The sequence below is a fragment of the Gordonia alkaliphila genome, from assembly GCF_023017165.1.
Lineage (GTDB): Bacteria > Actinomycetota > Actinomycetes > Mycobacteriales > Mycobacteriaceae > Gordonia > Gordonia alkaliphila.
In genome coordinates this window covers 3,264,263-3,321,933 of the sequence record NZ_JALKBW010000001.1, presented here as the reverse complement: position 1 = coordinate 3,321,933, position 57,671 = coordinate 3,264,263, and the positions used below count along the sequence as shown (strand labels likewise).

Sequence of the window (57,671 nt, the reverse complement as noted above, 5' to 3'; positions counted from 1 at the left end):
AGATCGCGCACGGTGTCGCTGGGCGACAGGGCACGCACGCGCACCCGCGGGGTCATCAGGTCTTCCGCGGTCAGGGCGCCGAAGCGCAGCGAGCGGTCCACCAGTCTGGCGGTGTCCGGATCCAGGGCCCCGCGCAGCGCCGAATTACGCACGAGCGCACCGAGTTCGGCGGCCGAGCGGGCCGATCCCAGTTCGTCGGTGGGTTCGATGCCGAAGCGTCGCACGATCGCGTTCGCGGTGCCGTTGAGGCCGACGATGGCCGGTTTGAAGATCGTCGAGAAGGCCATCATCGCGCCGGAGGTGGCGCGGGCCACGCTCAGCGGGTGAGTGATGGCGAGGTTCTTGGGCATCAATTCGCCGAGGACCATCGACAGCGAGGTCGCGATGATCAACGCCAGGGCGAGGGTGATGCCGGCGATGGCGGCCTCACTGAACGGGAGACCGCCGAGCAGCGGGTCCATCAGCTGGGCGAGTACCGGTTCGGCGAGGTAACCGGTGATCAGCGTGGTGATGGTGATGCCCAGCTGCGCGCCGGACAGCTGGAACGACAGGGTGCGGTGCGCGCGTTCCACTGCTCGTGCGCGGCGATCGTTGCGGCGCACCACGTCGTCTTTGACGGTGGAGCGTTCGAGCGCGGTCAGCGAGAACTCGGACGCCACGAACAGGGCGGTGCCCAGCGTCAGCGCAAGGAAGCCGACGAGCTTGGCGATGATCAGGAATATCTCCACGAGGTCGGGTCACCAGCCCCCGGGCAGCGGACGGCCCTCGGCGAAGCCCGCGGCGGACTGCACCCCGAGCACCACCTTCTCGTGCAGCTCGGACAGGGTCCGTGCTCCGGTGTAGGTGGCGGTGCTGCGCACTCCGGCACAGATGTGGTCGATGAGATCCTCCACGCTGGGTCGTTCCGGATCGATCCGGATACGGGACGAGGAGATGCCCTCCTCGAAGAGTGATTTGCGGGCGCGGTCGTAGGCGCTGTCGGCGGACGACCGGGCGGCCACCGCACGCTTGGACGCCATGCCGAAGCTCACCTTGTATTCGCCGTCGGCGTCGGTGTGCAGGTCGCCGGGCGATTCGTAGGTGCCTGCGAACCAGGAGCCGACCATCACGTTGGCGGCGCCCGCGGCCACGGCGAGCGCGACGTCACGCGGGTGCCGGATACCGCCGTCGGCCCAGACCGCGGCACCGAGTTCGCGCGCGGTGGCGGCGCATTCGGCGACGGCGGAGAACTGCGGGCGGCCCACGCCGGTCATCATCCGGGTGGTGCACATCGCGCCCGGGCCGACACCGACCTTCACGATCGAGGCGCCGGCGTCGATCAGATCGCGCGTGCCCTCCGCGGAGACCACGTTGCCTGCGGCGATCGGCACGCCGAGATCGGCGTCGGCGACGGCGGCCAGCGCGGTCAGCATCTTCTCCTGATGGCCGTGCGCGGTGTCGATGACGAGGAGATCGGTGCCCGCCTCCACCAGTGCCCGCGCCTTGCTCACCACGTCGCCGTTGATGCCGACGGCGGTGGCCACCCGGAGGCGTCCGTCGGCGTCGACGTTGGGGCGATAGATACCTGCGCGCAGCGCGCCGACGCGGGTCAGCACGCCGGTGAGGCAGCCGTCGGGGTCGGTCAGCACGGCCAGTTCGACGTTGGCCTCGGTGAGGGCGTCGAACACCCGTCGCGGGTCGGTGCTGTCCGGAAGCAGGACCGGGATCGGGTGCATGCTCTCGCGGAGCTGCCCGAACATGTCCAGCTCGCCGCCGGGCGGAGTCCGGGGGATCAGGCCCACCGGGCGCCGGTCGTCGTCGACCACCACGAGGAGGCCGTGCGCGCGCTTGGGGATCAGGGCCTGCGCGTGGGCCATCAGGTCGTCGGGTCCCAGCGTCACCGGGGTGTCGGCGACCAGGTTCCGCGCCTTCACGAAGGCGATGGTGTCGGCGGCCGCGGACTCCGGGACGTCCTGGGGGAGCACCACCAGACCGCCGCGGCGGGCCACCGTCTCGGCCATGCGTTTGCCGGCGATCGCGGTCATGTTGGCCACCACCAGCGGAACGGTGGTGCCGGTGCCGTCGGTGGTGGCGAGGTCGACGTCGAACCGCGAGGCGACGTCGGACCGGTTCGGGACCACGAACAGATCGTCGTAGGTCAGGTCGTAGTCGGGTTGATGCCCGGACAGGAAGCGCACTACAGGCCTTTCCGGCGGGGAGCGACGGTGACCCGCGCGGCACGCTGGTTCATCGGCCGCGCAGTCGATTGAGTTCGGTCAGCCAGGGCACGGCGACGGCCAGCGTCGGGACCACCAGCAGGGCGACGGCCAGCGCATACGCGGTGGCGGAGACGCGGCGGAGGTCGCGGGCGGCCGGCTGGAAGGTCAGTCGACGCAGCCGAGTGATCGTGGTGGGACCGCCGAGCGCCATGGCGCCGCGGGGCGCGGTGGCATCCGCGCAGGCCACCAGCGCGCGGCCCACGCTGGTGCAGTCGGTGGCGCGGACGGCCTGATCGTCGGCCAGGGCCTCGACCAGCAGGCGCACCGCAGTCAACGCCGCCGCGGAGCGCACCCAGCGGGGGAAGGCCGCGTGCAGGGCGAGGAAGGCCTCCAACACCAGGTCGTGGCGGGCACGCAGGTGCGCGCGTTCGTGCTCGATCACGGCGGCGAGCTCGTCGGCGGAGAGCCGCGCCAGGACCCCCTCGGACAGCACGACACGGGAGCGCAACCCGGGGAGGCAGTAGGCCAGCGGGGCGGGCACATCCAGAATGCGCAGGTCGGTGTCGGCCCGGTGGCGCAGCTCGGCGCGGTCGAGGAGATCGATCAGGGCGCGATGATGGCGGCGACGATGACGCGTGCGGACGCCGATGGTCGCGACGGTGACGATCAGCCGCAGCCCGATGACGACGGTGCCCGCCAGGACCAGCACGGACATCGTCCAGGTGACCGCGCCGAGGTCGTCGAGCCCCGCGTGGATCGGACCGGTGACGATCGCGATACCGGTGCTGAAGGCGGAGAGGACGGCGGCGAGCGCGATCGCCTGCCACAGGGTCAAGGCCGCGCGCGGCGCATACAGCGGCCACTCTGCGCGGGCGAGAACTTCCGGAATGGGACCGACAAGAGCCAACGTCAAGATGCCGAACAGCAGCGCGGTCATCGTGGCTTCCTTGGTCGTTGATCCGGGAGTCGGTGATCTGGGGGTTGTGGGTCAGGAGTCGTCGGTCGTGCCGTGCGAACTACGGGAGCCAGGATACGGGGTGCCGCGCAGATCCGCTCAGTGGACCGCGTCGGCGTCCAGATGGGCGGCTTCGAGCTCGTCGAGCGCCAGGCGCAGAGCGGCGGCTTCGTCGGCGCCGACCCGGCCGACGAAGGACACCAGTGCCGCGTGCCGCGAGTCGGGCGCGTCGGCGCCGCGCAGGGCGTCGACCATCAGGCTGGCGACGAGGTCCTCGCGGGGGCTGGTGGCCGCATAGCGGTGCGCGCGATCGGCGCGGATCTGGGTCACCAGATCCTTCTTCGCCAGGCGCTGCAGCACGGTCATCACCGTGGTGTAGGCCAGCGATCGAGTCTTGGCCAGCTCAGCGTGCACCTGACGGACCGTCTGCGGTGTGGGCGAGGCCCACAGCGTGTCCATCACGGCGCGCTCAAGGTCACCGAGACCGTTCATCTTTCTCATCTTACGCCCGCTCCAAACTTGTTCTTCGGTCGTATTCATCGGTGTAACGGTTGGCGGCCCCGGGAAGTTCCCGTGCGCCCCCTTGACTCAAAAAGTAAGGTTAGCCTACAGTACTTTCAGGGATCGCGAGAGTGTCCTGAGGGCTGCAGAGACCCCCGGTCCTGGAACGGGCGACGACCCCCGAAGCGTGCGAACGCTTCGGGGGTCGTCGTCGTTGTTCCGCCGGTGCGTGGCACCCTGGCAGACATGAGTAACCGTGAGAACGAACGCGATCTGGCCGCCGACCTGGCCGGCATGGTGCAGGGCCTGGACCGGGTCCTGGGTACTCGGCTGATCGAAGCCTCCGGCGAGGGCGTGCGCGCCACCCTGGAGATCACCGCCGATCACCATCAGCCGTTCGGCATCGTGCACGGCGGCGTCTACTGCGCGATCGCCGAGAGCACCGCCAGCATCAGCGCCTTCTGCTGGCTGCAGGAGTCCGAGATCGGCGGCACCGCGGTCGGCGTGAACAACAACACCGACTTCCTGCGCTCGGTCTCCTCGGGGACCATCACCGTTACCACGGTGCCGGTGCATCGCGGTCGTCGTCAGCAGCTGTGGCAGATCGACATGGTCGACGCCGACGGCCGCCTGCTCGCGCAGTCGCGCGTGCGTCTGCAGAACGTGGAACTGCCCGCCGGCTGAGGCCGACGGGCAGTGCGCGGAGGCCGGGTCCGCAGGCTAGGCCGAATCGGCCGGCTTGGCCGGGGCGTCGGTGCCGGTGACGCGCTCGGTCTCCTTCGCGGCGGCGACGGCGGCGGGATCGCCGTCGGCCTCCGCCTGCGCGAGCCGATGCTGTTCCAGCTTGGACAGCTCATGCAGGGCCGACCGCGCGTAGACCTGCTGCTCGGTGACGGCGAGCTGCGTGCGACCGCGCGTGCTGAAGGCGAAGAACCAGTTCACCAAGGTGTTGAGGCGGTTGCGGTAGCCCACCAGGTAGACCAGGTGCAGTGCGAGCCAGCCCAGCCACGCGAAGTAGCCCTCGGTCTCGAACTTGCGCTTGGTGCCCGGGATCGGCACCTGCATCACGGCGCTGAACCGCGACACCGTCGCCATCGAACCCTTGTCGAAGTAACTGAACGGCTTGCGGTCTTCGGGACGCTGCTGGTGCTTGAGCTCCGCGCGGATGGCGTCCGCCGCGTAGCGGCCGCCCTGGATGGCGCCCTGTGCCACGCCGGGCACGCCGTCGACGGCCATCATGTCGCCGACCACGAAGATGTTCGGATGGCCGGGGACCGTCAGGTCCGGGCCCACCTTCACGCGGCCGGCGCGGTCGAGTTCCACTCCGGTCTTCTCGCGCAGGATCGCGCCGAGGCTGCTGGCCTGGACACCGGCCGACCACACCTTGCACTGGCTCTCGATGCGCCGCTCGGTGCCGTCCTTCTCACGGACCACCAGACCGTCGTAGTCGAGGTCGGTGACCATGGCGTTGAGCTGAATCTCCACGCCGAGCTTCTCCAGCCTCTTGGTGGCCTTCGCGCCCAGCTTGGGGCCGAACGGGGCCAGGACGGCGGGTGCGGCGTCGAGCAGGATCACTCGGGCCTGCGTGGGGTCGATGTTGCGGAAGGCGCCCTTGAGGGTTTTGTCGCTCATCTCGGCGATCTGTCCGGCCATCTCCACACCGGTCGGGCCGGCGCCGACCACCACGAAGGTCAGCAGCTTGTCCTGCTCGGCCTTGTCGTGCGACAGCTCGGCCTGCTCGAACGCGCCGAGGATGCGTCCGCGGAGTTCGAGGGCATGGTCGATGGTCTTCATGCCGGGCGCGTACTCGGCGAACTGGTCGTTGCCGAAGTACGACTGATCGGCGCCCGCCGCGATGATCAGATCGTCGTAGTCGGTGGTGGTGATCCGCTCCAGCAGCTGCGAGCTGACCGTCTTGTTCTCGACGTCGATGTCGAAGACCTCACCGAGCAGCACACGGGTGTTCTTCTGTTTCTGCAGCACCACGCGGGTGGCCGGGGCGATCTCACCCTCGGCGACGATGCCGGTCGCCAACTGGTACAGCATCGGTTGGAACAGGTGCGAGGTGGTCTTGGCGATCAAAGTGACGTCGACGTCGGCCTTCTTCAGGCGCTGCGCCGCGAACAAGCCACCGAATCCCGAACCGACGATGACCACCTGGCGGCGTCTGTTCTGCGCGGGCGTGGAGGCGTTGGTCATCGGAAGGCTCCTGTCGGGTGCGGATCGCTGGAGTGGGTGGACTGCGGTGTGCCGTAGTGCAGCACCCCACGGTAGCGCGCTCGACTCAGGCTGAGTGCGGCCTCGTCGAACCGGATGCCCCGTGTCGCCGCGCCGGGCGCACGCGCACCGTGCCGCGCCCGCGGGTGGCCGCCCACTGGTGGCGCAGAATCTCGTATTCGACCATCGCGTCCGGATGTCCCAGCGCAGTGGCATCGCTGTCGGCGGCCAGGCGCATGCCCAGGCGTTCCATCACCCGGCGCGAGGCGCCGTGCACCATGTGCGTGCCCGCGAAGATGCGCTGGGTGTCGGTGGTGGTGAACATCACCGACACCAGGGCAGCGGCGCCCTCAGCGGCGTACCCGTGCCCCCACATGCCGCGGGGCAGCCGGTAGCTCAGTTCGAGTTCGGCGGCGCTGCTGTGGCGCGGCGTGCGCAGCTGCACCCAGCCGGCGAATTCTCCGGCGCCGGTGAACTGCAGCCACATGCCGGTGCCGTGGGCGCGTTGCTGTTCCTGCGTGCGGGGAATGATCCACTCGGCGACGGTCTCCGGGCTGGTGGCCGGGCCGCCGCTGACGAACCGCATCACCTCCGGATCGGCGTCCAGGGCGACCAGCAGATCGCGGTCGGTCGGCTGCACGGGTCGGAGCCGGAGGCGGTCGGTGTTGAGCAGCACCCGGCCGATGGTACCGCCCGCACTGCGACCGGAGTAGATCCGTGGACTAGCGTCGCTGAGGTGACGCAGAAGCAGCAGGACCCCGGGCCGTTCATCGTCGAACTCGGTTTGCGCTGGGGCGACATGGATTCCCTCGGGCACCTGAACAACGTGCAGTTCGCTCGACTCTTCGAGGAGGCGCGCGTCCGGGCGATGGACGCCTGGGCGGCGGAACTGCCGGCGTCGCCGGAGCGTGCGGCCACCGGCATGGTGGTGGCGCACCAGGAGATCGAGTTCGCGGCGCCGCTCTACTACAGCACCGAGCCCGCGCGGTGCGAGGTGTGGGTGTCCCGGATCGGCGGGCGCTCGTTCGACTTCGCCTGTCGGCTCCTGGCCGCCGACGGGACGCTCGGTGCGATCAGCGAGACGACGCTCGCGGTGGTGGACCCCGCCGCCAGTACGGCCCAGCCGATCCCCGAGCAGTTCCGGGCCGTACTCGACGCGCACCTCGGCGAGCCCGCGCCGTTCCGACGGCGTCGGGCGACGGCCGACCGTCCTGTCGGCGGCAGCCGCTAGTCTCACGACGAACGGCGCGAGGCGGCGAACGAGAACGGGGGTGGGGCGATGCTGACGGTGCACCGCGCCGAGCGCGCCGACGTGCTGGCCGATGTCCTGGCCGGTCGGCTGAGCACGCCGCTGACCGATCCGATGCAGGCCGAAGTGGTCACCGTGCCCGCCCGCGGGGTGGAACGGTGGTTGCAGCAGCGGCTGGCGATGCGGCTGGGCAGCGGCGGCCACGGCGACGGCATCGCCGCCAACATCGACTTCCCCTCGCCCGACGAGTTGCTGCGCCAGGTGGTGGCGGCGACCGCCGACGACCCGGACGCCGCGGAGGCCTGGTACACCCACCGGCTCACCTGGCCGGTACTGCAGGTGCTCGACGAGAATCTGGCCGATCCGCGGCTCTTCGTGCTGCGCAACCACCTCGGCCAGGCGCCGGGCGAGGGTCGACGCCTCGCCGCGGCGGCCACCATCGCCCGGCTGTTCGCCGGGTACGGCTGGCAGCGTCCGGGCATGCTCGCGGCGTGGGCGGCCGGCGGCGCCTCGGACGGCACCGGGGGCGAGCTGCCCGAGCCGCTGCGGTGGCAGCCGTGGTTCTGGCGCGAGGTACGCGCCCGGATCGGGCAGCCGCATCTGGCCGAACAGCTCGACGACGTGGTGCAGCGCCTGCGCGTCGACCCGGATCTGGTGGAGCTGCCGTCCCGGCTGGCGTTCTTCGGACCCACGCGCATTCCGGAGGCGCTGCGCGCGGTGTTGGCGGCGCTGGCCACCGAACGGGACGTGTCCCTGTTCCTCCCGCATCCGTCGCCCGCGCTGTGGGATCGGATCGCCGCCGGACCGGCGCCGGTACCCCGACCCCGCGGCACCGGAACTCCGGTGACGCCCGCGCATCCGCTGCTCGCGGCGCTGTCCCGGGATGTCCGGGAACTGCAGGAGGTGGTCGCCACGCTCGCCGCGGCGTCGAGCTACCACCCCGACCCCCGCCGGCCCGAGCTCGCCGACGTGCCGTCGACGCTGCTGGCCGCGGTCCAGGACGGGCTGCGGCGGGACGCGTTGGCGCCGCGGCCGGGTCTGTCGGCCGACGACTCCCTCGAAGTGCACGCCTGCCACGGGCCCGAACGCCAGGTGGAGGTGCTGCGCGATCGTCTGTTGGCGTTGCTGGACGCGCACCCCGGGCTGCAGCCGCGGGACGTCCTCATCATGTGCCCCGACGTGGAGGCCTTCGCCCCGCTGATCCAGGGTGCGTTCGGGCAGTCCGGCCGCGAGCACCCGGGCTTCTCACTGCGGGTGCGGCTGGCCGACCGCGGTCTGGCCGAAACCAACGAGGTGCTGGAGGTGCTCAGCGCGATCCTCGACCTGGCCGCCGGACGGGTGCGCTCGGGAGACCTGCTCGATCTGCTCGGACAGCCGGCCCTGGCCCGTCGTTTCGCGTTCACCGACGACGACCTCGAACTGCTCGCCGGATGGGTGGAACGCGCAGGCATCCGCTGGGGCATCGACAACACGCAGCGGAGCCGTTTCGACATGCGGGGCTTTCCGCAGGGCACCGCGTCGACCGGTCGGGACCGCGTGCTGCTCGGCGTGCTGGCCGAGGAGTCGGAGAACGAATGGCTCGGCGTCGGGCTGCCGCTGGAGGGCATCGAGTCCACCAAGGTGGATCTGGCCGGCCGGTTCGCCGAGTTCCTCGACCGACTCAGCCGACTGCTCACCGAGATGGATGCGCGGCATCCCGCCGAGGTCTGGGCGCATCTGCTGATCGGGGCGATCGACGACCTCGCCGAAGCCGATCGGGAGGCCCAGTGGCAGCGGGCCCAGGCGATCGGCATCCTCACCGAGTCGCTCGGCGCCGCGCAGGCGCAGCAGATCGACCTGAGCTTGGCCGACTTGCGCGACCTGATGGGCGACCTGCTGTCGGCGCGTCCCACGCGGTCCAACTTCTGCACCGGCGAGCTGACGGTGTGCACGCTCACGCCGATGCGGTCGGTGCCGCACCGCGCGGTGATCCTGCTGGGCATGGACACCGGATCGTTCCCGCGGAACACCGCGGTGGACGGCGACGACATCCTGGGGCTGGTCCCGCTGGTGGGCGAGCGCAGCGCGCGCGACGAGGACCGTCAGGTCTTCCTCGACGCGGTGACCGCGGCGCAGGAGCACCTGCTGGTCTTCTACACCGGGTGCGATCCGGTCACTGGTGCGTCGGTGCCGCCGCCGGTGGTGGTCAGCGAATTGATCGAGACCGCGGCGGCGGTCCTGGATCGCGACAGCGGCGGATCGGGCATCGAACGACGCCACACCCTGCACGCCTTCGACGCGCGCAATTTCGTATCCGAACCGCAGCGGGCACCGTTCAGCTACGACCGCAAACTGCTGGCCGGGGCGCAGGCGCTCAGCGCGCTCACCGCGTCGGGGGAGCCCGGCCACCCCCCGGTGCGCCTGCGCGAGGCGGTGCTGGCGCCGGTGGACGCCGCCGCTGACATCGACCTGGCCGACCTGCTGGCCTTCTTCAAGGCGCCCACCACGCGGTTCGTCCGTGAACGCATCGGCGCCTTCCTGCCCGAGCACGACGAGAGTCATCCGGACCAACTCGATGTGGCGCTCGACGGCCTTGCGGCCTGGAAGATCGGCGACCGCTTCCTGCGCGGCGTGCTGGCCGGCGACTCGCTGACCGCGCTCAGCGGCGCCGAACTGCGCCGCGGCTCCCTGCCACCGTTCGAACTGGGGCGGCTGGCATTGAACCCGATCGAGGCGAAGGCCCAGGCCATCGGGCAGCTCGCGCTCAGTCACCGCGTCGACGAGCACGGCGACACCGTCGACGTGCTGTACCCGCTGCCCGACGGTCGTCGTCTCTACGGCACGGTCGGCGACGTCTTCGGCGACCAGCTGGTCGAAGTGAACTACTCGAGCCTCAAGGCCGATCACCGGCTGGCGGCGTGGATCCGACTGCTGGCGCTCGCGGTCGGCAGCGGTCGCCGCGTCCGCGAGGCGGTGGTGGTCGGCGCCGGACGCGGTACGCACGCCGAGATGCGCCGGCTGTCGTTGCCGGAGGATCCGGCAGTGGTACTGACGGCGCTCATCGCGATCCGCGACGCCGGACTGCGCGCCCCGCTCTGGTTGCCGCCGACGGCGGCTGAAGCGGCCGCCCGCGGGTACGGGTCGGGCCGCCCGACCAACGCGCTCCGCAGCCTCCACGGTCTGCGGCCCTGGGAGTTCGAGAACGACTACAACGGCTACGTCCTGTACGACGATCCGACCCGGACCCCGACGGCCGACGAGCTGATCGCGTTGGCGGCGGCGGCACCGTTCCGGGACCTGGCGACGGTGCTTCCCGAGGTGGCCCCCGCCGACGACGACGAGTCCGGGGCCAAGACCAATCTGGTGCGGATGGCCGTCGCGGTCTTCGGCCCGGTGCTGGGCAAGGAGGCGCGGCGATGACCCCCGACTGCGACACCCCCGACTGCGACACCCCCGACTGCGACACCACCGACTTCGACGCGTGCGCTCCGTTGCCGACCGGCACCATGATCCTGGAGGCCAGCGCCGGGACCGGGAAGACGCATGCCATCGTCTCTCTCGCGGTGCGGTATCTGGCCGAGGGCGTCGCCGTCGACCAGCTGCTGATGGCGACGTTCTCCAATGCCGCCTCCAACGAACTGCGCGACCGTACCCGCACCCGCATCGGGCAGGCGTTGGCGGCGTTGGCCGACCCGGCCGCGTACCTCGCCGCCGACCGGCCCGACGAAGTGCTGGCGCTGCTGTGCACCGGGCCCGACGAACAGGTCCGGCTGCGGCGGCAGCGGCTGCGCGCGGCGATGAGCGACTTCGACGCGGCCACCGTGGCCACCACCCACACCTTCTGCAACCGCATGCTCGCCACCCTCGGCTTCCTCGGCGAACGGGCGCAGCAGTTCCCGATCGTGGAGAACGTGCAGGACCTCGTCGACGAACTGGCCCGCGACCTGTATCTGGCGCAGTTCGCCGGGAACCCGAGCGCGGCGCCGGCCTGGGCGGCGGTCGCCGACATCGCCCGGAGCGCCGTCGAACAGTCGGCCACCGCGCTGTCCCCGGACCCGGACGGCGACGAGACCACCGCGCTGCGCGTGGACCTGGCGCGCACCACCCGCACCGAGATCGAAGCCCGCAAACGCCTCGCCCGCATCCGGACCTACGACGACCTGCAGGACGTCCTGTTCCGGATCCTTCAGCATCCCGAGGTCGGGGCGCTGGCCGTCGCACGCATTCGGCAGCAGTTCTCGGTGGTGCTCATCGACGAGTTCCAGGACACCGACCCGCAGCAGTGGGCGATCGTGCGGCAGTGTTTCCACGACGCCCCGGACATCCCGCTGATCCTGGTCGGCGACCCCAAACAGTCGATCTACGCGTTCCGGGGCGCGGAAGTGCTGAGCTACCTGGACGCCGTCGGTCAGGCCGGGCTGCGGCGCCGCCTGAGCGTCAACTGGCGCTCGGATCAGCCGCTGGTGCAGTCGCTGGAACGGATCTTCGAGGGGACGGCGTTCGGGCATCCGCAGATCACCTTCGCGCCGGTGCGGGCGCGCCGCGAACGGTCCCGGCTGGGGCGCGCGGACGACCCCGCGACCGGGGGCACGGTCGACCCGGTCGCCGAGTTCGAAGGGCGAGATTACACCGCACCGTTGCGCATGCGGATGCTGCTCACCCAGCAGTTCGGCGGTGAGGGGCTGCCCACCGTCGGCAAGGTCCGCGACGCGGTCACCGAGGACGTCGCCGACGACATCGTGGCCCTGCTCGAGTCCGGCACCACCATCGCGGTGGGCGACCCCGCGGTGCCGCGGCCGGTGGAACCCGGCGACATCGCGATCCTGGTGAACTTCAACAAGCGCGTGGAGCCGCTGCAGGAGGCGCTGCACAAACGCGGCATCTCGTCGGTGGTGCGGTCGGGGACGTCGATCTTCAAGACGCCCGCGGCGCGGCACTGGTGGTATGTGCTCGCGGCGATCGAGCAACCCTCGCGGACGGCGCGCGTGCGGCTGGCGGCGCTGACCCCGTTGATCGGGCAGGCCGCGGCCGACGTGGACACCGGCGGCGACGACGGTATCGGCACCCTGGCGTCGAGCCTGGCCGAGTTGGGGCGGATCTTCGCCGAGAGCGGCTTCGCGTCGATGTCGGCGCGACTGTTCGACACATTCGGCACCGAGGGACGGCTGCTGGCCGGGGAGGGCGGCGAGCGGACGCTGACCGATCTGCGGCAGCTCGCGGACCTCTGCAATCGGCAGGTGGCCGGTGGCAGCGGCGGCCTGGCGTCCCTGGTCGCCTGGTTGGCTGAGCAGATCGCCGACCCGTCGAACCTGCGGCACGGCGGCGCGCAGACGCGCCGGTTGGACCGGGACACCCGGGCGGTGCAGATCATGACGGTGCACGCCAGCAAGGGGCTCGAGTTCCCGATCGTCTATGTGCCGTTCGGCTGGGACGGGGCCCGCGTGCCCGACCTGGAGACCTTCATCTACCACGACGCGCAGGGTCGGCGGCGGCTCGACGTCGGCGGGACCGCCGCGGCGGGCTATCGCGAGCGCGAGCACGGCGCGATCGTCGAGGGGGCCGGTGAGGCGCTGCGCCTGCTGTACGTCGCGATGACCCGGGCGTCCTCGCAGGTGGTGGCCTGGTGGGGGCCGTCGATGCCGACCAAGCAGGGTGCGCTGCACCGGCTGCTGTTCACCGCCCCGGCGCGCCGCAGTGCACTGCAGTCGGGCCAGGCGAGCACGCTGATCCCGGTGTCGGTGGAGATTCCGCCGACCGACCGCGAGATGCACACCGACCTGTTGGCGGTGCGGGAAGGCGCCCCGGAACTGATCGCCGTGGAACCGGCCGGTCGCCTGCCGCGCGGCAGACGCTGGCATCCGGCGATCGACGGCGGCGCCCGCCCCGACCTGACCGTCGCGTCGTTCACCGCCCCCGTCGATCTGCTGTGGCGGCGGACGTCGTATTCGGGCATCGTCCGCGACGCCCACGCCGCCGCCCACGCGGCGCTGCCGCCGGCGCCGGTGAACGAACCCGAACGGGCGTTGCTCGACGACGAACCCGACCTCGACGAGCAGCAGGCCGCCGCCGCCGCGGCGACCGGGGGCATGCCGTCGCTGATGAACGGGCTGCCGTTCGGCGCGGGCTTCGGCACGCTGGTGCATGAGGTGCTCGAGCACGTCGACACCTCGGCCCCCGACCTGGCAGCACACGTGCGGCTGCGCACCGCCGAGGGCGCACTGCTGCGCGGCGTGGATCTGGACGTCGATCAATTGGCGCGGGCGCTGTACGCCGTGCTGACCACGCCGCTGGGCTTCGGCGCCGGGGGTTTCGGCGACGAGGATGCCGCCGATCTGGCGAGCATCGCCCCGCGCGATCGGCTCGCCGAGCTCGACTTCGAATTGCCCTTGGCCGCACCGGGTTTCACCCTCGCCGAGATCGGGGAGCTGATGGCGCTCCACCTGCCCGACGACGATCCGCTGCGCCCCTACGCCGAGATCGTCCCGACGGTGTCCGGCGAGCGCTTCCGCGGTTTCCTCACCGGCAGCATCGACTCGGTGCTGCGCCTGCGCGACGGGCGCTTCGCGGTGGTCGACTACAAGACCAACCGACTGCGGCCGGGTGAGTTGATGGTGGAGGACTTCGACACCGCAGCGATGGCCGAGGAGATGATGGCCGCCCACTATCCGCTGCAGGCGCTCCTGTATTCGGTGGCGCTGCACCGCTATCTGCGATGGCGGCTCCCGGACTATGCGCCGGGCACGCACCTCGGTCCGATCCAGTACCAGTTCGTGCGCGGCATGGCCGGTCCGGACACGCCGCCCGGCTGCGGCGTCTTCGAGTGGCGGCTGCCGCCGGCCCTGGTGGCGGACCTGTCGGACCTGCTGGCCGGCGTCGCCGGAATGAACGAGGGGGAGCGGCGATGAACGCGCAGCTGGTCAGCGGCGAGCACGGCGTGCTCCGGGTGTTCAACGAGACCGGGGTGTTCGCCGCGGCCGATGTGCACGTGGCGCGCCGGGTGGCCGCGCTCAGCGGCGCCGACATCGGCGATCACGAACTGCTGGCGGTGGCGCTGGCGGTGCGCGCCGTCCGGACCGGGTCGACGTGCGTGAAGCTCGACGAGATCGGCCAGATCACGCCGGAGACGCCCGAGTCCGACGACGACGCCGCGCCGGTGGAGTTGCCGTGGCCCGACCCGGCCGACCTGGTCGCGGCCCTCACGACGTCGCCGCTGGTGACCGGCTGCCCGTCCGGGCCGCTGCGGCCGCTGGCGCTGGTGAGTTCCGACGACGGGCCGCTGCTGTACCTGCGGAAGTACTTCCGCCAGGAGCAGACCATCCGCGAGATCCTGGCGCAGCGCCGAGCGCAGCGACCGGCGGTGGACGCCGTGGCGCTCGCCGCCGCCCTGGCCGCGACGTTCGGGGACGAGCAGCCCGGCGGCTACGACCGGCAGCGTGCGGCGGCCGCGCTGGCGGCCACGTCGTGGACCACGGTCCTGGCCGGCGGGCCCGGCACCGGCAAGACGTACACGGTGGCCCGCATTCTGGCGGTGATGGAGGAACTGCTCGGGCAGGACGTGCGGATCGGTCTGTGCGCGCCCACCGGCCGGGCCGCGGCGCAGATGCAGGCGTCGATCAACGACCATCGCACCAGTCTGCGGGCGCTGCACACCGAACCGGCCGCCACCACCGTGCACAAGCTGCTGGGTTGGCGCCCGGACGGTTCGTATCGGCGCGGCGCCGACGATCGCCTGCCCTATGACGTGGTGGTCGTCGACGAGACGTCGATGCTGCCGGTGTCGATGATGAGCCGCCTGCTGGAGTCGTTGCGTCCGCACGCCCGGCTGATCCTGGTGGGGGATCCGCATCAGTTGTCGTCGGTCGATGCCGGGGCGGTGCTCGCCGACCTCGTCGAGCGCCGCGACCGCGAGGACACGCCGCTGCCGGAGGCGTTCGAGGCCGTCGCCGCGCCGCCGCCGGGGGAGTTCGACGAGGCCGAGCGGCGCGCGCTCGCCGACGGCGTGATCACGCTGACCCGCGGTCACCGCTACGGCGGGCAGATCTCCGAGGTGGCAGCGGCGATCAAGGCGGCCGCAGGTACCGATGTCGACGCCGTGGTCGACCTCATCTGCGGGGAGGGGGCGGCCCGGTTCGCCGACGATGCCCAGGGGCGGGTGATCCTCGTCGACCCCGACGACCTCGAACCGGTGCGACGCACGGTGGTCGACTGGGCACGACGACTACGGGACACCGCGACCGCAGGCGATGCGCGCGGCGCCTTGGCCGCGCTGATGGCGCACCGGGTGCTGTGCGCCCACCGCGACGGCCGGCACGGCGTCAGCGGATGGTCGCGCACCATCCTCGGCTGGATCAACGACGACGCCGGCGCGCGCACGGGCGCGACGCAGTGGTACCCGGGCGAGCCGATCCTGGTGAACCGCAACGACCCGACGCACCGCATCTTCAACGGCGATTCCGGAGTGGTGATCGCCGACGGCGACGGAACCAGTGTGGTCTTCGCGCGGGGCAAAGACGTTCAGCCGCTGCGTCCCAGCCAGATCGCCGACTCGTCGCCGGTCTACGCGATGACCATCCACCGCAGCCAGGGCAGTCAGTTCGAGGCGGTCACCGTGGTGCTGCCGGACGTCGACGCGCACCTGCTCACCAAGGAACTGCTCTACACCGCGGTCACCCGAGCGCAACAGCACGTGTTCATCGTCGGCACCGAAGCGGAACTGCGGGCCGCGTTGAGTCGGTCGGTGCAGCGCGCCAGCGGTCTGGGTTCGGCGGTCCGCGAGATCAGCTGATGTCGCACCCGCCGGGGACCAGGTCTCGTCGGCGGTACGACTCGCAGGTCAGGAACAGGCGCTGCGGTTCGCGGGGCAGCGCCGCGAACTCCTGCATGGAGGCGCTGCGCGACATCTCCGTCGCATGTGCATTGATCGCGCGGATCTTGGCGCCCAGCCGGTCGCCCACGTCCAGATCGAGGTCGACGCGGTCGTCGGGGGTGCCGACCATCGGAATGTGCGACGAGGTGGCCAGGTAGCCGCGCATGATCGTCACCTTCGACTGCGGGATGGTGGCGAAGTACAGCGACGACGTCTGCCACGGCCGCCCCAGTTCGGGCTCGTACAGCGGCAGCGCGGCGGCGTCGGCGGCCAGCACCGCGAGGCGATGCGCGTGGATGTGATCGGGGTGCCCGTAGATGCCGTACGCGTTGTAGGTGATGATCACCTCCGGCCGGAGCCGACGGATGTGCCCCACCATCAGTCGGACCTGTTCCTCGAGATTGACGTCGATGAACCGCGGAGCGCCGGGTGCCGATTCGGGCACGAAGCTGTCGGCGTAACCGAGCATGATCGGCGGCCGCGCCATGCCGAGCGCGGCGGCGGCGTCGAGCAGTTCGCGGTGGCGGTGGGTGCCCTCGGCCCAGGTGCACACGATGAGGTCCACCTCGGCGCCGCGAGCGGTCAGTTCGGCGATGGTGCCGCCGGTCCACAGTGACTCGTCGTCGGGATGCGCGTGGACGAACAGGGTGTTCGGGGAGGCAGACACAGCCTCGACATTACGTGCCCGGCTCGTCGGTAAGCTGTTCTCGCGCGAGATGCGTGTGCTCGCCCACCACCTTCTTCCCCGATCGGAGACATTTGCCCATGAGTTCGCAGGTTCATGAGTTTCAGGCCGAGGCGCGACAGCTGCTGGACCTCGTCGTCCATTCGATCTACTCGAACAAGGACAGCTTCCTGCGGGAACTGATCTCGAACTCCTCCGATGCGCTCGACAAGCTGCGACTGGAGAGTCTGCGCGACTCCGAGCTCGAGGCCGACGTCGCCGATCTGCACATCCGGCTGACCCCGGACGCGGACGCGCGCACGCTCACCGTCGCCGACAACGGCATCGGGATGAGCCGAGAGGACGTGATCGACCTGATCGGCACCGTCGCCAAGTCGGGCACCGCCAAGATGCGGCAGGCCCTGGCCGAGGCCGGCGAGGGCGGCGCCTCGGAGGAACTGATCGGCCAGTTCGGCATCGGCTTCTACTCGGCGTTCATGGTGGCCGACCGCGTCACCATGGTGACCCGCAAGGCGGGCGAGTCCGCCGGCACCCGCTGGGAGTCGACCGGCGACGGCACCTACACCGTCGACGACGTCGCCGACGCGCCGCAGGGTACGGCGATCACGCTGTCGCTCAAGCCCACCGACACCGACAACGCCGTGCACGACTACGCCGACCCGCACGTGCTGCGCGGCCTCGTGAAGCGCTACTCGGACTTCATCGCGTGGCCGATCCGGATGGCCGAGACGGTGACGGTGCCGGCCGGCGAGGAGGGCGGCGAGCCCACCGTCGAGCAGACCGACGCGACCCTGAACTCGCAGAAGGCGCTGTGGGCCAAGTCCAAGGACGAGGTCTCGGCCTCCGAGTACGCCGACTTCTACCGGCACCTCAGCCACAACTGGGACGAGCCGCTGGAGACCATCTCGCTGCACGCCGAGGGCACCTTCGAATACCAGGCCCTCATGTTCCTGCCGTCGCAGGCGCCGCTGGACATGTTCGCCCGCGAACGCAGCGGTGGCCTGCACCTGTACGTGCGTCGCGTCTTCATCACCGACGACGGCGCCGACCTGCTGCCCGAGTACCTGCGGTTCGTGCAGGGCGTGGTGGACGCGAACGACCTGTCGCTCAACGTCTCGCGCGAACTGCTGCAGCAGGACCGGCAGATCCGAGCCATCCGTCGTCGCCTGGTCAAGAAGGTGATCAGCACCGTCCAGGAGCTGCAGGACCGTCGGCCCGAGGACTACGCGACGTTCTGGACCCACTTCGGCCCGGTCTTCAAGGAAGGTCTGGTGAACGACCCGGACAACTTCCCAGCGGTGCTCAAGGCGTCGGTCTTCGGCACCACGCACGGCGAGGAGTCCACCTCGCTCGCCGACTACGTCGAACGCTGCCCGGCCGATCAGCAGGTCATCTACTACATGACCGGCGAATCGCGGCAGCAGATCGAACGTTCGCCGCACCTGGAGGGCTTCCGCGCCAAGGGGATCGAGGTGCTGCTGCTGTCGGACCCGGTCGACGAGCTGTGGACGTCGGCGATGCCCGAGTTCGACGGCCGCCGGTTCGTCTCGGTGGCCAAGGGCGAGGCGGCGTTGGACGACGACGCCGACGCCGAGACCGACACCGCCGAGCGCGACGCCGGGTTCACCGATCTGTTGGCGTGGCTCACCGAGGTGCTCGACGCCGACGTCAGTGAGACGCGTCTCACCAAGCGGCTCACCGATTCGGCGGCCTGCCTGGTGGGCGACACCTTCTCGATGTCGCCGCAGCTGGAGAAGCTGTACCGGGCGTCCGGACAGCAGGTGCCGCACATGAAGCGGGTGTTGGAATTGAACCCGGATCACCCGTTGGTGACCGGACTCGCGAAGGCCTACGCCGACGCCGGCGAGGAGCGGTCCGGGTTGGTGCCGACCGCGCAGCTGGTCTACGCGATGGCGGTGCTCGCCGAGGGCGGTGAGCTCGCCGACCCGGCCGAGTTCGCCAAGCTGCTGTCGGACACGCTCGTCGCGGGTCTGCAGTAGGCCGACAGGGAGGAGGGGAGAGCACCATGGGACTGCTCACACCGATCGCCGTGCGGATCGGCGCCATCGAATGGTTGCCGGAGTACCTGCCGTACATCGTCAAGATCGACGACGGGCTGCAGAAGGTCACCGGGGGTCGGATCGACCTGCTGACCGTCGCCGGACTGCCGAGCGTCACCATGGTGATCCGCGGTCGCAAGTCGGGGCTGGACCGCACCACCACCGTGCTGGCCGCTCCGGTCGGCGACGGCGAATGGCTGGTCGCCGGGTCGTACTTCGGGTCGCCGAAGTCGCCCGCCTGGGTGTACAACCTGCGGGCCGCCCCCGTCCTGCAGGTGGAGGAGCACGGTGAGCTGGTGCCGATGACCCATCGTGAACTCGCCGGCGACGAACGCGCCGAGGCCTGGCAGTCGCTGCTGAAGGTGTGGCCGAACTTCACCGTCTACGAGCGGCGCACCACCCGCACCATCCCGATCTTCCGGCTGACCCCGGCCCGCTGACACCAGCGGGCCGGGTCCGGGCGGGGCCGACTACTCGCCGGTGAACACCGGCGGGCGCTTGGCGAACATCGCGGTCACGGCCTCGGTGAGGTCGAGGCTCGGAAGGAACGCGGCGTTCCAGGCGGCCACGTAGCGGAGGCTGTCGTTCACCTGCGCCGAGCGGCTGTGGTCGAGGACGTCCTTGATGCCCTGCACCACGAGCGGGGGATTGGCGGCGATCTCGGCGGCGGTGGCGCGCGCAGCGGCCAGTGCGGCGTCGCGATCGTCGTAGACATCGTTCACCAGACCGATCTTCTCGGCGCGTGCGGCGTCGACGTCCTTACCGGTCAGGGCGAGTTCGCGGGTGTGGCCGTCGCCGATGATCTGGGGGAGTCGGGCCAGGGTGCCCACGTCGGCCACCATCGCCACGCGCACCTCGCGCACGCTGAACTTGGCGTCGGCGGAGGCGACGCGGATGTCCGCGGCGGTGATCAGGTCGACGCCGCCGCCGATGCACCAGCCGGAGATAGCGGCGACGACCGGCTTGCGGCAGTCGGCGACGGTGGTGATGGCGCCCTGCATGCGGCGCACCATGCCATGGAAGTCGGTGCGCGCCTTGGCCTTCGCGCCGTCGGCGAGGACCGCGGAGAGGTCGCCGGCCATGGCGGCCAGATCGAGTCCGTAGGAGAAGTGCTTGCCTGCGCCGGTCAGCACCACCGCGCGCACGTCCGGGTCGGCGTCGAGCTCGGTGAAGATCACGGCGAGCTCGCTCCAGAAGTCCGGTCCCATGGCGTTGCCCGGGCCGGGGCCGATCAGCGTCACTTCGGCGACGTGGTCGGCGACGGCGAGCTCGAAAGCTTGGTAGTCGGTGCTGCGGTACGTCATGGTTACTCCCGGGTAGTAATGGGTTCTCACCGGAGAGACTAGGGCATCAGCACTGCTGATCGGGTGTCGACCCGGCAGCCCGGTGGGCCAGGACACGTGCCAGGATGACCGCATGGCACCAGACCCCCTGCAACTCGGTGACGTCGCCGTCACAGTGGCCGTCGACGATCCCGCCGCGGCCGCGGCCGCCTACGACGTCCTGGTGGGGGCGGGGAGTGCCGGTGTGTGGGCGGCGAGCAACGGCTCGGTCCGCGCGGCAGCGGGCGAGTCGGCTCCGTGGGCGGCCTTCGCCGCGGCCGACGTGGCCGGTGCGACGGCACTGCTGGGCCGCCGCGGTCTGTCGCTCGACGCGGACGGGCGCGCGGAATCGGTGGCGGCGGTGGGGATCACCGCCGACGCGGGAGCGCGGGCCGGGGCGCCCACGCTCGACCACGTGGTCTACACGGCTCCCTCGGTGGATGCGGCGATCGCGCTGTTCGCCGGACGGCTCGGCCTGGACCTGCGGCTGGTGCGCCAGTTCGGGGACGTCGCCCAGGTGTTCTTCCGGAGCGCGTCCGTCGTGGTGGAGGTACTGGCCGGCAGCGGCGAACAGGCGGCGGACTTCGGTCTCTGGGGGCTGGCCTGGCGCGTCGCGGACCTGGACGTCGAACATGCGCGGCTGACACGAGAAGGGTTGGCGCTCAGCGAGATCCGCGTCGGCCGCAAGCCCGGGACAAGGGTGGCGACGGTGCGTGAGCGGGCGCTGGGCACGCCCACGATCCTGCTGGAGCAGGCCGCTCGCTAATCCTTCGCGAGCCGGCGGGCCTGCTCCTGGGCCAGCATCTGTTCGCGCAGCGTGTCGTAGACGGGTGCCGAGCGCAGGGCGGCCGCGACGATCACGGCACCGAGTGCGGTGGTCAGCATGGAGATCGACACCGACGTCAGGGCGCACATCTCCATCACCAACACGATGCCGGTGAACGGAGCGCGGACCACGGCGGCGAACAGTCCGGCCATCCCGGCCATCATCAGGGCGATCCGGGTGTCGGTGTCCACCGAGACACCGGCGAACTCGACGAGGCGGGTGAAGAACACGCCGCTGAGTGTGCCCAGGGCGAGCATCGGCGCGAACAGGCCGCCCGGGGTGCCTGCGGCGTAGGAGAGCGGGCCGGAGCAGAACCGCAGCGCCAGGTAGAGGGTGAGCGTCCAGAAGGCGATCTGCTGACCGTCGAGCATGCGCTGGGTCACCGCGTCGCCGCCGCCGACGGCATCGGGCAGGTAGACCAGGCAGACGCCGATCAGCGCGCCGATCAGTGCCCCCTTGGCGACCGCGGGCAGACGGTGAAATCCTCGGACGGCGGACATCAGTCGCACGATCAGGGCGTTGTATCCCACCCCGATCAGGCCGATGACGATGCCGAAGACCACGAAGAGCGGGAGCGTGGCGATCGACGGTTCGGCGACCTTCTGCACGGCGAAATCGGGGTGGTTGCCGAGGATCACGCGGCTGCAGCTGATCGCCGCCGCGACTGCGGCGATGGTCCAGATCAGGTAGCGGATCCGGATCTTGTGGGCGATCTCCTCGAAGACGAAGACGGCGCCGCCGATGGGGGCGTTGAACGCCACCGCCAGGCCGGCGCCGGCCAGGCAACTCTGCAGCACGCGCGGATCTCGTCGAGGGTGACGCGGGCGATCCGGCCGACGAGGGTGCCGAAGGCGGCACCGATGTGGACGGTCGGACCTTCGCGGCCCAGGACCAGACCGCCCGCACCGATGGCGAGGACGCCGCCGACGAAGCGTGCGGGGATCGTGGTGGCCGGCGCGGCGCGGTCCTCGTCGCGTTCGGTCGCTTCCACCTGCTGGATGCCGCTGCCCGCCGACATCGGCCAGCGCGACGCGATCCCGGTGGCGAGTGCTGCAGCGGCGGCACTGACGACGACCGGGACGAGCCATGCCCATGGGCCGTGGGCATGGGCCCAATCGGCCAGATCGGTGCGCAGCGCGTCGGCCTTGATGAGGACCCAGCGGAAGGCGCCGCCGGTGAAGCCGGCCAGGATACCGGCGACGATGGCCAGGAAGGTCAGATAGTAGAGCGCGCGGCGGCCGGGCAGGGCCGCGTCCTCGGCGGGTTCGGCGGCAGGACCGGTCGGCGAGGGCTGGTGGTCCTCACCGTGCCCTTCGTCGTGGGGCCCGCCGTCGTGGGCCCCACCCTGCGCCCCAGTGCTCATCCGCCGCCCCACGAGTGTCGAAAGTAGATCTCGACCGTAGCAATCAATGAGACCGATCTGGTCGACGGTGCTCGACGGCAGACCATCCGCACGACGAAGGCCCCGGTACGTGATGTACCGGGGCCTTCGGGTGGTGTCCGAGGGGGGACTTGAACCCCCACGTCCGTTAATAGGACACTAGCACCTCAAGCTAGCGCGTCTGCCATTCCGCCACTCGGACTTGCTTACTCACCGCGTTTCCGTGGTGCGCCGTGTAACTCTAACCATGTCGGCCCGACTATCCCAAATCCGCCGGAAATGGGCTTGAATATGGGGTGTGACTACTCCCCGCGCGACCGACGAAGTGGTGGACTTGGTGAGCCGGTTGATCCGGTTCGACACCTCGAACACCGGAGACCCGACGACCACCCGCGGGGAGGAGGGGTGCGCCAAATGGGTCGCCAAACTCCTCGAGGAAGTGGGCTACACCACCGAGTACGTCGAGTCCGGTCAGCCGGGCCGCGGCAACGTGTTCGCGCGGCTCGCGGGCCCGCCGGACAGCGACCGCGGCGCGCTCCTCATGCACGCCCACCTGGACGTGGTGCCGGCCGCCGCCGAGGACTGGAGCGTCGACCCGTTCTCCGGGGCGGTGCGCGACGGCTACATCTGGGGGCGCGGCGCCGTCGACATGAAGGACATGGCGGGCATGATGCTGGCGCTGGCGCGGCAGCTCAAGCGCGACGGTGTGGTGCCGCCGCGGGAGATCGTGTTCGCGTTCCTCGCCGACGAGGAGGCCGGCGGCACGTGGGGTTCGCAGTGGCTCGTCGAGCATCGGCCCGATCTGTTCGACGGGATCACCGAAGCGGTCGGCGAGGTGGGCGGCTTCTCGCTGACCGTCGACCGCCCCGACGGCGAGGTGCGGCGCCTGTACCTGGTGGAGACCGCCGAGAAGAGCCTGTCGTGGATGCGGCTGACCGCCGAGGGACGCGCCGGCCACGGCTCCTTCCTGCACGAGAACAACGCCGTCACCGAGGTCGCCGCGGCCGTCGCTCGCATCGGCGCTCACACCTTCCCGCTGGTGATGACGGATGCGGTCGCCGAGTTCCTGGCGGCGTTGTCGGAGGAGACCGGCCTGGAGTTCTCCCCGGACACCCCGGACCTGGAGTCGGCGCTGTTCAAGATCGGCAACCTGGCCAGCATCATCGGTGCCACGCTGCGCGACACGGCCAACCCGACCATGCTGTCGGCCGGCTACAAGGCCAACGTGATCCCGCAGCGCGCCGAAGCGGTGATCGACTGCCGCGTCCTGCCCGGCCGTCGCGCCGAATTCGAGGCCACGATCGACGAGCTGATCGGGCCCAATGTCCGCCGCGAATGGATCACCGACCTCGGCGCGGTGGAGACTACGTTCGACGGCGACCTGGTGGACGCGATGAACGACGCGATCCTCGCGCACGACCCGCAGGGCCGCACCGTGCCGTACATGCTGTCCGGCGGCACCGACGCGAAGGCCTTCGTGAAGCTCGGCATCCGCTGCTTCGGTTTCGCGCCGCTGCAACTGCCGCCGGAACTGGACTTCGCCGCGCTGTTCCACGGCATCGACGAGCGCGTCCCGGTCGAATCGGTGCTGTTCGGCACCCGCGTCATGGAGCATTTCCTGCGCAACTGCTGACCGGTAGGTTGGAGGGCGGGAATCAGACGAACTGAGCAAAAGGGGTTGTGCACCACGATGTCGAGACTCAATGCACCGATCGTGACGGCGGTAGACGGATCCGAGCTGGCGCTGGACGGCGTCCGGTGGGCCGCCCTGGCCGCGCAGCGGGAGAATCGCCCGCTGCGGGTGGTCAGCGTCGTCGAACCGCCGATCCTGCAGTACGGCTCGGCGATCGCGATGGCGCAGGCGTACGCCGACGCCTCCCGCGCCTTCGCCGAGGGCGCGCTCGACATCGCCCGCGACGTGATCGGTGAAGCGGCGCCCGGCGTGGACGCCACCGTCGAGATCCTCGACGGCCGACCCGCACTCGTGCTGCGCGAGCTGTCCTCGCGCGCCCACCTGATGGTGCTCGGCCGCCGCGGCCTGGGCGGGGTCACCGGGCTCCTGCTGGGCTCGGTCAGCACCGACGTCGTGGCGCACGCCGACTGCCCCGTGGTGGTGGTGCCGGAGTCGCCGCGCACCACCGGACCGGTGGTCGTCGCGGTCGACGGATCGCCGGTGTCGAGTGCGGCGATCGGCGCCGCCTTCGAGCAGGCCTCGTTCCTGCAGGCACCGCTGATCGCGGTGCACACCTACGGCGGCAATGCAGGTGCGGCCTACTTCGATCGCCTGCACGACGAGCGGCAGCAGCTCACCGACGAAGCGCACGAGGCGCTCGGATCCCAGCTCGCGGGCGCCCTCGGCGACTACCCGGACGTGTCGGTCACGACGGCCGTCACCACCGAGGCGCCGGCCACGCAGATCCTCGAATCGGCCGCCGACGCGCAGCTGATCGTCATGGGCAGCCGCGGCCGCGGCGGCTTCCGCGGTCTGCTGCTCGGTTCGACGAGCCAGTCGGTCCTGCAGGTGGCCACCTGCCCGGTGATGGTCGTGCCCGCCTGAGGTTCCCGGTGCTTGCGGCCGCCGCGTGTTCCCTCCGCGCGCGGCGGCGCGGTAGGGAAGGATGAGAGACATGCCTGAGTTGAATCCATATGAGGCGCTTCCGCCCCTGCCCGAGATCACCGTCACCTCCGAGACCTTCGTCGACGGCCAGAGCCTGCCGCTGCCGCAGGCCTCGGCCATCTTCGGCGCAGGCGGCGAGGACGTCTCGCCGCAGTTGAGCTGGTCCGGTTTTCCGGCCGACACCAAGAGTTTCGTGGTCACCTGCTTCGACCCGGACGCACCAACCGCGTCCGGATTCTGGCACTGGGCCGTCGCCGACATCCCGGCATCGGTCACCTCGCTGCCCGTCGGTGCGGGCGCGCCGGGGGCCGCCAGCCTGCCCGATCAGGCCGTGACCCTGCGCAACGACGCCGGTCTGGCCCAGTTCGTCGGTGCCGGCCCGCCCCCCGGTCACGGTCCGCACCGCTACTTCTTCGTGGTGCACGCGGTGGGCGTCGAGTCGCTGGAGCTGCCCGACGGCGCCTCGCCCGCGTTCCTCGGCTTCAACCTGTTCTCGCAGGCGATCGCCCGCGGCGGCCTGGTCGGCATCTTCGAGCAGGCCGGCGACGAGTAGCGCCTCCCGGCGTCGGCCGCCCGCTGACTCAGCGGGCGGCTGCGCCGATCGCGTCCTGCAGGCCCGCGTAGCCCGCGGCCTGCAGGCGCGCGGCGATCCCGTCGTTGAGCTCCTGCAGCCACACCGGACCGCCGTAGATGAAGCCGGTGTACACCTGCAGCAGGCTCGCACCGGCCAGAATGCGTTCCCAGGCGTCGTCGACCGTCTCGATACCGCCGACACTCACCAGCGTCACCTGGTCGCCGACGCGGGCGTGCAGGCGACGCAGCACCTCCAGGGACCGCTGCTTCACCGGCGGACCGGACAGACCGCCGACACCGATGGCCTCGACGGCCGACGCGGGGGTGTCCAGCCCGGCCCGACTGATCGTGGTGTTGGTGGCGACGATGCCGGCCAGACCCAACTCCACGGCCAGGTCGGCGACGGCGTCGACATCCTCGTCGGACAGGTCGGGAGCGATCTTCACCAGCACCGGCACCGCGGCCACCTCGAGCACGGCGGCCAGGATGGGGCGCAGCGATGCGACGGCCTGCAGGTCGCGCAGCCCCGGCGTGTTCGGCGACGACACGTTCACCACGACGAAGTCGGCCAGCGGGCCGAGGAGTCGGGCGCTGAACCGGTAGTCGTCGATGGCGTCCTCGACGGGGACCACCTTGGTCTTGCCGATGTTCGCGCCGATCGGCACGCGACGCGGACCCGGCCGCGGCTCGGCGAGTTTCAGGGCGGCCGCCTCCGCGCCCGGATTGTTGAAGCCCATCCGGTTGATCAGCGCCTTGTCGGCGGGCAGCCGGAACAGGCGCGGCTGTTCGTTGCCGGGCTGGGGGCGCCCGGTGATGGTGCCGATCTCGGCGTAGCCGAAACCGATCTGTCCCCACGCGTTGACGGCCTCGGCCGACTTGTCGAAGCCGGCGGCCAACCCGATGGGCGACGGGAAGTCGACGCCGAAAGCGGTCGACGCCAACACGTCGTGCCGGGGGGCCAGCGACGCCGACACCAGCGAACGGACCACCGGCGTGCGCCCGGCCCAGCGCAGCAGCCGGGAGATCAGGTGGTGGATCCGCTCCGGCGGCACCCGGAACATCACCGCCAGGAGTGGCGGATACAGCACCCGGTTGACCAGGCTCAGGACCTTCGAACGCAGGGGAACGGGGGAGTCGGACACGACTGTCACTTCCTATCGGTCGGCGTCGACGGCGGTGCGCGGCACGGCCTGCAGACCGTCGCCGCGGGCCGACAGCAGGTACAGCATGCCGTTGGACGGATCGACGCTGATCGCCGAGACCTGGCCGACAGTGGCGATGCGGGCGCGCTCGCGCGGCTCGCCGGTCGACAGATCGAACGCGATCGCCGCGTTGTTGCCGGTGGTGGAGACCCACAGCAGCTTCTGCTGCTCGTCCCAGGCCAGCGCGTACGGGCCGTCGGCGACCGGGGCGCGGAAGCGCATCACGATCGGCTGACCGAAGAAGCCGATGATCTCGCTGTCGCGGGTGTTGCTCACCAGGACGCGACCGTAGGAGTCGACGATGCCCTCGGTGGCGCCGTTGCCCGAGCGCAGGGCCGCCTTGCGCGATCCGGTGGCGATGTCGACCGGGGCGACCAGCGACTGGGCGCGGTCGAGCACCACCACCAGATCACCCCAATCGGCGGCGGCGGGAGCGACGAGGATCTCGTCGACCCGCACGAAGTCGTGGATGTCGCGCTTGAGCTCACCGGAGCGCGTGAGCACCCGCAGGTGACCGTCGGCGGTGCCCACCAGGATCCGGTCGTCGGTCCGGCCGAGGCTCAGCACCTCGCCCTGGGCGTCGGCGACCTTGGTCACGGTGCCGTCGGCCGCCACCCGGGACAGCTGCTCCGGGGAGGCGATCAGGAAGCCGTCGCCGTCCGCGATCAGGGCGCTGACCTGCTTGGCCGCGACCTCGCGCGGGGCCGGGGTGTCGGCGGCGCCGGGCGCGGTGTGCAGGCGGACCACGCCGTCGTCGCCGAGGACGGCCACCGTGGAACCGGACTGGGCCAGGGCCGTGCCCGCGGCCGCGGGGACCACCAGGCCGGTCGGCTGTCCGGTCTCCGGCGGGGAGGCGAGCGCCGTCGCCGGCTCCACCTTGGCCACATCGCCGGCACCGTCGCCGACGTTCACCTCGTCGGAGCCGCAGGCGGCCAGAGTGCCGGCCAGGACGAGAGCGGTCGCCGCCGCGGCGAATCGGGTCGAAAGACGCATGGCCTCTATCTTGCGTGAGAAGCCGGGTCGGTGGCGAGCTGGGGCGGTGTGATCCGCGGTCCAATCCTCCTCGGCGACCCCAGGCCCGAACACACGGTGGACGCGAGAACGGCGGGTACAGTGTGCCCTCGTGACCGACATGAGCTGGGCGCAGTCCATCGTTCTGGGGACCGTGCAGGGACTCACCGAGTTCCTCCCGATCTCCTCCTCCGCCCACCTGCGGATCGTCTCCGAGCTGTGGGCCGGGGAAGACGCCGGAGCGTCCTTCACCGCGGTGACCCAGCTGGGCACCGAACTGGCCGTCCTGGTCTTCTTCGCCAAGGACATCGCCCGCATCCTCGCGGCCTGGTTCGCCGGGCTGCGGAACCCGGATCGGCGCGGCATCGACTACCGCGTCGGCTGGTATGTGATCTTGGCGACGATCCCCATCGTCGTCCTCGGTTTCCTGTTCACCGACCAGATCCGCACCGTGGGCCGTAACCTGTGGCTGATCGCGATCATGCTGATCCTGTTCTCCTTCGTCTTCGTGGCGGCCGAGCGGTACGCGACGCAGCGACGCGATCTGGAGCAGTTGACCCGCACCGACGCGATCGTGATGGGTCTGGCGCAGTGTCTGGCGCTGATCCCGGGCGTCTCCCGGTCGGGCGCCACCGCGAGCGCCGGCCTGTTCCTCGGGCTCAACCGCGAAGCCGCGTTCCGGTTCTCCTTCCTGATCGCCATCCCCGCGGTGCTCGGCTCGGGTCTGTACAGCCTCAAGGACGCGTTCGAACCGTCGAACGACGGACTGCAGGCGGGGGCCGGGCAGATCGTGGTGGCCACCGTCATCGCGTTCGTCGTCGGTTATGCGGCGATCGCCTGGCTGCTCAAGTTCGTCAGCAACCACTCGATGAACTGGTTCGCCGCTTACCGGGTGATCCTGGGCAGCGTCATTCTGATCCTGCTGGCCACCGGCGTCGTCGCCGCCTACTGATCGCCCCCTACTCATCGGCCCCCGCGCGGGCTTTAGGCTGGCAGTCATGACGGTGATCCTGGTCCGCCACGGACGTTCGACGGCCAACACCTCCGGGCTGCTCGCCGGCCGCACACCCGGCGTCGCACTCGACGAGAAGGGCCTGGCTCAAGCGGCCGACCTGACCGAACGCCTCGGCGGAGTCTTCGACCAGATCGGCGCGGTGGTGCGGTCGCCGCTGCAGCGGTGCGCGGAGACCGTCGCACCCCTGGTGGCAGCGCTCGGGCAGCGTTCGGTCGGGCCCGCGCCCGAGGTGGTCGACGACCGGCTCGTCGAAGTGGACTACGGCGACTGGAGCAACCGGCCGCTCAAGGATCTGGTCGACGAGCCGCTGTGGAAGGTGGTGCAGCGCAACCCGTCCGCCGCGGTCTTCCCCGGTGGGGAGGGGCTGGCCGACGTCTTCGGGCGGGCCAGCGGCGCGGTGCGGGCGCTCGACCGCGTCTACGGCGGCGACGACGGGCACGGACTGTGGGTGGTGTGCTCGCACGGCGACGTCCTCAAATCGATCCTCGCCGACGCGCTGGGCATGCACCTGGACTCCTTTCAGCGCATCATCGTCGACCCGGCGTCGATCAGCGTGGTGCACTACGCGGCGTCGCGGCCGTACGTGCACACCGTCAACAACAACGGGGTGCTGACCCTGCCCGCGCGGCCGTCCGCGGCCGCGGTCGTCGGCGGTTCCACCGGAACCGACTCGAGCCCCTCCGCGCGTGGCTAGCGCAGGTACGGTTGAGTTCTGCCGAACAAGTTTCGTCGCGAACGAGGTGAGTTGACCGATGCCCCGCACCATCCACGAATTCCGTGAACCCGAGCGCTTCGTCGCCGGCACCGTCGGACAACCGGGGGACCGGACCTTCTTCCTGCAGGTCTCGACCGGCGCCCAGATCGTGAGCGTGCAGATCGAGAAGCAGCAGGTACTGATCCTGGCCGACCGCCTGGGCTACCTGCTCGACGAGGTGAACCGCCGGTTCGGCACCGCCGTGCCACCGGAGACCAGCGTGGTGGCCGACAATTCGCCGCTGACGATGCCGATCGACGCCGAGTTCCACGTGGGGTCGATGGGGCTGGGCTGGGACGCCGAGGCCGCCGCCGTCGTGGTGGAACTGCTCGCGGTGACCGAGGAGCCGATCGACGAGGCGATGATCCTCGACGACAGCGCCGAGGGGCCGGACACCGTCCGCGTCTTCCTGACCGCACCGGCCGCCCGCGAGTTCTCCGCGCGGTCGATGCGCGTGGTCGCGGCCGGCCGCCCGCAGTGCCCGCTGTGCCAGCAGCCGCTGGACCCGGCCGGACACATCTGTGCCCGCAGCAACGGCTACAAACGCGACGGTGAGTTCAGCCGCTCCCTGGAGTTCGTGGACCCGGAAGTGCTGGCCATCCTGGGTCGGCTGGTGCCGGGCTTCGACGCCTCCTTCGAGGTCGACAATGCCGACCCGGACGAGCCGCGCTCGGACGACCCGGCCCCGGACGACGAGGACGAGCCGGGCCCCGAACCCGGCGACCGGCGGTGACCGCGCAGCTGCGCCGCCTGCTGTCCGAGGGCGAATTGTCGTTGTACGGCCAGATCCGGGGGGCCAGCAATCTCGCCCTGGTCTGCCTGGTGAGCAGCGGTGACGACACGGTCCAGTGCGTGTACAAGCCGGTGCGCGGCGAGACCCCGCTGTGGGACTTCCCGGACGGCACCCTCGCCGGGCGCGAGGTGGCCGCCCGCGTGATCGACGCGGCCCTGGGCTGGGACCTCATCCCGGAGACCGTGCTGCGCACCGAGGGGCCGCCGGAGGCCGAACTCGGCCCCGGGATGCTGCAGGTGTGGATCGACCAGCCGGAGGAGCCGGTGGGCCCCGAGCCGGTGGAGATCGTTCCCGCCGACGCCATCCCGGACGGCTACGTCCCGATCCTGCGCGCCCACGACGACGACGGTTCGGTGGTCGCCGTGGCGCACGCCACCGACGACCGGTTGCGGCGGCTGGCGGTGCTCGACGCGATCCTGAACAACGCCGACCGCAAGGGCGGGCACATCCTGGTCGACGTCGACGGCCGCCTGTACGGCATCGACCACGGCCTGACTCTGCACCGCGAACCGAAGCTGCGCACCGTCCTGTGGGGCTGGGCAGGGCGCGCGGTGGACGAACCGACCCGCACCGACCTGCAGGCGTTCGCCGAGCGGCTGCGCACCGACGGCGACCTGGCCGCCCAGCTGCGGGACCTGATCTCCGACGGGGAAGTCGAGGCCCTGCGTGCGCGCGTCGAGGCGCTCGCCGCGGGAGATCCGTTGCCGCGGCCGCCGCACGAGCGCGCCATCCCCTGGCCACCCTTCTGAACGGCCGGGCCGCGCCCCGTTAGAGTGGACAGTCATGCACTCTTGGCCGTCGCCCTCCGTCCCCGAGCTGCCCGGCACCGGGCCCGCGCTGCGTCTCTACGACACCGCTGATCAGCAGGTCAAGCCGGTGGCGCCGGGCCCCGTCGCCACCATGTACGTGTGCGGCATCACCCCGTACGACGCCACTCATCTCGGCCACGCCGCCACCTATCTGGCGTTCGACCTCGTCAACCGGGTCCTGCGGGACCAGGGGCATGACGTCCACTACGTGCAGAACATCACCGACGTCGACGACCCGCTGTTCGAGCGCGCCGCCCGCGACGGCGTCGACTGGCGGGCGCTCGGCGACAGCCAGATCGACCTGTTCCGGTCGGACATGACGGCGCTGCGCGTGCTGCCGCCGCGCGACTACATCGGCGCGATCGAATCGGTCGACGAGGTGATCGCCGCCGTGGGCGCGCTGCTCGAGTCCGGCGCCGCGTACGTCGTCGACGAGGACGAATACCCCGACGTGTACTACCGGGCCGACGCCACCGACGTCTTCGGCTACGAGTCCAACTACGACCGCGCCACCATGGAGCGACTGTTCGCCGAACGCGGCGGCGATCCGGACCGCCCCGGCAAGCGGGACCCGATCGACGCGCTGCTGTGGCGCGCCGCCCGCCCGGGCGAACCGTCGTGGGAGGCGGCGTTCGGCGCGGGTCGTCCCGGCTGGCACATCGAGTGCTCGGTGATCGCACTGAACCGGCTCGGCGAGACCTTCGACATCCAGGGTGGCGGCAGCGACCTGATCTTCCCGCACCACGAGTACTCGGCCGCGCACGGTGAGGCGCTGGCCGGGCAGCGACGCTTCGCCCGCCACTACGCGCACACCGGCATGATCGGCCTCGACGGCGAGAAGATGTCCAAGAGCCTGGGCAATCTGGTGCTCGTCTCCAAGCTGCTGGCGGCGGGCGTCGACGCAGGCGCGATCCGCCTGGGCCTGCTCGACGGACACTACCGGCAGGACCGGATGTGGACCGACGCTCAGCTGGCGACGGCGCAGGAGCGCTTCGCCCGCTGGCGCGCGGCGGTCGCGGCGCCGGCCGGACCGGCCGCCGACGGCATCGTCGAACGGGTGCGCACCCACCTGGCCAACGACCTCGACACCCCGAAGGCGCTCGCCGCGATCGACGGTTGGGCCGCCGACACCGCATCGGGTCTCGGATCCAGCGCGGAGGCGCCCGGTCAGGTCGCCGACCTGGTGGACGCGCTGCTCGGCGTGGATCTGCGGTCGGCATGAGCATCACCGAGATTCCCGACAACGCGCGGGACGGTGTGTTCGCCGTGGTGACGCACACGTCCACCTACGTGATCGACCTGACCGAGAACACGCTGCTGCGCGCGCCCGGCGTGGGCCGGCAGGACGACGTCGACTGGGAGGTGGCCGAGCTCCGCCGCGACTCGCAGGACATCCCGCTGCTGCGCGTGCGCAGCTGCCGGGTGGGGGAACCGGCACAGTTCTGGGTGAGCGCGGCCGACGATCCGGACGTGCGCACCTGGCGCATCACCACCCCGGTGCTGTCCATCGAGCGGATCGGTTAGCCGCGGGTCCCGCTGCCCGGTGGCTCGGGGTTCAGTCGTTGCTTCCGCGCTGCCGCAGGTAGCGCTCGAACTCGGCCGCCAGCAGGTCGCCGTCCACCTCGGTCAGGGTGCCGTCGGCGAGATCGTCGTCGTGCCGTTGCTCCAGCTCGTGCACGTAGGCGGCCATGTCGTCGTCGGCGAAGACCATCTCGCTGACCGTCTCCTCCCACTCCCGGGCCTGCTCGGGCAGCATCCCGACGGGCAGGGGTAGGCCGACCAGCAGTTCCAGCCGGTGCAGCAGCGCCAGGGTGGCCTTGGGGCTCGGCGGATTCCCGACGTAGTGGGGCACCGACGCCCACAGCGCCATCGCCGGGATGCCGATCTGGATGAAGGCGTCCTGCAGCACGCCGGTGATCCCGGTGGGACCGTCGTACGACGAGGCGGCGAGGCCGTACCGCGCGGCGATCTCGGCGGTGTGCGCGCTGCCGCTGACCGGGATCGGCCGCGTGTGCGGGCTGTCGGCGAACGCGGCGCCGAGCACCACCGCGGTCTCGACGTCGAGGTCGACGGCCAGGTCGACGATCTCCTGGCAGAACGCGCGCCAGCGCAGATTGGGCTCCATGCCGAGCACCAGGACCAGGTCCCGGTGGGCGGTGGGCACCCGGCAGTAGGAGATCGACGTCGACGGCCAACTCAGCCGTCGGGTGACGCCGTCGGACAGGTGAATGGTGGGCCGCGTCGCCTGATAGTCGTAGTAGTCGTCGGGGTCGATCTCCCGCAGGTCGACGGCGGTCCAGGTCAGCGAGAGATGCTCGACCACCGCCGATGCGGCGTCGCCGGCATCGGTCCAGCCGCCGAAGGCCGCTAACAGGACCGGTCGGCGCAATTGCGGCAGGGCGTCCCCGCCGGACGCACTCGGATCTGGGGTCACCGCACCAGCCTACGGTCGAAGGCGAATCGCGGGCGAACTACTGTGGGGTACATGCCTATCTCTCCTCCGGACTCCAGCCAGTACGACACGACCTTCCTGCAGGCCATGTCGCGGCGGGTTCTGATCGGTGACGGCGCGATGGGGACCATGCTTCAGGCAGCCGATCTGGACGTCGATCGGGACTTCCTCGGCCTCGAGGGCTGCAACGAGATCCTCAACGAGACGCGGCCCGACGTGCTCGCCGACATCCACCGCGCCTACTTCGCGGCCGGCGCCGATGCCGTCGAGACCAACACGTTCGGCTGCAACCTGTCGAACCTGGGCGACTATGACATCGCCGACCGCATCCGCGACCTCGCCTACCGCGGCACCGCCATCGCCCGCGGCGTCGCCGACGAGTTCGGCCCGTCCGCCGACGGCACCCCCCGGTTCGTGCTCGGTTCGATCGGGCCGGGCACCAAGCTGCCCAGCCTCGGCCACACCACGTTCGCGCTGATCCGCGACGCCTACATCGAGTGCGTTCTCGGCATGCTCGACGGCGGGGCCGACGCCATCCTGATCGAGACCTGCCAGGATCTGCTGCAGCTCAAGGCCGCCGTCGTGGGTGCGCGGCGGGCGATGGACCAGGCCGGCCGCCACCTGCCGATCATCACGCACGTGACCGTCGAGACCACCGGCACCATGCTGGTGGGCTCGGAGATCGGTGCCGCGCTCGCCGCGATCGAGCCGCTCGGCGTCGACGTCGTCGGCCTCAACTGCGCCACCGGACCGGAAGAGATGAGCGAGCACCTGCGGTACCTGTCCAAGCACGCCCGCATCCCGGTGTCGGTGATGCCCAACGCGGGTCTGCCGGTGCTGGGGCGCAACGGCGCCGAGTACCCGTTGACACCCGAGCAGATGGCGTCCGCGCTGGCCGGCTTCGTCGCCGACTACGGCCTGCAGTTCGTCGGCGGCTGTTGCGGCAGCACCCCCGAGCACATCCGCCAGGTCGCCGAGGCCGTCGCCGCGGTCACCCCGGCCCAGCGCATCCCCGCGCATGAGTCGGAGACGTCGTCGCTGTACACGGCCGTCCCGTTCCACCAGGACGCCAGCTTCCTGGTGGTGGCCGAGCGCACCAACTCCAACGGCTCCAAGGCCTTCCGCGAGGCGATGATCTCCGGCGACTACCAGCAGTGCATGGAGATCGCCAAGAACCAGACCCGCGACGGCGCGCACATGCTCGACCTCAACGTCGACTACGTGGGCCGCGACGGAGCCGCCGACATGACCCAGCTGGCCAGCCGCCTCGCGACCGCGTCGACGCTGCCGATCATGATCGACTCCACCGAGCCGGACGTGATCGCCGCGGGCCTCGAGCACCTCGGCGGGCGCTGCGCGGTGAACTCGGTGAACTACGAGGACGGGGACGGCCCGACCTCCCGGTTCACCCGCATCATGGAGCACGTCGCCGAGCACGGCGCGGCCGTCGTCGCCCTCACCATCGACGAGGAGGGGCAGGCCCGCACCGCCGACCACAAGGTCGCCATCGCCGAGCGCCTGATCACCGACCTGATCGACAACTGGGGCCTGGAGCAGGAGGACATCATCATCGATGCCCTCACGTTCCCGATCTCCACCGGCCAGGAGGAGGTGCGCCGGGACGGCATCGAGACCATCGAAGCGATCCGCCGCCTGCACGAGGCCTACCCCGAGGTGCACTTCACGCTCGGCATCTCGAACATCTCCTTCGGTCTGAACCCGGCCGCCCGCCAGGTGCTGAACTCGGTCTTCCTGCACGAATGCGTGCAGGCGGGCCTGGACACCGCGATCGTGCACGCCTCCAAGATCCTGCCGATGGCGCGCATCCCGGACGAGCAGCGCGAGGTGGCGCTGGACCTGGTCTACGACCGCCGCCGCGAGGGCTACGACCCGCTGCAGCGGCTGATGGAGCTCTTCGAGGGCGTGTCGGCGGCCTCGGCCCGCGAGACGCGCGCCGCCGAGCTGGCCGCCATGCCGCTGCTGGAACGACTGCAGGCCCGCATCGTCGAAGGCGAACGGAACGGCCTCATCGAGGATCTCGACGAGGCCCGCGCGCAGATCCCGCCGCTGGAGATCATCAACGAGCATCTTCTGGCCGGCATGAAGACGGTGGGCGAACTGTTCGGGTCCGGGCAGATGCAGCTGCCGTTCGTGCTGCAGTCGGCCGAGGTGATGAAGACCTCGGTGGCCCACCTCGAGCAGTTCATGGAGGCCACCGGCGAAGACGGCAAGGGCAAGATCGTGCTGGCCACCGTCAAGGGCGACGTCCACGACATCGGCAAGAACCTCGTCGACATCATCCTGTCCAACAACGGCTACGACGTGGTCAACATCGGCATCAAGCAGCCGATCGCCACCATCCTGTCGGCCGCGGAGGAGTCCGGCGCCGACGTGATCGGCATGTCCGGTCTGCTCGTGAAGTCGACGGTGGTGATGAAGGAGAACCTCGAGGAGATGAACTCGCGCGGCAAGAGCGACATCCCGGTCCTCCTCGGCGGCGCCGCCCTCACCCGCAGCTACGTGGAGAGCGATCTGGCCGACGTGTACGACGGCGAGGTGCGCTACGCGCGCGACGCCTTCGAGGGTCTGAGCCTGATGGACCAGGTGATGGCGATCAAGCGCGGGGAGGGTCCGGATCCGGACAGCCCCGAGGCCAAGGCCGCCGCGGCCAAGGTGGCCGAGCGCACCGCCCGGCGCGAGCGTTCGCAGCGCATCGCCGCGCAGCGCAAGGCGGCCGAGGTGCCCGTGGAGGTGCCGGACCGCTCGGACGTCGCCACCGACAACGAGACGCCGACGCCGCCGTTCTGGGGCAGCCGCATCGTCAAGGGCATCCCGGTGGCCGACTACGCCTCCATGGTCGACGAGCGCGCCCTGTTCCTGGGGCAGTGGGGACTGCGCGGCACCCGCGGTACCGAGGGCCCGGACTACGACGAGCTCGTCCAGACCGAGGGCCGTCCGCGCCTGCGGTACTGGCTGGATCGACTGTCCACCGAGGGGATCCTTGCGCACGCCGCCGTGGTCTACGGGTACTTCCCGGCTGTCAGCGAGGGCGACACCGTGCACGTGCTCACCGAGCCGCGCCCGGACGCGCCCGTCCGGCACAGCTTCACCTTCCCGCGCCAGCAGCGGTCGCGCTTCCTGTGCATCGCCGACTTCCTCAAGTCGCGCGAGCAGGCCCTGGCCGACGGCACCGTCGACGTGCTGCCCTTCCAACTCGTCACCATGGGCAACCCGATCGCCGACTTCGCCAACGAACTGTTCGCAGCCAACAGCTACCGCGACTACCTCGAGGTGCACGGCATCGGCGTGCAGCTCACCGAGGCCCTGGCCGAGTACTGGCACCAGCGGGTGCGCAGCGAACTCAAGTTCGCCGCGGGCAGCGCCGCCGACGACGACCCGGAGGCCACCCAGGGCTTCTTCGACCTCGACTACCGGGGTGCGCGGTACTCGTTCGGCTACGGTGCCTGCCCGGACCTGGAAGATCGTGCCAAGATGATCGATCTGCTGGAGCCGGGCCGGATCGGCGTGGAACTGTCGGAGGAGCTGCAGCTGCATCCGGAGCAGTCCACGGACGCTTTCGTACTGCATCACCCGGAAGCCAAGTACTTCAACACGTAGCTCGTACTCGAACGGGGAAGGGGACCAGTGACCGCACTGGCCGTCGTGCTGACGCTGATCGCGTCGGCGTTGTTCGCCGTCGCCGCGGTGCTCCAGCAGAAGGGCACCGAGGGCCTCGGCGACGACAACACCGTCGGCATCGGCTTCTTCGGGACGCTGATGAAGCGCAAGGTGTGGTTGCTGGGCATCGCCGCAGACATCGGCGGCTTCGCCTTCCAAGCGGCTGCGCTGGCCATCGGCAGCCTGCTGCTGGTGCAGCCGCTGCTGGTCACCACGCTGCTGTTCGCGCTGCCGCTGGCGGCGTGGGGTCAGAAGCGTCGCCTCAAGGCGGCCGAATGGGCGTGGGCGGCGGTGTTGATCATCGCCCTGGTCGTGTTCCTGACCCTCGGCGAACCCAGCGCGGGCGAAGAGTTCCCGTCGTTCGTCGCGTGGATCGGTCCGCTGGTCCTGCTGGTCTTCGTGGTGACGATCTGCGTGTGGGGCGGCTCGCGGATGCCGCACGGCACCGGCCGTTCGCTGGTGCTGGCCGTCGCGGCGGGCATGCTGCTGGGCTACTCGGCGCCGTTCACCAAGAGCGGCATGGATGCCTTCGGCGACAGCATCGTCCGCGGCCTGACGAGCTGGGAGTTCTGGGCCATGGCAGTCACGGCCACGCTCGGCACCCTGTGGCAGCAGTCCAGCTACCAGGCCGGCGATGTCCAGACCAGCCTCCCGACGGTGACCGTCCTGAAGCCGGTCGTCGCCATGGCACTGGGCCTGACGATCTACCACGAACATCTCCGCGTCGACCGGGCCGGCGACGCCGCCGTGCTCATCGCCCTCGCCTTGATGTGGGTCGCGACGTTCGCCCTCGGCCGCCTCGGCGCCCCGTCGAACTCGACGGACTCGGCGGACTCCCCGACATGACCGCGCAGGAGCTACTCCTCCCGAAGGCCGTGCTGTGGGACATGGACGGCACCCTTCTGGACACCGAACCGATCTGGGACGAGGCGATGGAGGCCCTCGCCGTCCGCCACGGCGTGGTGATGACTCCGGAACTGCGGATGGCGACGCTGGGCAACAACAGCGTCGACGCGCTCACCAAGGTCTACGACGCCGCCCGCCTGCCCGAATCCGGGCGCGACTTCGACGGCGACGAGGCCTGGATGATCGCGCTGGTGGTGGAGCTGTTCGCCCGTGCACTGCCGTGGCGTCCGGGGGCGGTGGCGGTCTTGGACATGGTGGCCGCCGCCGACATCCCGATGCTGCTGGTGACCAACACCATGCGGGAGGTCGCCGACATCGCGATCGGCACCATCGGCGCCGACCGCTTCGTGGCCACCGTCTGCGGCGACGAAGTGGAGTTCGGCAAGCCCGCACCGGACATCTACCTGCGCGCGGCTGAGCTGGTCGGTGCGCACCCGGGCGACTGCCTGGCGATCGAGGACTCGCCGACGGGCGCGGCCGCCGCACACGCGGCCGGGGTGCCGCACCTGGTGGTGCCCTCGCAGATCCCGGTGGTCCCGGCGGGCCGACGGGTCTTCCGCGACACCCTCGCAGGGCTGTCTCTCGTCGAATTCGCGGACCTGTTTGCGCAGGCCCGCACCCGTCCACCGGCCTGACCGCGCAGCGAGCGCGGCGACATGCGAAAATAGGTAACCGTGAAAACCTTCGACGACCTCTTCGCCGAGCTGACCGAGAAGGCAGCGACCCGCCCGGAAGGCAGCGGCACCGTCGCCGCCCTCGACAAGGGCGTCCATACGCTCGGTAAGAAGATCATCGAGGAAGCCGGTGAGGTGTGGCTCGCGGCCGAGCACGAGTCCGACGACTCGCTCGCCGAGGAGATGAGCCAGCTCATCTACTGGCTGCAGGTGATGATGATCAAGCGCGGCCTGAGCCCCGACGACGTTTATCGCTTCCTCTGACCGACCTCGCTTCCTCTGACCGATCTCGCATCCGCCCCACCACTCCGAACACGACACGAAGAGAGCCTCGCCATGTTGCGCGTCGCCGTCCCCAATAAGGGCGCACTGTCCGAAGCCGCCGTCGGCATCCTGACCGAGGCCGGCTACCGTAAGCGCGCCGATCCCAAGGATCTGACCGTGATCGACGTCGCCAACGACGTCGAGTTCTACTTCCTGCGCCCCCGCGACGTGGCCATCTACGTGGCCGCCGGGCAGCTGGATCTGGGCATCACCGGCCGCGACTTGGCCGCCGACTCGGGCGCCGAGGTGATCGAGGAAGTGGCGCTGGGCTTCGGCGGGTCCACGTTCCGCTACGCCGGTCCGGCCGGACAGGACTGGACCGTCGAAAAGTTGGCGGGCCAGCGGATCGCCACGTCGTACCCGAACCTGGTGCGCGCAGATCTGGCCGCGCGCGGCATCGACGCCGAGATCATCCGCCTCGACGGCGCCGTGGAGATCTCCATCCAACTCGGCGTGGCCGACGCCATCGCCGATGTCGTCGGCTCGGGCCGGACCCTGCGGCTGCACGACCTGACCGCCTTCGGCGAGTCGCTGTGCGACTCCGAGGCCGTGCTGGTGCGCACCGCGGTGACCCCGGAGCCGTCCAAGGCCGCGCAGCGCTTCGTGGCCCGCGTGCAGGGCGTGGTCTTCGGTCAGCAGTACGTGATGATCGACTACGACTGCCCCAAGAGTCTGCTCGACCAGGCCGTGCAGGTCACGCCGGGCCTGGAGTCGCCGACCATCTCGCCGATGGCCGACGACAACTGGCTGGCCGTGCGCGCGATGGTGCCGCGCAAGCAGCACCAGCAGCTGATGGACGACCTGTCGGATCTGGGCGCCCGCGCCATCCTGGCCTCGGACATCCGCTCCTGCCGCTTCTGATCGGCCCCCGCTGATCGCGCCCGGCTGGTCGCGTCCCTACTGGGGCGCGATCAGCACGGTCTGCGCCGAGCGACCGACGAAACCGGTGGTGTCGTACAGGTCGGCGAAGCTGGCCCCGTAGCCGCTGCCGCCGGCGGCGAGCGCGGCATCGATGCCGATCCACGGCCCGCGCGGGGCGTTGGTCAGGTGCACCGTGGTGTCGGTGTTCATCCACGACCACTGCGTCGGATCGAGCGGCGAGCCCACCCCGTTGGCGATGTCGATCACCGTCATCGCCGAGGCCAAATCGCTCAGTTCCTCGCCCTCCACCAGGGGGAGCAGGGGACGGGTCCACACCGTCGGGGTACTGCCGGTGCGGCCGGCGGTGATGGCGATCTCCAGGGTGCCGATGAAGCCGATCCGGCCCCAGGCCACCGCGATGCCGTCGGCGCCGGTGAAGCCGACGGTCCGCGGGAGCTCGTCGGGCGTCTGCGCCGGCACCGGGTGCGGGGCCGTCTCGACGGCGCGGGTGTCGCGCGTGCTCAGCCGCCACGTGGTGGCGCGGGCCACGGTGCGGAACGAGCCGTCACCCTGCTGCTCCTGCATCTCGGCGGTCACCTGGCTGATCTGCCGACCGGGCCGGGAGACGTGCGCGCGCACGCGGCACACGCCGAGTCCGATGGCGCCGAGGATCTCCATCGTCACGCGGCTGAAGTCCTGGGCCGACGACTGGTCGGCGACGGCGTGTTCCATGGTCCGCACCAGCAGACCGGTGGGCGGGCCGCCGTGCTGCAGCGCCGACGACCACACGCTGACCGTGGCCGCCGTCGGCCGGAAGTACTCGAACTCGCCCTCTTCAGGGTCCCCGGCGGGACGCTCCAGCGGCTCGTAGTACGCGCGGTACGCGGTGACGTCGATCTCTTCGGCATGGAGGATGGTGGCCATAGTCGCACCCTACGACACTGATCGAGCGTTCGCTTAGCGGGCCCGGGTCGACGACGCCCGCGCGCGCTCCGTGGGATATGACAAGCTGAGACGTCTTGTCGAACGAAAAAGGAAACACACCCTGATGGCGACCACTGGGCCCTTCGTAGAAGGCGATCGCGTGCAACTCTCCGACGGCAAGGGGCGCAAGTTCACCGTCGTCCTGGAGACCGGCAAGCAGTTCCACACGCACCGCGGAGCGATCGAGCACGACGACCTGATCGGGGCCGACGAGGGCTCGATCGTGTCGGCCACCAGCGGCACCGAGTATCTGGCGCTGCGCCCGCTGCTCACCGACTACGTGGTCTCCATGCCACGCGGCGCGCAGGTGATCTACCCCAAGGACTCGGCGCAGATCGTCACCGAGGGCGACATCTTCCCGGGCGCCAAGGTGCTCGAGGCCGGTGCCGGATCCGGTGCGCTGACGCTGTCGCTGCTGCGCGCGGTGGGCGCCGAAGGGTCGGTGCTGTCGTACGAGGTGCGCGAAGATCACGCCGAGCACGCGATCCGCAACGTCGAGACGTTCCTCGGCGGCCGCCCGCCGAACTGGGAACTGCGGGTCGGCGACCTCGCCGACCACGACCCGGCCGAGCAGGTGGACCGACTGGTCCTGGACATGCTCGCCCCGTGGGAGTGCTTGGACACGGTGTCCAAGACGCTGCGGCCCGGCGGTGTGGTGATCATCTACGTCCCGACGGTCACGCAGCTGTCGCGGGTGATCGAGGCGCTGCGCGAGCAGCAGTGCTGGACCGAACCCCACGCCTGGGAGTCGATGATCCGCGACTGGAGCGCGGTGGGTCTGGCGGTGCGGCCCGAGCATCGCATGCAGGGGCACACGGCGTTTCTGATCACGGCGCGTCGACTCGCCGACGGCACGCAAACCCTTCGCGTGCAGCGTCGCCCGACACGCGGATAAGCTGGAGAGCGCAGGGTCCGTCCGCGCAGGAATCCGAACGCAGAGGAGCAGTTGCCCATGACTTCGTCTGATCGCCCGAGTAGTCGTCCCGGTGCCGGCAGGGGCAGCGACCCGGCTGAATTGGCCGAGCGCAACGAGAAGCTCACGGTGCGCAACGAGAAGCTGCTCGAGACTCTCAAGGAAGCGCGCCAGCAACTGTTGGCGCTGCGGGAGGAAGTCGATCGCCTGGGCCAGCCGCCCAGCGGTTTCGGCGTCCTGATCGAGGTGTGCGACGCCGAGACCGTCGACGTCTTCACTTCCGGCCGCAAGATGCGTCTGACGCTGTCGCCGAACATCGAGGCGGACACGCTGCAGCGTGGCCAGGGCCTGCGACTCAACGAAGCGCTCACCGTGGTCGAGGCCGTCGGCTTCGACGGCGTCGGCGAGATCAGCACGCTGCGCGAGATCTTCGGCGGCGGCGATCGCGCGCTGGTCGTCGGCCACGCCGACGAGGAACGGGTGGTGCGCCTGGCGGCCCCGCTGATCCACGAGGAGGACGGCGGCGCGGCCACCCGCAAGCTCCGTCCGGGCGACTCGCTGCTGGTCGATTCCAAGGCCGGGTTCGCTCTCGAACGCATCCCCAAGGCGGAGGTGGAAGACCTCGTCCTGGAGGAGGTGCCGGACGTCGACTACACCGACATCGGCGGTCTACGCCGACAGATCGAGCAGATCCGGGACGCGGTGGAACTGCCGTTCCTGCACGCCGACCTGTTCCGCGACTACGAGTTGCGTCCGCCCAAGGGCGTGCTGCTGTACGGCCCGCCCGGCTGCGGCAAGACGTTGATCGCCAAGGCCGTCGCCAACTCGCTGGCCCGCAAGATCGCCGAGGCGCGCGGCGAGGACGCGCGCGAGGCCAAGAGCTACTTCCTGAACATCAAGGGCCCGGAACTGCTCAACAAGTTCGTCGGCGAGACCGAGCGGCACATCCGCCTGATCTTCCAGCGGGCGCGCGAGAAGGCGTCCGAGGGTACCCCGGTCATCGTGTTCTTCGACGAGATGGACTCGATCTTCCGCACGCGCGGTTCGGGCGTGTCGTCGGACGTGGAGACCACGGTGGTCCCGCAGCTGCTCAGCGAGATCGATGGCGTCGAAGGCCTGGAGAACGTCATCGTGATCGGTGCCTCCAACCGCGAAGACATGATCGACCCCGCCATCCTGCGTCCCGGTCGCCTCGACGTGAAGATCAAGATCGAGCGGCCCGACGCCGAGTCGGCCATCGACATCTTCTCCAAGTACCTGACCACCGCCCTGCCGATCCACGCCGACGACCTCGCCGAGTTCGGCGGCGACGCGCAGGCCTGTATCGACGCGATGATCGAGCGCGTGGTGGAGCGGATGTACGCCGAGAGCGAGGACAACCGGTTCCTGGAGGTGACCTACGCCAACGGCGACAAGGAGGTCATGTACTTCAAGGACTTCAACTCCGGCGCGATGATCCAGAACGTGGTGGACCGGGCCAAGAAGTACGCGATCAAGGAACAGCTCGACACCGGTCGCGGCGGCCTGCGGATCGGCCACCTGTTGGATTCGATTCTCGATGAGTTCGCCGAGAACGAGGACCTGCCCAACACCACCAACCCGGACGACTGGGCGCGGATCTCCGGCAAGAAGGGCGAGCGGATCGTCTACATCCGTACCCTCGTGACCGGCAAGAGCAGCGGGGCGGCCCGGGCGATCGATACCGAATCGAACACCGGTCAATACCTCTGACCCGATCGTGTGTGGCCGGGTTACAGTGACCGGTGATGAATGCCTCTGAGCCGACGCCGCTGAACCTGCGTATCGACGCGGGGCCCATCCAGGTGCTCACCGAGTCCCCGGCGACTCTCGGGCGCACGCCGGAGAACGCGGTGGTCCTCAACCATCCGCTGATCTCGCGGACGCATCTCGCGTTCGAGTGGACGCCGGGCGGATGGGTGGTGACCGACCGGGGGAGCACGAACGGGTTCTACGTCGGCGGGGCCAAGACCAACCGCGCGCGGGTGAACGGCCGCACCGAGATCCGGTTGGGCGACGCTCAGCGCGGACCGATCATGGCGCTCACGCCTGCGGCCGCCGGCCCGCCCCGCCGGCCCGCCCTGCCCGAACCGGCCGGCGCCGCCGCCGCGGCAGTCCGGTCCGCCACCGGCCTCGCGTCCGACTCCGGTGCAGGCCCCGCCGTCGCGTCCGATGTCGGCACAGGCCCCGCCGTCGCGCCCGGTTCCGGCCCAGCAGCCGTACCGCTCGGGTCCGCCGGCCGCCTTCGGTAAGTTGCCCGATGCGCCGCACCTGGCGGCGCTGCACAACAACGCCTCCGCGGTCTTCCAGGTGCCCGGCAATCTGCGGTCCGGCCGGGAGTCCATCGCGGTCAGTGGTGTACAGACCATCGGCCGCACCCCGGAGAACGACATCGTCGTCAGTGACGTGCTGGCGTCGCGGCGGCACGCCCGCCTCACCGCGGGTGCCCGCGGACTGCTGCTCGAGGACCTCGGCAGCGTCAACGGCACCTTCGTCAACGGTCTGCGGATCCGCAGCAGGCAGCTCACCGAGAACGACGTCGTCACCATCGGTAACAGCGACTTCGTGGTCACCGGCGGCAACCTGGTCCGCGGCCGGGCCAAGTCCGCGGTCAGCGGCGGTCTGCAGATCGAGGGCATCGGTCTCACCGTGGAGGGCGGCAAGACGCTGCTCAACGACATCTCGTTCCAGGCCGGACCGGGCACCCTCACCGCCATCATCGGTCCGTCCGGCGCCGGTAAGTCGACGGTCTCGAAGATCGCGGCCGGGCTGAACAGTCCCACCGTGGGGCGGGTCTCGTTCGAGGGACGCGACGTCCACGTCGAGTACGAAGCGCTCCGCAACCGTATCGGGATGGTGCCGCAGGACGACGTCCTGCACAGCAAGCTGACCGTTCAGCAGGCGCTGCGGTACGCCGCGGAGCTGCGGCTGCCCGCCGACCTGTCGACCGCCGACCGCGACAAGGTCATCGAGGGCGTCCTCGCCGAGCTGGCGCTCACCGACCACATGCAGACGCGCATCGACAAGCTGTCCGGCGGTCAGCGTAAACGCGCCTCGGTCGCCATGGAACTGCTCACCGGTCCGTCGCTGCTGATCCTGGACGAGCCCACGTCCGGCCTGGACCCGGCGTTGGACCGCCAGGTGATGAAGACGCTGCGCACACTCGCCGACGCCGGCCGCGTGGTCCTGGTGGTGACCCACTCGGTGGCCCACCTGGAGATCTGCGACCAGGTGCTGCTGCTGGCGCCCGGCGGGAAGACCGCCTACTGCGGCGACCCGAAGACCAAGAAGAGCGAACTCGGCACCGACGATTGGGCGGAGATCTTCGAGAACGTCACCGTCGGACCCGATCAGGCGTGGGACAACTACCGTCGCCGCCATCCGCATCAGCCGGCCCCCGCGGCGCTGACGCCGGCCGGGCCGCCGCTGACGGTGCCGCAGGCCTCCGGGGTGCGGCAGATGAACACCGTCGCCCGCCGACAATGGCGGCTCATCATCTCCGACCGCGGCTACCTGGCGTTCCTGGCGTTGCTGCCGGTGGTCCTCGGCCTGCTGACCCTGGTGATTCCCGGCTCCACCGGTTTCGGCATCACGGCGACCAAACCCGGGCACGCTCCGGGTTCGACGATCCCGACCGACCCGGTGGAGGCCGTGCAGCTCCTGGTGGTGCTGGTGATCGGTGCGGCCTTCATGGGTGCGGCACTGACCGTGCGCGATCTGGTGTCCGAGCGGCCCATCTTCGAACGCGAACGCGCCGTCGGCCTGCGTCCGGGCGCCTACCTCGGCGCCAAGACGCTGGTGTTCTTCCTGCTGGCCGCGGTGCAGAGCGCCATCATGCTCGGCATCACGTTCGGTCTGCGGGACATCCCCGAGTACGGCGGGGTGCTGTTGCCGCCGCCGGTGGCCCTGTTCTGCGCGATCACCGTGCTCGCGTGCGTGAGCGCGCTGGTGGGTCTGGCGATCTCGTCGCTGGTCCGCTCCAACGAACAGACCATGCCGCCGCTGGTGATCGTGGTGATGGTGCAGTTGGTGTTCTGCGGCGGCTTGTTCCCGCTCACCGGCGCCGGAGTGTCGCAGCTGTCCTGGATCTTCCCGGCCTACTGGGGCTACACCGCCGCGGCCCAGGCGGTGGACCTGCCCACGATCAATCCGGAGGCCGGGCAGATCAAGGTGATGCAGGACGAACCCGCCAAGTATCCGCTGTGGGAACCGACGATGGCCCACATGCTGCTGACCTACGGCGTCCTGGTCGGAATGGGGCTGCTGCTGTTCGCCCTGATCTACTCGCGGCTGCGCCTGCGCAAGCACTGACCGCCCCGGCATAGGGTGGAGCCATGGAACGCATCATCGGCACCGAGGTGGAGTACGGGATCTCCGCCCCCGGAGACCGCTCTGCCAACCCGATCATGACGTCGACGCAGGCCGTGCTCGCCTACGCGGCCGCCGCGAAGGTGCCGCGCCGCGATCAGCGGACCCGCTGGGACTACGAGGTGGAGTCGCCCATGCGCGATGCGCGCGGGTACGACCTCGGTCGCAGCCGCGGACCGGCGCCGATCATCGACGCCGACGAGATCGGCGCCGCCAACATGATCCTCACCAACGGGGCGCGCCTCTACGTCGACCACGCCCACCCCGAGTACTCGGCCCCCGAGGTGCGCGATCCGCTGGACGCCGTCATCTGGGACAAGGCCGGCGAACGCGTGATGGAGGAGGCCGCCCGCTACGTGGCGAGCGTCCCCGGCGCCCCGAACCTGCAGCTGTACAAGAACAACATCGACGGCAAGGGCGCGTCGTACGGCACGCACGAGAACTATCTGATGCAGCGGTCGACGTCGTTCGACGCGATCATCACCGGACTGATGCCGTTCTTCGCCTCCCGCCAGGTGATCTGCGGTTCCGGCCGCGTCGGTATCGGCCAGCGCGGTGAGGAGGCCGGCTACCAGCTGAGCCAGCGCGCCGACTACATCGAGGTGGAGGTGGGGCTGGAGACCACTCTCAAGCGCGGCATCATCAACACGCGCGACGAGCCGCACGCCGACCCGGACAAGTACCGCCGCCTGCATGTGATCATCGGCGACGCGAACCTCGCCGAGACCGCGACCTATCTCAAGGTCGGCACCACGGCGCTGGTCCTGGATCTCATCGAGGCCGGCGTGAACCTGTCCGACCTGGCGCTGGCCTGGCCGGTGCACGCGGTGCACCAGATCAGCCACGACCCCACGCTGACCGCGACGGTGGCGCTGGCCGACGGCCGGGAACTGACCGGACTGGCGTTGCAGCGCGAATACCTGGCGCGGGTCAGCGACTTCCACGACCGCCACCACAGCGACGACACGCGGGCCGCCCACGTGATCGCCACCTGGGCCGACGTCCTCGACAAGCTCGAACGCGACCCCATGGAGTGCGCGGAGATCCTGGACTGGCCGGCCAAACTGCGGCTGCTCGAGGGCTTCCGGCAGCGCGAAGGCCTCGGCTGGGGCGCTTCCCGCCTGCAGTTGATCGACCTGCAGTACTCGGACGTCCGACTGGACAAGGGCCTGTACAACCGGCTGGTGGCGCGCGGTTCCATGCAGCGGCTGGTCACCGAGGAACAGGTGCTGCGGGCCGTGCACGAGCCGCCGGAGGACACCCGCGCGTGGTTCCGCGGCAAGTGCGTCAGCCGGTTCGGCGCCGACGTGGCCGCGGCCAGTTGGGACTCGGTGATCTTCGACGTCGGCGACGACGCGATGGTGCGCATTCCGACGTTGGAACCGTTGCGCGGCACCAAGGCCCTGGTCGGCGACGTGATGGAAGCGGCACAGTCGGCGGAAGAACTCGTGCGGGCTCTCGGGGCCTGATGCAGTCGGTAGGGTGAGATCAAGAACTCTTCTTCCAGGAGGCGATGATGGCGCAAGAGCAGACCCACCGCGGTGGCGGCAGCAGCGACGACGACCCGATCGGCGACGGCGCGGTCGGCCAGGAACGCCGGGAGAAGCTCGCCGAGGACACCGACGACCTGCTCGACGAGATCGACGACGTCCTGGAAGAGAATGCCGAGGACTTCGTGCGGGCCTACGTCCAGAAGGGCGGCCAGTGACGGTGCGCCCCGGCGCAGGTGCTTCGAGCGACATCTCGTCGTTCACCGAGTACCTGCGCGTGCACGCGCCAGATCGCTTGCCGCACAACCTTTCTCATCTCGGCGCGGGTGTCGGCGGCGCTGACGACCTGGGTAGCAAGGTGCCGCACGGCACCACCATCGTCGCCGTCGCCTATCCGGGCGGGGTGGTGCTGGCCGGTGATCGGCGGTCCACCATGGGGCACACGATCGCGACCCGCGACGTGCAGAAGGTCTTCGTCACCGACGACTTCTCGGCGGCCGGTGTGGCCGGTACCGCCGGGATCGCCTTCGACCTGGTGAAGCTGTTCACCGTCGAACTCGAGCACTACGAGAAGATCGAGGGCGTGCCGCTGACCCTGGACGGTAAGGTCTCGCGCCTGGCCACCATGGTGCGCGGCAACCTCGGCGGTGCGCTGCAGGGCCTGGCGGCGTTGCCGCTGCTCGTCGGTTTCGACGTCGACCGCGGCCGGATCTTCTCGTTCGACGTGGCCGGCGCGGTGCACGAGGAACGGCAGGGTTACGACGCGATCGGCTCCGGCGCGGTCTTCGCCCGGTCGGCGCTGAAGAAGCTGTACCGGCGGGAACTGACCGCCGACGAGGCGCTCACGCTGGCCGTCGAAGCGCTCTACGACGCGGCCGACGACGACGCGGCCACCGGCGGTCCGGACCTGGTGCGGCGCATTTTCCCCACCGCCGTCCGCGTCGACTCCGCCGGGGCGCTGGCGATCACCGAGGCCGAGATCGCCGCGGCCGCGCAGGCCGTGGTGGAGCGTCGGGCCGCCGCCCACGGTGAGGAGGATCCCCGATGACCTTCCCGTACTACGCCAGCGCCGAACAGGTGATGCGCGATCGCTCCGAGCTGGCGCGCAAGGGCATCGCCCGCGGACGCAGCGTGATCGCATCGACCTTCGCCGACGGGGTGCTCTTCGTGGCGCACAACCGCTCCAACACGCTCCGCAAGGTCAGCGAGATCTACGACCGCATCGGCTTCGCCGCCGTCGGCAAATACAACGAGTTCGAATCGCTGCGCCGGGCCGGCATCCAGCTCGCCGACCTGCGCGGCTACAGCTACGACCGCGCCGATGTCACGGCGCTGTCGTTGGCCACCGCCTACGCCACCACCCTCGGCACGGTGTTCACCGAGCAGCCCAAGCCGTATGAGGTGGAGCTGTGCGTCGCCGAGGTGGCGCGCCCGGGCAGTGCGACACCGTCGCAGCTGTACCGCATCTCCTACGACGGCTCCATCGTCGACGAGAGCTCCTTCCTGGTGATGGGCGGCGCCACCGAGCCGATCGTCACCGCGATGACCGCGGCCTACGAGCCGGATCTGCCGCTGGCGCAGGCGATCTCGATCGCCGTTGACGCGCTGTCCCAGCCCGCCGAGGGGGACAAGAGCGGCAAGGACGAGCAGGCGGCCGAGCAGCCGCGCCTGGGAGCCGAGCAGCTGGAGGTGGCGGTGCTCGATCGCGGGCGTCCGCGCCGGGCCTTCGTGCGTCTGACCGATCAGCGCATCAGCGAACTTCTGACGGGGGAGTGAACACCGTGGAACGCCGGATCATGGGGATCGAAACCGAGTTCGGGGTCACCTGCACCATGGACGGGCACCGCCGGCTGAGTCCGGACGAGGTGGCCCGCTACCTGTTCCGCCGCGTGGTGGCGTGGGGCCGATCGTCGAACGTCTTCCTGCCCAACGGTTCTCGGCTCTACCTGGACGTCGGTTCACACCCGGAGTACGCGACCGCCGAGTGCGACTCGGTGCAGCAGTTGGTGACGCACGACCGGGCCGGCGAGCGGATTCTCGAGGATCTGCTGATCGACGCCGAACAGCGGTTGGCCGACGAGGGCATCGGCGGCGACATCTATCTGTTCAAGAACAACACCGACTCGGCGGGCAACTCCTACGGCTGCCACGAGAACTATCTGGTGTCGCGAACCGGCGAGTTCGGGCGGGTCTCGGACGTCCTGCTGCCGTTCCTGGTGACCCGCCAGTTGATCTGCGGCGCGGGCAAGGTGCTGAGCACCGGCGCGGAGACACGCTACTGCCTGTCCCAGCGCGCCGACCACGTCTGGGAGGGCGTCTCCTCGGCGACCACCCGTTCGCGACCGATCATCAACACGCGCGATGAGCCGCACGCCGACGCCGAGAAGTACCGGCGCCTGCACGTGATCGTCGGCGACTCCAACATGTCCGAGACCACCACCATGCTCAAAGTGGGCTCGGCGCTGCTGGTGCTGGAGATGATCGAGTCGGGCATCAGCTTCCGTGACTTCGCCCTGGACAACCCGATTCGGGCGATCCGCGACATCAGCCACGATCCGACCGGGCGCCATCCGGTGCGGTTGGCCGGTGGGCGCACGGCGTCGGCCCTGTCGATCCAGCGCGAGTACCACGCACGGGCGGTGGAACACCTGACCCGCCGCACCCCGGACCCGATGATGGACCGCGTGGTGGACCTGTGGGGCCGCACGCTGGACGCGGTGGAGTCCGACGACTTCAGCTCGGTGGACACCGAGATCGACTGGGTGATCAAGCGCAAGCTGTTGCAGCGCTACCTCGATCGGTACGACATGACGTTGGCCGATCCGAAGATCGCCCAGGTGGATCTCGCGTACCACGACATCCGGCGCGGTCGCGGCGTGTTCGATCTGCTGTCCCGCAAGGGGCTGGCCGCGCGGGTCACCACCGACGAGGCGATCGACGCCGCCGTCGATACCCCGCCGCAGACCACCCGGGCCAAGCTGCGCGGCGAGTTCATCACCGCGGCGCAGGCCGCCGAGCGCGACTTCACCGTCGACTGGGTGCACCTCAAGCTCAATGATCAAGCCCAGCGGACGGTCCTGTGCAAAGACCCGTTCCGGAATGTGGATGAGCGCGTCGAACGGCTGATCGCCGCGATGTGAGGCCTAGAGTGGGGCGGTGGCCACTGCTAAGAACGAGCGACTGCTCAACCTCGTCATCTGCCTGATGTCGACCAAGACCTACGTTCCGGCCGAGTTCCTGCGCAAGAACGTCGTCGGGTACAACGATGCGTCGCAGAGCACCGAAGCGTTCAAGCGCATGCTCGAACGCGACAAGAACGAACTGCGGGCGCTGGGCATCCCGGTGGAGACCGGCTCCGGTCCGCTCGGCGGCGACGAGGGCTACCGGATCCTGCCGGAGAACTACGCCCTCGCCGACATCAGCCTGGAGCGCGACGAGGCCGCCGCCATCGCGGCCGCCGCCGCCGTGTGGCACGACCCGGACGTGGCCGCACTCTCGCAGACCGCGGTGCTCAAACTGCGCGCCGCGGGCCTGGAGGTGACGGCCCCCGGGGAACTGGCCTTCGGACAGACCGGCGGCAGTTCGATGGGCGACGAACGCGTGATCCGTCAGCTGCTCGCCGCGATCGACGACGGCTACGCGGTCACGTTCACCCACCGGGCCGGTACCCGCCTCAACGAGCGCACCCTGCAGCCGTGGGGCGTGGTCAGCAACTCGGGTCGGTGGTACGTGGTGGGGCACGACCTGGATCGCGGCGAGACGCGCACCTTCCGGGTCGCGCGCATCGTCGACGTCGAGCTGATCGGCGACGCCGGCGCCGTCAGCGTGCCCGCCGGGACCGATCTCGCGGCGCTGGTCGCGGCGGCGGTGGCCCGCACCGCGTCGGGGGAGTCGACGCCGGCCACCCTGTGGCTGGCGCAGGACCGGGCGTACGAGCTGCGCCGGGTGGCGGACAGCCTGACCGACAGCAGTCTCGACGGCGAACCGGGCCAGGAGGCCCGCATCACCGTGCATTCGCGCTCCCAGTTGATCCGGCTGATCCTGGCCGCGGGCCCGGACGCGGTGGTGCTGGATCCGCCGGAGCTGCGGGCCGCGGTGATCACCGAACTGGCGGCGCTGGCCGCCTCCACTGCCTCAGGAGGTCAGCACTGATGAGTCCGGCACCCTCGCGCTTCTCGCGCCTGCTCGCCATGGTCCCGTATTTCCTTGCGCGCCAAGGGATCGAGATGTCGGTCGCGGCCGCCGAACTCGGCGTGACGCAGGCGCAGCTGAAGACCGACCTCGAACAGCTCTACGTCTGCGGCCTGCCCGGGCACGCGGGCGGCGACCTCATCGACATCCAGTTCTGGGACGGCTACGTCACGGTGCTGTTCACCGCGGGCATCGATCGGCCGCTGCGGTTGACCGGTACCGAGGCCAACGTCCTGCTGGTGGCCCTGCGCATGCTGCTCGACGCGCAGGGCGCCCTGGCCGGGGACGCGATCCGGCGCGCCGTCGCCAAGGTGGAGGAGGCGGCGGGCGCCTCGCGCGCCGTGGTGATCGACGACGGCACCGACCGCGCCGAACATCCGGCCTCCGCCGCGATCCGGGAGGCGGTCGCCGCCAAGCGGGCGCTGGCGCTGCGCTACTACACCCCGAGCCGGGATGCGCTCAGCGAGCGCATCGTCGACCCGATCCGCGTGCAGGTGGTGGACGGCACCAGCTACCTCGACGCCTGGTGCCGCGAGTCGCAGGGGCGCCGGATCTTCCGTTTCGACCGGGTGCAGGAGGCCACCGTCCTGCCCGAGGCGTCGAACCCGCCCGCCGACGTCGTCGCCGTCCCGGTGGCGCTGCCGACCCACGATGCGAGCCTGCCGGTGGCCCGGCTGGCGATCGACCCGTCCGCGGTGTGGGTGGTGGAGTACTACCAGGCGCGGCTGCTCGAGGAGGCCGACCCGGCCGATCCGACGGCCCCGGTGCTCGCCGAACTGACGTATGCGTCGCCGGAGTGGCTGGCCCGACTGGTGCAGTCGCTGGGCGGGCGCGTGTCGGTGGTCTCCGACGACGACCGCAGCCGCCGGGTGCGGGCGCTGATCGACGCCTCCGCCGGGGCTGCGCTGGCTCGCTACGGCGCGCAGGAATGAGCGTCGGCCTCGGGTATGATTGACCCATCAGCAACTGCGGAGGTTTGTAATGGGTGGAATCGGGGCATGGGAGATCGCGATCATCGTGATCGTGCTGGTGCTGCTGTTCGGCGCGAAGAAGCTGCCGGACATGGCCCGCGGCCTTGGTCGCTCGATGCGTGTCTTCAAGTCGGAGATCGCCGAGATGCAGAACGACGGCAAGGCTGCGGACAAGCCCGCCGAACAGGTGGAGTTGCCGCCCGCTGATCGTCCTTCGGCCGCCGACGACATCGCTTCGGAGCCCGAACACAAGAAGTCGGCCTAACCGCCCCATCCCTCACTCGCGTGCGCCTACCAGCGATCGCGCGTCGCTTCGATCCCCGGCGACGGCGCAGCAAAGTCAACCCCGACGGCTCGATGCCGTTGGCCGAGCATCTCTATGAGCTGCGGGATCGGCTCCTGATCTCCCTTGCGGTGATCGTGGTGACCACCACTGTCGGCTTCATCTGGTATTCGAACAGTCTGCCGGGTATTCCGACCCTCGGTGACCTGCTGACCCGACCGTACTGTGACCTACCCGCCGAATCGCGGGCATCGTTCACCGCCGACGGCGAGTGCAAACTCCTGGCGATCGGTCCGTTCGATCAGTTCATGCTGCGCCTGCAGGTGGCGTTGACCGCGGGCGTGGTGATGGCCAGTCCGGTCTGGCTCTACCAGGTCTGGCAGTTCATCACCCCGGCGCTGAAACAGAAGGAACGCCGCTACGGACTCTCCTTCGTGCTGGCCGGTTCGCTGTTGTTCGTCACCGGCGCAGTGGTCGCCTACTTCGTGGTGTCGGAAGCCTTCGACTTCCTGCTTCGGGTCGGCGACGAGGTGCAGGTGACGGCCCTCACCGGTGACCGGTACTTCGGGTTCATGCTGCAGTTGCTGGTGATCTTCGGAGTCAGCTTCGAGCTACCGCTGCTCATCATCTCGCTGAATCTGGCCGGCGTGCTGTCGTATGCGCGGTTGAAAGCGTGGCGGCGCGGTATCTTGTTCGGCCTCTTCGTCTTCGCCGCGCTGGCCACACCGGGGCAAGACCCCTTCAGCATGCTGGCGCTCGCGCTGGGCATGTCGATTCTGTTGGAGTTCGCGATCCAGTTCGCCCGGATCAACGACAAGCGCAAGTCCAAGCGTCGGCCGGACTGGATGGACGTCGACGACGATCAGGCCGCCCCGCTCGACGTCGACGGCGACGGACCCACGGCGTCGACGATCGAGGCACCGACACCGATCCCCGCCGCGCAGCCGCGCACCGGACGCGCCGCGGGCTCGTTCGACGAGGTGCTGTAGCCGCCGGTCCGTGGCATCCTGGGAGCCGATGACTACTCTCGAATCCTTCGCCGCCGGACTGAGTTTCCCGCTCGACCCGTTTCAGCGGGAATCCTGCGAAGTTCTGGAAAGCGGCCGCGGCGTGCTCGTGTGCGCGCCCACCGGTGCCGGCAAGACCGTCGTCGGCGAGTTCGCGGTGTTCCTCGCGCTCCGCAGCGGCGGCAAGTGCTTCTACACCACGCCGATCAAGGCGCTGAGCAACCAGAAGTACCACGACCTGGTCGCGGTGCACGGTGCCGACTCCGTGGGGCTGCTGACCGGGGACAACGCCGTCAACTCGTCGGCCCCCGTGGTGGTGATGACCACCGAGGTGCTGCGCAACATGATCTACGCGGACTCGTCGACGCTCGACGGGCTCTCGCACGTGGTGATGGACGAGGTGCACTTCCTGGCCGACCGATTCCGCGGCGCCGTCTGGGAGGAAGTGATCCTCGGGCTGGATCCGGCGGTGTCGGTGGTCTCGCTGTCGGCGACGGTGAGCAACGCCGAGGAGTTCGGCGACTGGATCACCACGGTCCGCGGCGACACCGAGGTGATCGTCTCCGAGGTCCGTCCGACGCCGCTGCACCAGCACATGCTGGTGGGCACCCGGCTGTTCGAACTCTTCGACCGCCGCACCACCGAGGGACGACGCCAGGTCAATCCGGAGCTGACCCGCTACATCAAGCAGCGTGCGCTCGATCCGTCCGAAAGCGGGGACGGCGGCTACCGGGGCGGCGGCCATCGGGGCGGCCGCGGCGGCGGCGACCGGTACCGCCGTCGATCGGCCACCATGCCGCGGCCGCGGCTGATCCGGTTGCTGGCCGACGAGGGTCTCCTGCCGGCGATCATGTTCATCTTCTCCCGCAAGGGCTGCGAGGGTGCGTTCAGCCAATGTCTGCGCAGCGACCTGAACCTGCTGGAGCCCGACGAAGTGGCCCGCGTCGACGAGATCGTGCAGCGCCACCTCACCGAGCTGGCCCCCGGTGATGCGGACGTGCTGGGCGTGGACCAGTGGTGGGCGGGTCTGCGCCGCGGCTTCGCCGCGCACCACGCCGGCATGCTGCCGATGTTCCGCCAAGCCGTGGAAGAGCTGTTCGTGCAGGGGCTCACCAAGGTGGTGTTCGCCACCGAGACGCTGGCGCTCGGCATCAACATGCCGGCCCGCTCGGTGGTGCTGGAACGGCTGATCAAGTACAACGGCGAAGCCCACGTGGACCTGACGCCGGGCGAGTACACGCAGCTCACCGGTCGCGCGGGTCGGCGCGGCATCGACGTCGAGGGCAACGCCGTGGTGGTGTGGACGCCGGAGCTGATCCCCGAGCGGGTCGCCGGTCTGGCCGGCGCGCGGACCTTCCCGCTGCGTAGCTCCTTCGCTCCGGAGTACAACATGGTGCTCAATCTGATCGACCGGCTCGGCGTGGCGGGCGCCCGCGATCTGTTGCGGCGGTCGTTCGCCCAGTTCCAGACCGACCGCACCCTCGTCGGGCAGGCGCGGCAGCTGGACCAGGCGCGCCGCCGCCTGCGCGGTGTGGACCAGGAGTTGGTGGGGGTCGCCGAGAAAGCCGGCCTCGATGCGGGTCTGTCGCTCGACGACACCGAGGCCCGCGGAGCGGAGAACCGCTTCGACGGCTTCCTCGGCTACCTCGATCTGCGGGAGGAGATCCGTCGCTGCGAGCGCGAAGAGCGTTTCCTGCGGCGGGTGGCGAGCGAAGACGCGGTGGCCGAGGATCTGGCCGCACTCAAACGAGGACAGGTGATCGCGGTCAGTTCACGCCGCCACCGCGGCCTGGCGCTGGTCTTGGAAGCAGCCACCCTGCCCGCCGATCCGCGCCCGCTGGTGCTGGTGGACGACGGCTGGGCCGGACGAGTCGGCACCGGCGACTTCGTCAACCCGCCGGAAGTGCTGGGGCAGGTGCGGATTCCCCGCGACGCGGACACCCGCAGCGGCCGCGGTCGCCGTCGACTGGCCGACGCCCTGGCCGCCAGCGGGATCTCGCGTCCGGTGGGCCGCGGCGGCAAACGGAAGAAGAACGGCGGCCCCGATCCGGAACTGGCGCGGCTGCGGGCGGCGTTGCGGGCGCACCCGGTGCACGCGGTCGCCGGCTCCGGAAGCCAGCGCTCCAAACTGGACAAGCTGTTCCGCCTGGGGGAGCAGCGTAACCGCCTGGTGCGGGAGACGGTGAGCCTGGAGCGGTCGATCGCCGACCGCAAGTCTCGGCTGGAAGCCGACTTCGACGTCGTCGTCGCCGTGCTCCTCGAATTGGGCTATCTCGAGGCCGACGGGCACGACAGCGTGCGGGTGACCCCGACCGGCGACGTGCTGCGCCGCATCTACGCCGAGACCGATCTGCTGGTGGCCGAATGCATTCGGGCCGGGATCTGGGACTCGCTGGGGCCGACCGAGCTGGCGGCGGTGGTCTCGGCGATGGTGTACCAGTCGCGCCGGGACACCTACGCCGACGGCGTCGACTCCATGCCGGGCAGTGCCCGCGTCCGCGATGCGCTCAGTGCGACGTTGCGCGTGTGGAGCGCCACCAATGAGGTGCAGGCGCGGCACTCGGGCGGCTCCGAGTCGCTGGTGACCCCCGAACCGGACACCGGTTTCGTCGCCGCGGTCACGGCGTGGTCGTCGGGTCGGCCGCTGCACGAGGCGCTCACCGCGGCGTCGGCCGGTGGCCAGTTGCTCTCGCCGGGCGACTTCGTGCGCTGGAATCGTCAGGTGATCGATCTGCTCGAGCAGATCCGCAACAGCGTGGACCGCGACCAGCCGTTGGCGAGTGCGGCGCGGCGCGCGGTGAAGAGTCTGCGGCGCGGCGTTGTTGCTGCCGAGTTGGAGTGACGGCCTGCGGTAACGTGACCGCGGAGTGCTAGTCGACGTCGTGCCCCGCAGGTGGGGACGACCTTTGCGAAGGGCAGCGTATGAGCACGCCGAACGACCCGCCACCTCGGAGTGGGCCGCGCCGCGACCGGACCCCCGCCCAGGGACCCCGCCGGCTACGGCGCCGGACCCGCTGGACGGCACGCGCTACCGCCGCAGGGTCCGCCGCCTCAGGGAATGCCGGCCCAAGGAATGCCGCGGCAGGGGATGCCGCCGCAAGGTCCTCCCCCGCAGGGTCGCCGTCCGCAGGGTCCGCCCCCACAGGGAATGGCGCCGCAGGGGATGCCTCCGCAGGGGCCGCCCCAACCGGGAGTGGCACCGCAGGGGATGCATCCGCAGCCGACCGTCGCCCCGCCGCGACCCACGCAGGCGTTGCCCCCGCAGCAGGCCTACGCTCCGCCGCCGGAGCCGCTGGGCGCGCCGGTGGGAGAGCCGTCGAACTACTCGTACTCCTCGGAGTCTCCGGATTCCTCGCGTTCCGGCGGGCGCCGGGGCCTCTGGCTCACGCTGGCCGCGGCCCTGGTGGTGCTCGCCGGTGCGGTCGCGCTGTCGGCGTTCGTGTGGCCGGGTTGGGTCGACAAGACGCTGTCGCAGACCGCGGTGCAGGACGGCGTGCAGAACGTCCTCACCAACAAGGATGCGGCGCAGGGCTACGGA

General features: G+C 70.3%; 49 protein-coding genes, 1 tRNA gene and 1 pseudogene (2 of these 51 running past the window's edge). 36 read left to right on the top strand and 15 right to left on the bottom strand.

The features are described 5' to 3' along the window. The 4 genes from MUG78_RS15200 to MUG78_RS15185 form a co-directional block, all read right to left on the bottom strand. Window positions 1–728 carry the 5' portion of a hemolysin family protein gene (locus MUG78_RS15200; protein WP_246996219.1) on the bottom strand. The gene continues 673 nt to the left of window position 1, outside the view, so 728 of the gene's 1,401 nt are visible here — the first part of the coding sequence; the start codon lies at window positions 726–728; the stop codon falls past the left edge of the window. A 9-nt stretch (window positions 729–737) separates the two neighbouring features. Continuing rightward, window positions 738–2,177: a GMP reductase gene (gene guaB1 / locus MUG78_RS15195; protein ID WP_246996216.1), complete on the bottom strand. Its 1,440-nt coding sequence runs from the start codon at window positions 2,175–2,177 to the stop codon at window positions 738–740. A gap of 49 nt (window positions 2,178–2,226) precedes the next feature. Next, on the bottom strand, window positions 2,227–3,135 hold the full coding sequence (locus MUG78_RS15190; RefSeq protein WP_246996213.1) for a M56 family metallopeptidase: 909 nt from the start codon (window positions 3,133–3,135) through the stop codon (window positions 2,227–2,229). A 117-nt stretch (window positions 3,136–3,252) separates the two neighbouring features. Continuing rightward, on the bottom strand, window positions 3,253–3,654 hold the full coding sequence (locus tag MUG78_RS15185) for a BlaI/MecI/CopY family transcriptional regulator (protein ID WP_246996211.1): 402 nt from the start codon (window positions 3,652–3,654) through the stop codon (window positions 3,253–3,255). A gap of 246 nt (window positions 3,655–3,900) precedes the next feature. On the opposite strand from MUG78_RS15185, the gene MUG78_RS15180 reads away from it, so the two are divergent. Further along, a complete protein-coding gene (locus MUG78_RS15180) occupies window positions 3,901–4,338 on the top strand; it encodes a PaaI family thioesterase (RefSeq protein WP_246996208.1) in 438 nt (145 codons plus the stop codon). 36 nt (window positions 4,339–4,374) lie between these two features. On the opposite strand, the gene MUG78_RS15175 is transcribed toward MUG78_RS15180, so the two are convergent. Together MUG78_RS15175 and MUG78_RS15170 are read right to left on the bottom strand one after the other, a co-directional pair. Next, complete coding sequence (locus MUG78_RS15175) at window positions 4,375–5,853, bottom strand: NAD(P)/FAD-dependent oxidoreductase (RefSeq protein WP_246996205.1); 1,479 nt, start codon at window positions 5,851–5,853, stop codon at window positions 4,375–4,377. A gap of 85 nt (window positions 5,854–5,938) precedes the next feature. Next, on the bottom strand, window positions 5,939–6,547 hold the full coding sequence (locus MUG78_RS15170; RefSeq protein WP_246996203.1) for a GNAT family N-acetyltransferase: 609 nt from the start codon (window positions 6,545–6,547) through the stop codon (window positions 5,939–5,941). Between the two features lie 60 nt (window positions 6,548–6,607). Here MUG78_RS15170 and MUG78_RS15165 point away from each other — a divergent pair, with 60 nt between their 5' ends. From MUG78_RS15165 to recD, 4 genes are read left to right on the top strand one after another with little or no spacing between them, the layout of a single operon-like run. Then, window positions 6,608–7,102, top strand: a complete 495-nt coding sequence (locus MUG78_RS15165) for an acyl-CoA thioesterase (RefSeq protein WP_246996200.1) — start codon at window positions 6,608–6,610, stop codon at window positions 7,100–7,102. 48 nt (window positions 7,103–7,150) lie between these two features. Beyond that, on the top strand, window positions 7,151–10,519 hold the full coding sequence (recC, locus tag MUG78_RS15160) for an exodeoxyribonuclease V subunit gamma (RefSeq protein ID WP_246996197.1): 3,369 nt from the start codon (window positions 7,151–7,153) through the stop codon (window positions 10,517–10,519). Further along, complete coding sequence (locus MUG78_RS15155) at window positions 10,516–14,004, top strand: UvrD-helicase domain-containing protein (protein WP_246996194.1); 3,489 nt, start codon at window positions 10,516–10,518, stop codon at window positions 14,002–14,004. Before recC ends, MUG78_RS15155 begins: the two co-directional genes overlap by 4 nt. Further along, a complete protein-coding gene (recD, locus tag MUG78_RS15150) occupies window positions 14,001–15,884 on the top strand; it encodes an exodeoxyribonuclease V subunit alpha (RefSeq protein ID WP_246996191.1) in 1,884 nt (627 codons plus the stop codon). Before MUG78_RS15155 ends, recD begins: the two co-directional genes overlap by 4 nt. Here recD and MUG78_RS15145 read toward each other — a convergent pair. Then, window positions 15,877–16,632: a PIG-L family deacetylase gene (locus MUG78_RS15145; protein ID WP_246996188.1), complete on the bottom strand. Its 756-nt coding sequence runs from the start codon at window positions 16,630–16,632 to the stop codon at window positions 15,877–15,879. The two genes, recD and MUG78_RS15145, sit on opposite strands and share 8 nt — an antisense overlap. A gap of 98 nt (window positions 16,633–16,730) precedes the next feature. Here MUG78_RS15145 and htpG point away from each other — a divergent pair, with 98 nt between their 5' ends. Continuing rightward, window positions 16,731–18,650 carry a molecular chaperone HtpG gene (gene htpG, locus MUG78_RS15140; protein WP_246996186.1) on the top strand — a complete coding sequence of 640 codons (1,920 nt, stop codon included), beginning with the start codon at window positions 16,731–16,733 and terminating at the stop codon, window positions 18,648–18,650. 26 nt (window positions 18,651–18,676) lie between these two features. Further along, entirely contained in the window at window positions 18,677–19,150 is a 474-nt protein-coding gene (locus tag MUG78_RS15135) for a nitroreductase family deazaflavin-dependent oxidoreductase (protein ID WP_246996184.1), read from the top strand. Between the two features lie 30 nt (window positions 19,151–19,180). Here MUG78_RS15135 and MUG78_RS15130 read toward each other — a convergent pair whose 3' ends face one another. Further along, window positions 19,181–20,014, bottom strand: a complete 834-nt coding sequence (locus MUG78_RS15130; protein WP_246996181.1) for a crotonase/enoyl-CoA hydratase family protein — start codon at window positions 20,012–20,014, stop codon at window positions 19,181–19,183. A 112-nt stretch (window positions 20,015–20,126) separates the two neighbouring features. Here MUG78_RS15130 and MUG78_RS15125 point away from each other — a divergent pair, with 112 nt between their 5' ends. After that, window positions 20,127–20,798, top strand: coding sequence for a VOC family protein (locus MUG78_RS15125; RefSeq protein WP_246996178.1), 672 nt, complete (start codon window positions 20,127–20,129; stop codon window positions 20,796–20,798). Here the strand turns inward: MUG78_RS15125 and MUG78_RS15120 are convergent. The 3 genes from MUG78_RS15120 to MUG78_RS15115 all read right to left on the bottom strand — a co-directional run bounded on the left by MUG78_RS15120 (window position 20,795) and on the right by MUG78_RS15115 (window position 22,441). Further along, complete coding sequence (locus MUG78_RS15120) at window positions 20,795–21,655, bottom strand: chloride channel protein (protein WP_308221374.1); 861 nt, start codon at window positions 21,653–21,655, stop codon at window positions 20,795–20,797. The two genes, MUG78_RS15125 and MUG78_RS15120, sit on opposite strands and share 4 nt — an antisense overlap. Continuing rightward, the gene (locus MUG78_RS18355; RefSeq protein WP_308221373.1) at window positions 21,541–22,221 is read right to left on the bottom strand and encodes a chloride channel protein; all 681 of its coding nucleotides are present in this window, start codon (window positions 22,219–22,221) and stop codon (window positions 21,541–21,543) included. Before MUG78_RS18355 ends, MUG78_RS15120 begins: the two co-directional genes overlap by 115 nt. A gap of 131 nt (window positions 22,222–22,352) precedes the next feature. After that, window positions 22,353–22,441, bottom strand: a tRNA-Leu gene (locus tag MUG78_RS15115). 96 nt (window positions 22,442–22,537) lie between these two features. On the opposite strand from MUG78_RS15115, the gene MUG78_RS15110 reads away from it, so the two are divergent. The 3 genes from MUG78_RS15110 to MUG78_RS15100 all read left to right on the top strand — a co-directional run bounded on the left by MUG78_RS15110 (window position 22,538) and on the right by MUG78_RS15100 (window position 25,409). Then, entirely contained in the window at window positions 22,538–23,872 is a 1,335-nt protein-coding gene (locus MUG78_RS15110; RefSeq protein ID WP_246996175.1) for a M20/M25/M40 family metallo-hydrolase, read from the top strand. A gap of 57 nt (window positions 23,873–23,929) precedes the next feature. After that, a complete protein-coding gene (locus tag MUG78_RS15105) occupies window positions 23,930–24,796 on the top strand; it encodes a universal stress protein (RefSeq protein ID WP_246996172.1) in 867 nt (288 codons plus the stop codon). 70 nt (window positions 24,797–24,866) lie between these two features. After that, window positions 24,867–25,409, top strand: a complete 543-nt coding sequence (locus MUG78_RS15100) for a YbhB/YbcL family Raf kinase inhibitor-like protein (protein WP_246996169.1) — start codon at window positions 24,867–24,869, stop codon at window positions 25,407–25,409. Window positions 25,410–25,437: 28 nt separating this feature from the next. Here MUG78_RS15100 and MUG78_RS15095 read toward each other — a convergent pair whose 3' ends face one another. Then, the gene (locus tag MUG78_RS15095; RefSeq protein ID WP_308221372.1) at window positions 25,438–26,571 is read right to left on the bottom strand and encodes a quinone-dependent dihydroorotate dehydrogenase; all 1,134 of its coding nucleotides are present in this window, start codon (window positions 26,569–26,571) and stop codon (window positions 25,438–25,440) included. A gap of 12 nt (window positions 26,572–26,583) precedes the next feature. Further along, window positions 26,584–27,624 (bottom strand): YncE family protein, encoded by a 1,041-nt coding sequence (locus tag MUG78_RS15090; RefSeq protein ID WP_246996167.1) that lies wholly within the window; start codon window positions 27,622–27,624, stop codon window positions 26,584–26,586. A 130-nt stretch (window positions 27,625–27,754) separates the two neighbouring features. Here MUG78_RS15090 and MUG78_RS15085 point away from each other — a divergent pair, with 130 nt between their 5' ends. Genes MUG78_RS15085 through MUG78_RS15060 form a run of 6 tightly spaced genes read left to right on the top strand, consistent with a single transcriptional unit; the run spans window position 27,755 to window position 32,537 of the window. Next, window positions 27,755–28,594, top strand: a complete 840-nt coding sequence (locus MUG78_RS15085; RefSeq protein WP_246996165.1) for an undecaprenyl-diphosphate phosphatase — start codon at window positions 27,755–27,757, stop codon at window positions 28,592–28,594. Window positions 28,595–28,640: 46 nt separating this feature from the next. Continuing rightward, a complete protein-coding gene (locus MUG78_RS15080; protein WP_246996162.1) occupies window positions 28,641–29,351 on the top strand; it encodes an MSMEG_4193 family putative phosphomutase in 711 nt (236 codons plus the stop codon). A gap of 58 nt (window positions 29,352–29,409) precedes the next feature. Then, entirely contained in the window at window positions 29,410–30,144 is a 735-nt protein-coding gene (locus MUG78_RS15075) for a DUF3090 domain-containing protein (RefSeq protein WP_246996159.1), read from the top strand. Further along, entirely contained in the window at window positions 30,141–30,953 is an 813-nt protein-coding gene (locus MUG78_RS15070) for an SCO1664 family protein (RefSeq protein WP_246996157.1), read from the top strand. The genes MUG78_RS15075 and MUG78_RS15070 overlap by 4 nt, the downstream gene beginning before the upstream one ends. Window positions 30,954–30,987: 34 nt before the next feature. Beyond that, window positions 30,988–32,235, top strand: coding sequence for a cysteine--1-D-myo-inosityl 2-amino-2-deoxy-alpha-D-glucopyranoside ligase (mshC, locus tag MUG78_RS15065; RefSeq protein WP_246996155.1), 1,248 nt, complete (start codon window positions 30,988–30,990; stop codon window positions 32,233–32,235). Further along, window positions 32,232–32,537, top strand: coding sequence for a hypothetical protein (locus MUG78_RS15060; protein ID WP_246996153.1), 306 nt, complete (start codon window positions 32,232–32,234; stop codon window positions 32,535–32,537). The genes mshC and MUG78_RS15060 overlap by 4 nt, the downstream gene beginning before the upstream one ends. A 31-nt stretch (window positions 32,538–32,568) precedes the next feature. On the opposite strand, the gene MUG78_RS15055 is transcribed toward MUG78_RS15060, so the two are convergent. Next, window positions 32,569–33,447 (bottom strand): PAC2 family protein, encoded by an 879-nt coding sequence (locus MUG78_RS15055; RefSeq protein WP_246996150.1) that lies wholly within the window; start codon window positions 33,445–33,447, stop codon window positions 32,569–32,571. A gap of 51 nt (window positions 33,448–33,498) precedes the next feature. On the opposite strand from MUG78_RS15055, the gene metH reads away from it, so the two are divergent. From metH to hisG, 5 genes are all read left to right on the top strand, one after another. Then, window positions 33,499–37,083, top strand: coding sequence for a methionine synthase (gene metH, locus MUG78_RS15050; RefSeq protein WP_246996148.1), 3,585 nt, complete (start codon window positions 33,499–33,501; stop codon window positions 37,081–37,083). Window positions 37,084–37,110: 27 nt separating this feature from the next. Further along, window positions 37,111–37,989, top strand: a complete 879-nt coding sequence (locus MUG78_RS15045) for a DMT family transporter (protein WP_246996146.1) — start codon at window positions 37,111–37,113, stop codon at window positions 37,987–37,989. After that, window positions 37,986–38,684, top strand: a complete 699-nt coding sequence (locus tag MUG78_RS15040; protein ID WP_246996144.1) for an HAD family hydrolase — start codon at window positions 37,986–37,988, stop codon at window positions 38,682–38,684. The genes MUG78_RS15045 and MUG78_RS15040 overlap by 4 nt, the downstream gene beginning before the upstream one ends. Before the next feature lie 39 nt (window positions 38,685–38,723). Continuing rightward, on the top strand, window positions 38,724–38,987 hold the full coding sequence (locus tag MUG78_RS15035) for a phosphoribosyl-ATP diphosphatase (RefSeq protein ID WP_246996142.1): 264 nt from the start codon (window positions 38,724–38,726) through the stop codon (window positions 38,985–38,987). A gap of 72 nt (window positions 38,988–39,059) precedes the next feature. Next, the gene (hisG, locus tag MUG78_RS15030) at window positions 39,060–39,908 is read left to right on the top strand and encodes an ATP phosphoribosyltransferase (RefSeq protein WP_246996140.1); all 849 of its coding nucleotides are present in this window, start codon (window positions 39,060–39,062) and stop codon (window positions 39,906–39,908) included. Between the two features lie 36 nt (window positions 39,909–39,944). On the opposite strand, the gene MUG78_RS15025 is transcribed toward hisG, so the two are convergent. Next, window positions 39,945–40,832 (bottom strand): thioesterase family protein, encoded by an 888-nt coding sequence (locus tag MUG78_RS15025; protein WP_246996137.1) that lies wholly within the window; start codon window positions 40,830–40,832, stop codon window positions 39,945–39,947. A gap of 124 nt (window positions 40,833–40,956) precedes the next feature. Here MUG78_RS15025 and MUG78_RS15020 point away from each other — a divergent pair, with 124 nt between their 5' ends. From MUG78_RS15020 to MUG78_RS14955, 14 genes and pseudogenes are all read left to right on the top strand, one after another. After that, a complete protein-coding gene (locus MUG78_RS15020; protein ID WP_246996135.1) occupies window positions 40,957–41,787 on the top strand; it encodes a tRNA (adenine-N1)-methyltransferase in 831 nt (276 codons plus the stop codon). Between the two features lie 57 nt (window positions 41,788–41,844). Further along, on the top strand, window positions 41,845–43,536 hold the full coding sequence (gene arc, locus MUG78_RS15015) for a proteasome ATPase (protein WP_246996133.1): 1,692 nt from the start codon (window positions 41,845–41,847) through the stop codon (window positions 43,534–43,536). A 35-nt stretch (window positions 43,537–43,571) separates the two neighbouring features. After that, window positions 43,572–46,134 (top strand): annotated as a pseudogene (locus tag MUG78_RS15010) (ATP-binding cassette domain-containing protein). Window positions 46,135–46,157: 23 nt separating this feature from the next. Beyond that, on the top strand, window positions 46,158–47,660 hold the full coding sequence (dop, locus tag MUG78_RS15005; protein ID WP_246996129.1) for a depupylase/deamidase Dop: 1,503 nt from the start codon (window positions 46,158–46,160) through the stop codon (window positions 47,658–47,660). Between the two features lie 47 nt (window positions 47,661–47,707). Further along, a complete protein-coding gene (locus tag MUG78_RS15000) occupies window positions 47,708–47,899 on the top strand; it encodes a ubiquitin-like protein Pup (RefSeq protein ID WP_246996127.1) in 192 nt (63 codons plus the stop codon). Then, window positions 47,896–48,729 (top strand): proteasome subunit beta, encoded by an 834-nt coding sequence (gene prcB / locus MUG78_RS14995; protein ID WP_246996124.1) that lies wholly within the window; start codon window positions 47,896–47,898, stop codon window positions 48,727–48,729. Before MUG78_RS15000 ends, prcB begins: the two co-directional genes overlap by 4 nt. Continuing rightward, on the top strand, window positions 48,726–49,457 hold the full coding sequence (prcA, locus tag MUG78_RS14990) for a proteasome subunit alpha (protein WP_246996121.1): 732 nt from the start codon (window positions 48,726–48,728) through the stop codon (window positions 49,455–49,457). The genes prcB and prcA overlap by 4 nt, the downstream gene beginning before the upstream one ends. A gap of 5 nt (window positions 49,458–49,462) precedes the next feature. Beyond that, window positions 49,463–50,821, top strand: a complete 1,359-nt coding sequence (pafA, locus tag MUG78_RS14985; RefSeq protein ID WP_246996118.1) for a Pup--protein ligase — start codon at window positions 49,463–49,465, stop codon at window positions 50,819–50,821. A gap of 16 nt (window positions 50,822–50,837) precedes the next feature. After that, a complete protein-coding gene (locus MUG78_RS14980) occupies window positions 50,838–51,833 on the top strand; it encodes a helix-turn-helix transcriptional regulator (protein WP_246996116.1) in 996 nt (331 codons plus the stop codon). After that, complete coding sequence (locus MUG78_RS14975; protein ID WP_246996114.1) at window positions 51,833–52,804, top strand: helix-turn-helix transcriptional regulator; 972 nt, start codon at window positions 51,833–51,835, stop codon at window positions 52,802–52,804. Before MUG78_RS14980 ends, MUG78_RS14975 begins: the two co-directional genes overlap by 1 nt. 49 nt (window positions 52,805–52,853) lie before the next feature. Beyond that, window positions 52,854–53,108, top strand: a complete 255-nt coding sequence (gene tatA / locus MUG78_RS14970) for a Sec-independent protein translocase subunit TatA (RefSeq protein WP_246996112.1) — start codon at window positions 52,854–52,856, stop codon at window positions 53,106–53,108. 20 nt (window positions 53,109–53,128) lie between these two features. Continuing rightward, complete coding sequence (gene tatC / locus MUG78_RS14965; protein ID WP_372493254.1) at window positions 53,129–54,115, top strand: twin-arginine translocase subunit TatC; 987 nt, start codon at window positions 53,129–53,131, stop codon at window positions 54,113–54,115. Window positions 54,116–54,143: 28 nt separating this feature from the next. Next, a complete protein-coding gene (locus MUG78_RS14960) occupies window positions 54,144–56,975 on the top strand; it encodes a DEAD/DEAH box helicase (protein WP_246996110.1) in 2,832 nt (943 codons plus the stop codon). Window positions 56,976–57,341: 366 nt separating this feature from the next. Beyond that, a protein-coding gene (locus MUG78_RS14955) for a DUF4333 domain-containing protein (RefSeq protein ID WP_246996108.1) crosses the window boundary here: on the top strand, window positions 57,342–57,671 show its 5' portion. It continues 159 nt past the right edge of the window; the window shows 330 of its 489 coding nt (coding positions 1–330); its start codon is at window positions 57,342–57,344; its stop codon lies beyond the right edge, outside the window.

Bases quoted from the DNA above. Each gene is read 5' to 3' on its own strand.
- MUG78_RS15190 (WP_246996213.1), bottom strand. From the start codon at position 3,135: ATGACCGCGCTGCTGTTCGGCATCTTGACGTTGGCTCTTGTCGGTCCC.
- MUG78_RS15185 (WP_246996211.1), bottom strand. From the start codon at position 3,654: ATGAGAAAGATGAACGGTCTCGGTGACCTTGAGCGCGCCGTGATGGAC.
- MUG78_RS15180 (WP_246996208.1), top strand. From the start codon at position 3,901: ATGAGTAACCGTGAGAACGAACGCGATCTGGCCGCCGACCTGGCCGGC.
- MUG78_RS15175 (WP_246996205.1), bottom strand. From the start codon at position 5,853: ATGACCAACGCCTCCACGCCCGCGCAGAACAGACGCCGCCAGGTGGTC.
- recC (WP_246996197.1), top strand. From the start codon at position 7,151: ATGCTGACGGTGCACCGCGCCGAGCGCGCCGACGTGCTGGCCGATGTC.
- MUG78_RS15155 (WP_246996194.1), top strand. From the start codon at position 10,516: ATGACCCCCGACTGCGACACCCCCGACTGCGACACCCCCGACTGCGAC.
- recD (WP_246996191.1), top strand. From the start codon at position 14,001: ATGAACGCGCAGCTGGTCAGCGGCGAGCACGGCGTGCTCCGGGTGTTC.
- htpG (WP_246996186.1), top strand. From the start codon at position 16,731: ATGAGTTCGCAGGTTCATGAGTTTCAGGCCGAGGCGCGACAGCTGCTG.
- MUG78_RS15135 (WP_246996184.1), top strand. From the start codon at position 18,677: ATGGGACTGCTCACACCGATCGCCGTGCGGATCGGCGCCATCGAATGG.
- MUG78_RS15130 (WP_246996181.1), bottom strand. From the start codon at position 20,014: ATGACGTACCGCAGCACCGACTACCAAGCTTTCGAGCTCGCCGTCGCC.
- MUG78_RS15125 (WP_246996178.1), top strand. From the start codon at position 20,127: ATGGCACCAGACCCCCTGCAACTCGGTGACGTCGCCGTCACAGTGGCC.
- MUG78_RS18355 (WP_308221373.1), bottom strand. From the start codon at position 22,221: ATGAGCACTGGGGCGCAGGGTGGGGCCCACGACGGCGGGCCCCACGAC.
- MUG78_RS15105 (WP_246996172.1), top strand. From the start codon at position 23,930: ATGTCGAGACTCAATGCACCGATCGTGACGGCGGTAGACGGATCCGAG.
- MUG78_RS15100 (WP_246996169.1), top strand. From the start codon at position 24,867: ATGCCTGAGTTGAATCCATATGAGGCGCTTCCGCCCCTGCCCGAGATC.
- MUG78_RS15090 (WP_246996167.1), bottom strand. From the start codon at position 27,624: ATGCGTCTTTCGACCCGATTCGCCGCGGCGGCGACCGCTCTCGTCCTG.
- MUG78_RS15080 (WP_246996162.1), top strand. From the start codon at position 28,641: ATGACGGTGATCCTGGTCCGCCACGGACGTTCGACGGCCAACACCTCC.
- MUG78_RS15075 (WP_246996159.1), top strand. From the start codon at position 29,410: ATGCCCCGCACCATCCACGAATTCCGTGAACCCGAGCGCTTCGTCGCC.
- mshC (WP_246996155.1), top strand. From the start codon at position 30,988: ATGCACTCTTGGCCGTCGCCCTCCGTCCCCGAGCTGCCCGGCACCGGG.
- MUG78_RS15060 (WP_246996153.1), top strand. From the start codon at position 32,232: ATGAGCATCACCGAGATTCCCGACAACGCGCGGGACGGTGTGTTCGCC.
- metH (WP_246996148.1), top strand. From the start codon at position 33,499: ATGCCTATCTCTCCTCCGGACTCCAGCCAGTACGACACGACCTTCCTG.
- MUG78_RS15040 (WP_246996144.1), top strand. From the start codon at position 37,986: ATGACCGCGCAGGAGCTACTCCTCCCGAAGGCCGTGCTGTGGGACATG.
- hisG (WP_246996140.1), top strand. From the start codon at position 39,060: ATGTTGCGCGTCGCCGTCCCCAATAAGGGCGCACTGTCCGAAGCCGCC.
- MUG78_RS15025 (WP_246996137.1), bottom strand. From the start codon at position 40,832: ATGGCCACCATCCTCCATGCCGAAGAGATCGACGTCACCGCGTACCGC.
- MUG78_RS15020 (WP_246996135.1), top strand. From the start codon at position 40,957: ATGGCGACCACTGGGCCCTTCGTAGAAGGCGATCGCGTGCAACTCTCC.
- arc (WP_246996133.1), top strand. From the start codon at position 41,845: ATGACTTCGTCTGATCGCCCGAGTAGTCGTCCCGGTGCCGGCAGGGGC.
- dop (WP_246996129.1), top strand. From the start codon at position 46,158: ATGGAACGCATCATCGGCACCGAGGTGGAGTACGGGATCTCCGCCCCC.
- MUG78_RS15000 (WP_246996127.1), top strand. From the start codon at position 47,708: ATGGCGCAAGAGCAGACCCACCGCGGTGGCGGCAGCAGCGACGACGAC.
- prcA (WP_246996121.1), top strand. From the start codon at position 48,726: ATGACCTTCCCGTACTACGCCAGCGCCGAACAGGTGATGCGCGATCGC.
- MUG78_RS14975 (WP_246996114.1), top strand. From the start codon at position 51,833: ATGAGTCCGGCACCCTCGCGCTTCTCGCGCCTGCTCGCCATGGTCCCG.
- tatA (WP_246996112.1), top strand. From the start codon at position 52,854: ATGGGTGGAATCGGGGCATGGGAGATCGCGATCATCGTGATCGTGCTG.
- MUG78_RS14960 (WP_246996110.1), top strand. From the start codon at position 54,144: ATGACTACTCTCGAATCCTTCGCCGCCGGACTGAGTTTCCCGCTCGAC.